Origin of the sequence: Stenotrophomonas sp. G106K1 (assembly GCF_037969685.1) — a bacterium.
Classification (GTDB): Bacteria; Pseudomonadota; Gammaproteobacteria; order Xanthomonadales; family Xanthomonadaceae; genus Stenotrophomonas; species Stenotrophomonas lactitubi.
Window position 1 is genome coordinate 112,416 of sequence record NZ_JBBPFR010000008.1, and the last position, 46,015, is coordinate 158,430.

The following is a 46,015-nucleotide window of genomic DNA, read 5'->3' on the forward strand; positions in this document are numbered from 1 at the left end:
GTTGAACCTGGCGCTCAACGCGATCCAGGCGATGCCTGAGGGTGGCAACCTGAGCCTGACCGCCAGCCATGGTGGGCAGCGCGATGGCGAGGACTGGCTGCGCATCGCGGTGGTCGATGAAGGCACCGGCATGGATGCGGACACGCTGTCGCATCTGTTCAATCCGTTCTTCACCACCAAGGCCGATGGCACCGGTCTGGGCCTGATTTCCTGCAAGCGCATCGTTGAAGGCGCCGGTGGCAGCATCCACGTCAACAGCCGGCTGGGGCAGGGCACCTGCTTCGAGCTGCGGTTGCCGATGCATGCCAGCGCCGAGGGCGGCGAGCCGATCGAACAACTGGTGGCGCTGGGCAGTGGCCAGTCGATCCTGGTGGTCGATGGTGAAGCCACGCGCCTGTCGCTGCTGGGCAATGCGTTGTCCAGCCAGGGTTATCAGTTGCAGCTGGCCTCCGATGGCCCGGCCGCGCTGCGCTGGATGCAGCAGGAGGCGATGCCAGCGCTGGTGATTGCCGATGCCGGCTCCAAGCTGTTGTCGGCCAGCCAGCTGCTCGGCGAGATGGCCACGCTCGGATACCGCGGCCCGGCGCTGGTGCTGGAAGATGCTGCCGGGGAAATGCCGGCAGATGTGTTCCCCGCAGGCATCGAGGTGCACCTGCTGCGCAAGCCGCTGCAGATGCAGCAGGTGTTCCGCGCGGTGGCCGACGCGCTGGGCTGACGTCGAGGGAACGCTGTAGAGCCGAGCCCATGCTCGGCTGCTGTCTGCATCGGTTGCGTCAGCCGAGCATGGGCTCGGCTCTACAGGTGTGCAGCGGCGGCGTTTCAGCCCGGGCGATCCGTCGTTTCCCACGGAAACCGCGGCAGGCTTTCCACCGCATGTTCCAGCCGCCGCGACCAGTTCTGATGGATGTCGGCGTACAGCGCTGAATCGGCGCCCAGCCGCAGCTGCTGGCTGATCCGCAGTTCGCCGGCGCGCAGCAGCGCCAGGTCGACCGGCAGGCCCACCGACAGGTTGGACCGGATGGTCGAATCGAGCGAAACGATCGCCGTGCGTGCGGCATCTTCCAGGTGCGTGGATGGGGTCAGGATGCGGTCCAGGATCGGCTTGCCGTACTTGGATTCACCGATCTGCAGATAGGGCGTTTCCGGCGAGGCAGCGATGGCGTTGCCCAGCGGGTAGACCATGTACAGGCCAGGCTGTTCGCCGGCAATCTGCCCGCCGAAGATCAGGGTCGCCTGGGTGTTCACCCCGTCATGGCCGTGTTCGGTGTGCTGGTTCTGCACCTGGCTGTCCACCAGCAGGGAGCCGACGTAGGCCGCAGCCTCGAACAGATGGGCCATGTCGCGCAGGTTTGGCGTGCGCCGCTCGTCGGCATCGCGCTTCAGCCGCGACACCAGCAACTGCGTCGTGGCCAGGTTGCCGGCGGCCATCACCACGTAGGCGGCCTGGCCGGGATATTCGAACACGTTCAGTTTGCGGTGTACGCGGACATCGTCCAGCGCGGCATTGGTGCGGGTGTCGGCGGCGAAGACCAGGCCCTCGTCCACCTCGATTCCAACGCAATAGGTCATGTCGGTGCCCTATCATATGCGTCCCGGATTGTAGGCAGGCCGTTGTGACGATGGCATGCCCGCGCTCCACCTGATTGCCGTCACCGGAACCGCATGACCACCGTGCTCCTGAGCCTGGGCAGCAACGTCCACCCCCGCCGCTACCTCCACGCTGCGGTGGCGGCCCTGCGCGAGCGCTTTGGTGCGCTGCAGGTGTCTGCCGCCTACCGTACCGCCGCCGTCGGTTTCGAGGGTCCGGCCTTCCTCAACAACGGCGTTGCCATCGAGACCGACCTGCCGCTGCAGGAGCTGGATGACTGGCTGCATGCGCTGGAAGATGCGCACGGTCGTGACCGCAGCGGTCCGCGTTTCTCCGACCGGACCCTGGACGTCGATGTGGTGTTCTATGGCGACCTGGTGGTGGAAGGCCCCGGCCATATGCGCATTCCGCGCCCGGAACTGAAACATGCGTTCGTGCTGAAGCCGCTGGCTGATATCGCCCCGGGTTTCATCGATCCGGTCAGCGGCCTGGACCTGGCCACGCTGTGGCGCGCGCACAAGCAGCATGGCGAAGCGTTCGAGACGGTCGAGCTGGACCCCGACGCACTGGATTGACCCACGCCTTCCCGTGCTGCCACCCATGGGGTGGCACTACTATTGTCGGTAGAGCCACCCCATGGGTGGCTGTGCACATCGGTAGTGCCGGCCGCTGGCCGGCAACACCTCAACTCACCGTACGCCCACCATCCACACGCAGGGTGTGGCCGGTGACGAAGCTGGCCTCGGCCGCGAGCCAGTACACCGCTTCGGCGATTTCCTCGACCGTGCCGATCCGCGCCAGCGGCGTGCGCGCCAGCAGCGCCTCGCGGGCGAAATCGTCCTTGCCCTGTTCCGGCCACAGGATCGCACCGGGCGCCACCGCATTCACCCGTACCTTCGGCGCCAGTTCCAGCGCCAGCGAGCGGGTCGCCATCTCCAGCGCCGCCTTGGCCATCGTGTAGGCGATGTGGTTGGGCATCGGGTCGGTGCCGTGCAGGTCGGTCAGGTTGACGATGCAGCCGTGCTGGCGGCGCAGGTACGGCGCGGCGGCCTGGGCCAGCAGCAGCGGTGCGCGCGCGTTGACCGCGTACAGCTCGTCCATCGCCTCGGCGGTGACCTGGCCGAGCGGGGTGGGGAAGAAGTTGGAGGCGTTGTTGACCAGCGCATCCAGGCGGCCGAAGTGGGTCACCGCCTGCTCGACCAGATCGGCCAGGGCATCGGCGTCGCGCAGGTCGGCCTGCAACGCCAGCACGCTGCCGGGGCGCTCGTTGTCCAGGTTGAAGGCGGCCTGCTGCAGTTCGGCGCTGGAGGTATGGGCGTGCAGCACCACCGACCAGCCACAGGCGTGGAACTGGCGGGCGATGGCCGCGCCGATCCGGCGTGCGCTGCCGGTGATCAGGGCCACGGGGGCGGTGTCACTCATCGAGGGTCCTCCAAGGCTCGGCTATCCTGTGCACCATTGTCACCGCATTCGAAGACGCCATGCAGCCTACCTTTCCCCTGCCCGAAGCCGATGCCCTGGCCCACAGCGACCAGCTGGCCGCCGCCCTGCGCGCCGAGATCCTCGCACAGGGCGGGGCGATGCCGTTCTCCCGCTTCATGGAGCTGTGCCTGTACACGCCGGGCTGGGGTTACTACAGCGCCGGTGCCAGCAAATTCGGCGGCAGCGGCGATTTCACCACCGCACCCGAGCTGGGCAGCCTGTTCGCCGGCAGCGTGGCCAATGCGCTGGCGCCGGTGTTCGGCCAGCTCGATGCGCAGGCACGGATGCTGGAACTGGGCGGCGGTACCGGTGCCTTCGCCGAGGCGGTGCTGCTGCGCCTGGCCGAGCTGGATGCGCTGCCGGCCCGCTACGCGATCCTCGAACCCAGCGCGGACCTGCGCCAGCGCCAGCAGGAGCGCCTGCAGCAGAACCTGCCGCCTGAGTTGGCCGGCCGGGTGGAGTGGCTCGATCGCCCGTTCGAAGAGGAATGGGACGGCGTGGTGTTCGCCAACGAGGTGATCGATGCGCTGCCGACCCCACGCTTCCTGATCAAGGACGGCGAGGTGTACGAGGAAACCGTCGAACTGGACGGGCAGGGCAACTTCATCCGTGGCGCGCAGCCGGCCGACCTGCTGCTCAACGGCGCGGTGCGTCACCTCGAACGCTACCTGGAAAAGCCCTTTGCCGACGGCTACCGTTCCGAGGTGCTGCCGCAGCTGCCGTATTGGCTGCAGGCAGTGGCCGGTGGCCTGCGCCGCGGCGCGATGCTGTTCGTGGATTACGGCTACAACCGGGGCGAGTTCTACCAGGAAGAGCGCGACGACGGCACCGTGCGCGCGTTCTACCGCCACCACGTGCACAACGAGATCCATCGTTGGCCGGGCCTGCAGGACATCACCGCATCGGTCGATTTCACTGCCATGGCCGAGGCCGGCCTGCACGGCGGTTTTGAACTGGCCGGCTACTGCAGCCAGGCAAGCTTCCTGCTCGGCAACGGTCTGGACCAGGTACTGACCCTGGCCGAGGAGCGTACCGATGAAGTTGGCCGCATCCAGCTGCGCGACCAGGTGAAGAAGCTGACCCTGCCAACGGAGATGGGCGAGCGTTTCCAGGCCATTGGCCTGCAGCGCGACGTCGATTTCGAACCGGCGTTCGAACTGGGCGACCTGAGCTGGCGCCTGTGAGTACAGCGTTGCCGGTGATCAAGCCGCTGCGGCGGCCACGCCTGTGGACCGCGTTGTGGGTGCTGGTGGTGCTGACGGTGATCGTGGTCTGCCTGATTCCGCCGCCGCCGATCCCGCTGCCGGAAAACAGCGACAAGGGCGAGCACTTCCTGGCCTATTTCATCCTGGCCGGCAGCGCGGTGCAGTTGTTCCGGCGTGGCCGTCCGCTGCTGTGGGTGGGGGCTGGCCTGGTGCTGATGGGCATCGGCATCGAGTTCGCGCAGGGCGCGTTGACCAGCAACCGCATGGCCGATCCGATGGATGCGGTGGCCAACACCATCGGCGTGTTGGCGGGGATGGCCACCGCATTGACCCCGCTGCGCGACATCCTGCTGCGCTGGCGGGGGTGAAGGCGTGCCAACCAGGGTTGGCATCCACCAGTAGATCCACGCCATGCGTGGATGAATCTCCACGGCGCCAACCAAGGTTGGCAGCTACCGGAGCGCTACCTCATCCAGCACCCACATCGCCGGGCGTGTGTCGCCGGTGAAGTTGATGCACAGATCACCCGTGCCCGAGGTGCCCTTCGGCAAAGCCGCACGCAGGGTCACGAAGCCATCGGCATCGGTCTGCGCCGGCAGCGGCACCTGTGCCAGCACCTTGCCCGTGCAGTCACCGCGACGGATCAGCATTTCGCCGTGCGCGCTCCGGGCCTTCTCGAAGCGGCGCTTCGGCTCGTCGTGGGCCAGCTGGAAGTAGTACGGAATGCGGCCCGCACGCACTTCCACGCTGCCGATGCCATCGAGCTGTGCCTGCGGCCAACGCCAGCACGGCTGGAAGATGTCGACGGTGAACACGGCACGCGCACCTTCGCGCGGACCATCGTCTTCCAGGCGCAGTACCAGGCCCTTCTCACCCACGCAGCTGCGCAGTGCTTCGCTGTGCCGCGACAGCAGCGACTGCGCGGTGTACGACGCCACCGTCGGCTTCGCCGCCAGTGGCTGGCCCTGGTAGAAAGCAGCCGCCTGCACTGTCGCCGGCAGCGTGGACGTCAGCGGCTGCTGGTACAGCGGCGACTGCGCGGTTACCGGCTTTCCGTCGTTGCTGTAGCGCACTTCATAGCCCAGCGGATTGGCCAGCGACACGGTCACCGTGTTCGCCGCGCGGTCATCGGTATAGGCCACGCCTACTTCGAACGGCGTCTGCGCATACGCCAGGCCCCAGGCCCGATAGCGCTGCAGCTGCGAGGGCAGGCGGGCCAGGAAGTCGCGGAAATCACGATGCTCCGGCGTGCTCCAGCCGGTCTCGGCCACGGCGGCCAGGCGCGGGAACAGGTTGTGCTGCAGACGCGCGTAAGTGCGCGTGTGCTCGGTGAACATGTTCGCCTGCAGGCCGAGGATGTGCCCGCGCTTGTCGGTGGCCAGCTCGGCCGGCACCGGTTCGTAGTTGTAGAGCTTGGCCAGGTTCACCTGTGTCGGCCGGCCCGGCGGCTCGTTCGGTGAGGCCGTCTGCAGGTAATCCAGGTACAGGTGGCTGACCGGCGACATCACCACATCGTGGCCGGCGCTGGCCGCAGCAAGGCCGCCTTCGGTGCCGCGCCAGGACATGACCGTGGCCTGCGGCGGCAGGCCGCCCTCAAGGATTTCGTCCCAGCCGATCAGGCGGCGGTCGTGTCGTTCCAGGAAGGTCTCCAGGCGCTTGATGATGTGGCTCTGCATGGCCATCTCATCCTTGATGCCCAGTGCGCGCATGCGCTGCTGCACCTGCTTGGAGGCGATCCACTGGTCCTTCACCGCCTCGTCGCCACCCACATGCACATACCTGGCCGGGAACAGCTGGATCACTTCTTCCAGCACGTTTTCCAGGAAGGTGACAGTGCCGTCCTCGACGTTGAACAGGTTCGGGAACACGCCCCATTCGCTCAACGGCTTCAGTGGCGTGTCGATCGTGCCCAGTTCCGGATAGGCAGCGATGGCAGCGGTGGCGTGGCCGGGTACATCGATCTCCGGAATCACCTGGATGTGCAGCTTGGCGGCGTAGGCGATCACTTCGCGGATCTGGTCCTGCGTGTAGAAGCCGCAGTACGGATGCTCCTTGCCGCTGACCGGATCGATGCCGCCGTCACCGGCCGGCAGGCGGCAGCTGCCGACGTCGGTCAGCTTCGGGTAGCGCTTGATCTCCATGCGCCAGCCCTGGTCGTCGGTCAGGTGCCAATGGAAGGTGTTGAGCTTGTGCGCGGCCATCGCATCGAGCACGCGCTTGATCTCGTCCAGGCTCTGGAAGTGCCGCGCCGAGTCGAGCATGAAGCCGCGCCAGCTGAAACGCGGCGCATCCTGGATCTGCACGGTCGGCAGCACGCCGTTGCTGCCGCCGGTGGCGAGCTGGGCCAGGGTGGTGGCGCCGTAGAACAGGCCGGTCTCGTTGCCGGCCTGCACCAGCACGCCCTGCGCGGTGCTTTCCAGCGTGTAGCCCTCGCCACTGTCGCGGAAGGTCGGCACGATCTGGAAGCGGATGCTGCCGCCCTTGGCCACCGTCTTGCCGTCGGCCACTGCCAGGCGCGGTCCACCACTGCGCGCCAGCAGGTCGGCGAACTGTGCAGCGACGCGCTGCGCGGCTTCGCCATCGGCATGCAGTACGGTACCCGCGCCCACGGTGATGCCCGCGCCGTTGCCGCGCTGCACGTTGGCCGGTGCGGGAATCAACATCAGGCTGCCGGCGCGCAGCTGCGGGCCGGGGCCGGTATCGAGTGCCGGGGCATCGGCAGCCAGTGCCGGCAGCACGGGCAGGGCAGCCAGCAGGCTGCCCAGCAACAGAAGGCTGCGCATCCTGGCGCGGGTGGGCTTCGTCATCGGAAGGACTCCTTGGATCGGGTGCGATGTTCGCTATACATGAAAAACGCCGGGCCCGGAATGACCCAGGCCCGGCGTGCGTGCACGACTCGGCGATGAAGCTGCCGCTGGATCAGTACTTGAAGCGGAAGTTCAGGTAGTACTGGCGCCCGTTGCTGTAGAACGAGGTCGGAATCGCCGCGGTCTGGTAGTACTTGTAGGTCGGGTTGTTGAGGTTCAGGCCATCCAGGCTGATGCTCAGCCAGTCGGTGGCCTTGAAGCTCAGCGACGCCGACAGCGTGCCGAAGTCATCCTGGTAGTACGGGTTGGTGCCCGACAGGCTGATCAGGAACGAGGAACGGTGGGTGTAGCTGACCCGTGCACCGAAGCGCTCGTTCTCGAAATACGCGCCCACGTTGTAGGTGTTCTTCGAGGTGCCCAGCAGGTTGTGCGAACCATCGGACCAGGTGTGCGCGGTCGTGCCGTTGGCGTAGGTGTAGTTGGCATTGACGCCGAAGTACTCGCCGATCGGCTGCTCGTAGGCCACTTCCACGCCGGTGACCTTGCCGTCGGCATTGATCGGGGTGGAGATCTGGTAGGTCTCAAGCTGGTTGGTCAGTTCGCTGTACAGCTGGCGCGAGACCACGTCGAAGGCGATGTAGTCCTTCAGGTCCATGTGGTAAGCGCCGACCGACAGCAGGCCGCGCGGCATGAAGTACCACTCCAGGTTGGCATCCAGGTTGGTGGACAGGGTCGGCTTCAGGTTCGGGTTGCCGCCACCACCGGTCCGGTTCAGGTCCGAACCGTAGGACGATGCGCCCAGTGCCGAGTAGTCGGGCAGGGTCTGGGTCTGCGACGCGGCGACGCGCAGCACCAGGTTGTCGTCCAGGTCGAACTTGATGTTGGCGCTGGGCAGCACGCGGTTGCGCTTGTTCTGGAAGGCCATGCGTTCCCACATGCCGAACAGGCTGCTCACATCCGCATCGGCCGCATTGCTGACGGCGTTGTAGGTGTCGATGTCCTGCTTGATGTTGACGTAGCGCAGGCCCAGGTTGCCGCTCCACCAGTCACCGCGGAAGTTGGCCTGCACGTAGCCGGCGAAGTTGCGTTCCTTCACCCGCCACTCGGCACCGTAGTTGTGGCGACCGTCCGGACCGTCGTTGCCCGCCAGCCAGGTGGAATTGTTGGTTACCGCGTCCTTCAATGCGCCCGGCGTGAAGTACCAGATGTTGCGCGGGAAGGTGCCGCCGATATCGCCAGCGAAACCGTTCGGATAGTTGGAGGTGGCACCGTTCTTCAGCGCACTCCAGATGTCGCCCGGGGTTGCACCTTCCGGCGACAGCGCTTCGCGCTTGTGGTCGGCGAAGCGCAGACCGAAGTCGATGGAGCTCAGCACGCCGCCGTCGTTGAAGTACTGGTTGAAGTCGAGCGTGGCCCACTTCTCCTTGTCTTCGGCGGTGACCTGCTGGTTGCCCCAGGTGCCGAAGCTGGTCACGCCGTTGGGCGAGAGGTCGCCGCCGACGTTCCAGTCGATCGGCGAGCCGCTGCCGTGCGTGGCCCAGCTGGCGCCACCGCCGCTGCCCACGGTGACCTCGGCGATGTACTGGCGCGGGGTCTCACCGGTGCCCTTGGTGCTGCCGGCCTGGAACTTGGCGGTCAGGCTGTCGCTGATCTGCCAGTCGGCATCGAAGGTGACGTAGCTCGACTTGGCCGTCGACTCGCGGTAGATCATGTCGTACACCGCGTAATTGGTGCCCGGCACGCCCGCGTAGGTGGCGTTGGTCAGCACGCCGTCCTTGACCACATAGCCCGGGTTCGGCGCCTGCGACTTGGCGAAGCTGTTGCCGAACATCATGAAGTTGCGGTTGTAGTTGTTGGCTTCCAGCTTGGAGCTGAAACCATTCAGGCCCAGGGTGAGGGTGTCGGTCGGCTTGAACTGCAGCGAGACCAGGCCGCCCTTGCGCTCGCGGGTCTGTTCGAACAGGGTCGAACCCAGCAGGCCGGGAACGTTGACGCCGATCAGGTCCGGATTGGTCAGGGCCACCGGATCGCCGGCGCCGATCTTGAAGAAGCCGCCCGGAATTTCCTGCGCTTCACGGCGCAGTTCGCGCTTCTGGCTGAAGCCCTGCACCATCACGCCGAAGGTGTTTTCTTCGTTCTTGTAGTTGAACAATGCCGAGTACTGCGGGTCGTTCGACTTGGCCTGGTCCGAACGCACCATGCCGATCGAGCCTTCAGCGGTGAACTGCTTGGAGAACTCCAGCGGCTTGCGGGTGATGATGTTGACGGTACCGGTGGTGCCACCATCCTGCAGCTTGGCCTGCGAGGACTTGTTCACTTCCACCGAGCTGACCAGTTCCGACGGTAGCAGCGAGTAGCTGACGCTGCGGCCGACGTTGTTGCCCTGGCTGAGCACGAACCAGTCGGCCGAACCGACGGTGTGGCCGTTGATCAGGGTCTGGGTGAGGCTGGGGCTGGTGCCGCGCAGGCTGACACGGTCGGCTTCGTCGAAGCCGCCTTCATCGGCGCTGGACGAGCTGATGTTGACGCCCGGCAGGCGCTGCAGGGTGTCGGCAACGTTGTGCGCCGGCAGCTTGCCCACGTCTTCGGCAGTGACCACTTCCACGCGCGCATTGGCTTCGCGCTTGGTGTCCAGCGACTTCTCCATCGAACCGCGGATACCGGTAACGGTGACGGTGTCCAGATCGGTGGCGGTCGGGGCGGCCTGCTGCGCGTGCGCACTGAAGGCGATGCAGCTGACGATGGCGGCCGAAAGCAAGGTCTTGCGGGTATTCATGATGTCTCTCCTCATCACTCGATTGGATGCCGGCGGCGATATGGGATTGCGGTTGCGATGACGTGCGCGGGGCGGCGGCGATGTCCCGGCATTGGCGTGCCACGTACTGCGTGCTGCGATTGCGTTGAAGCCGTTTGCAGGTTCAGGCGTCGGCGTGGAGCAGGTACCAGCTGGCGGCGCCGATCACGCCCAGCTGTCCGTGTTCGACCACCTTCACCGGGATGCGTGCCAGCGCCTCGCCCATCGGCCCCTTCTGCAGGTAGCGTTCGACGAAGCTGCTGGTACGCAGGTACTCGCGGATCTGCGGCAGGATTCCACCGGCCAGGTAGACCCCGCCGTGGGCGCCATAGAACAGGGCCATGTCGCCGATGGTGCTGCCGAGCAGGCCGCAGAACACATCCAGCGCCTGCCGTGCCAGCGGATCGCTACCGGCCATTGCCGCAGCGGTGACCGCATCGGGGCTGGCCAGCGCCGGTGCCTGGTCCTGCAGCGCGCAGATCGCGCGGTACAGGTTCATCAGGCCGGGGCCGGAGATCGCATGTTCGATCGACACATGCGCATGGTCGTGCTGCATGTGGCGGACGATCGCCATTTCCAGGTCGGTGCTGGCGGCCAGAGTGGGCTGTCCGGCTTCGGTGGCCAGGACCACCGGACCGTTGGCCGTGGGAATCCACAACGCTGCACCCAGGCCGGTGCCGGGGCCGACCACCAGGGTCGGGCCGCGCGGTGCGCTGTCCGGGCCACACAGGTGCAGCACGCCACTGGCATCGACCTGTGCGGCCGCATAGGCCACCGCTTCGAAGTCATTGACGATGTGTACCCGCTGCAGGCCGACGTCGGCCTCGATCTGCCGGGCCGACAACGGCCAGGGCACGTTGGCGGTGATCACCGTGCCGTCTTCGCGGGCATAGCCGGCGGTGGCGACCACGCAGTGCGATGGGCGCGGACCTTCGGCCAGGAAGTCGGCGAGGATCGCGCTGAGCCCGGCATGATCGGCGTTGCGGTACTTGCGGTAATCGAGCACCTGCACCGGATGGGCATCGTCGCCGCTGGCCTGGACCCGGGCGACACGCACATGGGTGCCGCCAACGTCGGCGGCCAGGAACGAGGGCGCGACGCGGGACAGGACATGGGCCGGGGCGGGATGGCTGGCGGTCACGCGGGCTCCTGCTGCAGGTGGGGCCGGCCCCGGGAAGGGCAACGATGGAGCCGGCGATTGGGCGGAGTCTGTAACCGCGTTGACAACGATGTCAACGAGTTCGTGACACTTTCGTTGCTGCGCCGCAACGAACGCAGATCGCCGTAAACGTTTACATGGCGTGAGTGAGGCATCCATGGCGGAACCGTTGCAGCAAGGGGCTTCAAGGGCGAGGCGCATTCAGCGGATGGCCGTGCAGCGGGCTTGCGCAGTGCAGCATCCGGTGTGATGGCCCGTGCATGGAAGTTGACAAACGGTCGCTGTCCATCGAAAGAATGTGACAACGTTGTTCCCAGCCACTCTCCGACGCCGTGTTCTGCGGCCGTCGCCGCAGGAGCCTTCCTGATGTCAGCCGTCCCCGCTGCAAGTGCACGCCCGAACGTGGCCTCGTCCATCGCCATCGTCGGCGTGCTGTTTTTCCTGATCGGCTTCTTCACCTGGCTCAACGGCCCGTTGATCACCTTCGTCAAACTCGCCTTCGAGCTCAGCGAAGTCGGCGCCTTCCTGGTGCTGATGGTGTTCTACCTGTCCTACTTCTTCCTGGCCCTGCCGGCCTCGTGGATCCTGCGCCGCACCGGCATGAAGAAGGGCCTGAGCCTGAGCCTGCTGGTGATGGCCGGTGGTGCGGCGTTGTTCGGCGAATTCGCCACCCAGCGCTGGTATCCCGGTGCGCTCGGCGGCCTGTTCGTGATCGGTAGTGGACTTGCCTTGCTGCAGACCGCGATCAATCCGTACATCTCCATCCTCGGCCCGATTGAAACCGCCGCACGGCGCATCGCGATGATGGGCATCTGCAACAAGATCGCTGGCATGCTGGCGCCGATACTGATCGGCACCCTGGTGCTGCATGGCATCGGTGACCTCGACGCTCAGGTGCAGGCCGCCGATGCGGCCACCAAGGCCACGCTGCTCAACCAGTTCGCGGCCAAGATCCACGCGCCCTACCTGGCCATGGCCGGCTTGCTGGTGGTGCTGGCGGTCGCGGTATTGTTCTCGCCGCTGCCTGAAATCAAGGCCTCCGAGGCCAATGCCACCCCGGCCGGCGCACCGGGCAAGGCCGAGCGCAGCAGCATCTTCCAGTTCCCGCATCTTTGGCTGGGCGTGCTGTGCCTGTTCGTCTACGTCGGCGTGGAGGTAATGGCCGGTGATGCCATCGGTACCTACGGGCATGGTTTCGACCTGCCGCTGGACCAGACCAAGATGTTCACCTCGCTCACCCTTGGCGCGATGCTGGTGGGCTATGTGGTGGGCCTGCTGCTGATCCCGAAGGTGGTCTCGCAGTCGCGCTACCTGACCGTCTCGGCGATACTGGGCGTGCTGTTCTGCCTGGGTGCCTTCTTCACCCACGGTTATGTGTCGGTCGCCTTCGTAGCGCTGCTGGGCTTTGCCAACGCGATGATGTGGCCGGCGATCTTCCCGCTGGCGATCCGTGGCCTGGGCCGCTTCACCGAAACCGGTTCGGCGCTGCTGGTGATGGGCATCGCCGGCGGCGCGATCATTCCACAGCTGTTCGCCGTGCTCAAGCAGCACATCGACTTCCAGCTGGTGTTCCTGCTGCTGATGGTGCCGTGCTACCTGTACATCCTGTTCTACTCGGTGGTCGGCCATCGCGTCGGCCTGCCGCAGGACAAGGGCTGATCGGCGATGATGGACGGCAGCCAACCCCAGGAAAAGCCGATGCGCAGAGCGACCATCAAGGACGTTGCCGAAAAGGCCAAGGTCTCGCTGAAGACGGTGTCGCGGGTGATCAACAACGAGCCCTCGGTGATGCAGGCCACCCGCGCGCGGGTGCTGCGTGCCATTGCCGAGCTCGACTACGAACCCGATCCCTCTGCGCGCAACCTGCGCAGCGGCACCACCTTCGTGATTGGTCTGGTGTACGACAACCCGAACCCGTACCACATCATCGGCGTGCAGAACGGCGTGCTCGCCGCCTGCCGCGAAACCGGCTTCGGCCTGCAGATTCACCCGTGCGATTCCAGTTCGCCGCTGCTGGCCGATGAACTGGCCGACTGGGTGCAGCGCTCGCGCCTGGCCGGGCTGGTGCTGACCGCACCGATGTCCGAACGCCGCGACCTGATCCAGGCGTTGACCGCGCGTGGCATCAAGCTGGTGCGGATCATCGCGGCCACTGAAGATCCGGCCGATGGCGCCTGCGTGTTCGTCGACGACCGCGAAGCCGCCTACGAAATCACCGAGCACCTGATCCAGCTGGGCCACCAGCGCATCGGCTTCCTCTGGGGCGGCACCTCGCACCGGTCGTCGGGCGAGCGCTACGCCGGTTACGAGGCCGCGCTGAAGGACTACGGCATGACCGTGGACAAGCATCTGGTGGTGCAGGGCGACTACACCTTCGACGATGGCTTCCGTGGTGCACGGCGCCTGCTGGCACTGCGCGAACCGCCTACCGCCATCTTCGGTTCCAACGATGAAATCGCTGCCGGCGTGCTGGCCGCCGCGAAGTCGGCCGGCATGAGCGTGCCCTACGACCTGTCCATCGCCGGCTTCGAGGACAGCCCGTTCTCGCGCCAGTCGTGGCCGCCGCTGACCACCGCCAAGCAGGCCACCGAAGACATCGCCCGCCATGCCGCGCGCCTGCTGATCGCGCAGCTGCGCAGTGATGCCTACGACGATGCGCCGGCACCGCTGCACAACCAGGGCTTCGTGCCACAGCTGGTGGTGCGCGGCTCGACCGCACCGATGCGGCCTGCCGCCGCCCGTCCCCTTCCTTCCGATCCTTCCTGAGCCTGCCATGTCGCTGTCCGACCCCACCGCCACCCTGATGTTCGCCGAGGCCGCCGAAGCTGCCGACGTCGTTGCCCGCCAGTTCGCCCGCAACCATGCGGTGATGGAAACGCTGGCGGCCAGCCTGCGCGCTGCGCCGCCGCCGTTCGTGGTGACCTGCGCACGTGGCAGCTCCGACCATGCTGCGACCTACGGCAAGTACCTGCTGGAAACCCAGCTGGGCCTGGTCGTTGCCTCGGCCTCGCCGTCGGTGGGTTCGGTCTACGCCGCACCGCTGCAGCTGCGCGGTGCGTTGTTCATCGTCATCTCGCAGTCCGGCAAGAGCCCGGACCTGCTGCGCAATGCCGAAGCTGCCAAGGCTGCCGGCGCGCGCGTGGTGGCGCTGGTCAACGTCGAGGATTCGCCGCTGGCACAGCTTGCCGACACGGTCATCCCGCTGCATGCCGGCGTGGAGAAAAGCGTGGCGGCGACCAAGAGCTACCTCGCCTCGTTGTCCGCGCTGCTGCAGCTGGCCGCGTACTGGAAGCAGGACAGCGCGCTGCGCAATGCCCTGGACCTGTTGCCTGATGCCATGCGCGAGGCCTGGCAGTGCGACTGGAGCGCGGTGACCGATGGCCTGGTGGAGGGCAACAACCTGTTCGTGCTCGGCCGTGGCCTCGGCCTGGGCGCGGCGCAGGAAGCGGCGCTGAAGTTCAAGGAAACCTGCAGCCTGCATGCCGAGGCCTACAGCTCGGCCGAGGTCAAGCATGGGCCGATGGCGCTGGTCGATCGCGGCTTCCCGGTGCTGGCCTTTGCCCAGCCCGATGAGACCGGCGCGGGCACCCGTGCCGTGGCTGAAGAGTTCACCGCACGTGGCGCCAAGGTGTGGCTGGCCGGTGCCGGCGGCAACCTGCCGGTCGCTGCCGCGCCGCATCCGTTGTGCGCGCCGCTGCTGACGGTGCAGAGCTTCTACCGCGCGATCAATGCACTGGCGCTGCGCCGCGGCTTCAACCCGGATCTGCCGCCGCATCTGAACAAGGTGACGGAGACGGTGTGATGGCAACCGTCCTGCGCAATGCCCGCATTCTTGCCGGCGATGAATTCCGCGATGATCTTGCGGTGGTGATCGAAGACGGCCACATCAGCGCGCTGCTGCCCGACGCTGCGCCGCAGCTGGGCACGGCCGACGAGCAGGTCGACCTGGGGGGCGGCTGGCTGCTGCCCGGCTTCATCGATGTGCAGGTCAATGGCGGTGGCGGCGCGCTGTTCAACAACACGCCCGACGTAGAGGCGTTGCGTACGATTGCGCGTGCGCATCGCCGCTTCGGCACCACCGCGATGCTGCCGACCCTGATCAGCGATGACCTCGGCGTGATGCGCGAGGCGATCGCCGCGCTGCGCGAGGCCATTGCACAGGGCGTGCCGGGCGTGATCGGCATCCACCTGGAAGGGCCGTACATCGCACCGGTGCGCAAAGGCACGCACGATGCCAGCAAGTTCCGCGTGCCGGATGCGGAAGAGATCGAACTGGCGTCGTCGCTGGACAATGGCGTGACCCTGCTGACCCTGGCGCCGGAGCGCGTCCCGCTGGAGACCATCCGCGCGCTGGTCGAACGTGGTGTGATCGTCGCCGCTGGCCACACCGCCGGCACCTATGAAGAGATCCGTGCCGGTCTCGATGCCGGCGTGCGTGGCTTCACCCATCTGTACAACGCGATGTCGCCGCTGCAGGGGCGCGAGCCCGGTGCGGTCGGTGCGGCGCTGGAAGATCGCGACAGCTGGATCGGCATCATCGTCGATGGCGTGCACGTGCATCCGGCCAGCCTGCGCGTGGCGCTGGCGGCCAAGCCGCGTGGCCGCCTGCTGTTGGTGACCGATGCGATGCCGCCGGTCGGTGCCGACGATCCCAGCTACGTACTGTATGGCGAAACCATCACTGCCATCGATGGCGTAGTGCGCAACGCCGCCGGCTCGCTGGCCGGTTCTGCGCTGGACATGGCTACCGCCGTGCGCAACACCGTGCAGCTGCTGCGCCAACCGCTGGCCGAAGCCGCGCGCATGGCCTCGACCTATCCGGCGCAGTTCCTCAATGTCGATGATCGCTTGGGCCACATCGCCGAGGGCTACCAGGCCGACCTGGTGCTGCTGGACGACGCGCTGCAGGTGCGTGGTACGTGGATCGCCGGCCAGTACGAGGCGGCTTGACGATGAGCAGCACGCCGCCACGCCGGTTGGGCTCGATCGACGCCCTGCGCGGCATGACCGTGGCGGCGATGCTGCTGGTCAACAACCCCGGTGACTGGAGTGCGGTGTTCGCGCCGCTGCGCCATTCCGAATGGCACGGTTGTACACCGACCGACCTGGTGTTCCCGTTCTTCCTGTTCCTGGTGGGTGTGTCGATGGCCTTCAGCGTCGCACCGCGCGCGCTGGATCCGGGTGCACGGCTGGCACTTGCACGTGCCGTGCTGGAACGCGCACTGCGCATCGCCGTTGCCGGCGTGCTGCTGCACCTGCTGGTGTGGTGGGCACTGCATACGCATCACTTCCGCATATGGGGTGTGCTGCAGCGCATCGCGCTGTGCGCGGCAGTGGTGGGCGTGCTGGCGGTGTATGCGCGTCCGCGCGTGCAGGCGGTCGTGCTGGTCACGTTGCTGGTGGGGTATGCAGCGCTGCTGCTGGACGTGGGTGACCTTGCGCCGTGGACCAATCCGGCCAGCCGTCTGGATACCACCTTGTTCGCGCCATGGATCTACCAATGGCAGGCCGATACCGGTCTGGGCCATGACCCGGAAGGATTGCTGAGCAGTCTCGGCGCGTTGGCCAGCACCGTGCTGGGCCTGCTGGCTGGCGGCTTGCTGCGCAGTGGCCGCGCCGGTGCATTGGCCGCGCTGGGTGCGATCACCGCCGTGCTCGGCCTGCTGCTGACGACGATGTTGCCGCTCAACAAACAGCTGTGGACGCCCAGCTACGTGCTGTGGACCGGGGGCCTGGCCGCGTTGGCGTTGTGGCTGGGCCACGTGCTGATCGACCGCAAGGGGTGGCCGGCGCTGGGCCGGCGCTTCGGCGTCAATGCGATCACCGCCTACCTGGGCGCTTCGGTGATGTCGGTGATCCTGCTGGCAACCGGCGTCTGGGGATGGGTCTGGCAGCAACTGGCTGCGGCGATGCCACAGGCGCTGGAGCTGGCCTCGATGCTGCAGGCGTTGGTGTTCGTTGCGCTGTGGTGGGGCGTGGCGTGGTGGCTGGACCGACGTCGCATTTATCTGAAGATCTGAGCACGGGCAAAGCAAAGGTAGTAGCAAACGGCTCATCCACGCATGGCGTGGATCTACTGGGTTAGCGGGTTGCGGGTCATCCACGCATGGCGTGGATCTGCTGGGCTGGCGGGTTGCGGGTCATCCACGCATGGCGTGGATCTACTGGGCTGGTGGATTGCGGGTCATCCATGCATGGCATGGATCTACTGGGCCAGGATCGCAGTAGATCCACGCCATGCGCGGATGCTCTCTGCGGATCATTCGACGTGAACGAGTTCATCGACATGCGGGACGCGTGAGCACTTCCCGGTTTCACAACGGAAGCGTGACCAACTACCGATAACTTCACCTATCGAAACCATTCATGGCAGGGCAGACTGCGTCAGCAGTGTCGTACAGAACATCCGCAGTTCCTGATCCCCCGACCCAGGAGTGCCGTATGTCCCATGTCGTCCCGCGCGGGTTACGCCGGCGCCGTTTGACCGTTTCCCTGGCCCAGATCCTGGTCGCGCCCGCGCTGCTCGCGCTGTCCGCCCCGGCTGCCTGGGCAGGTTGCGATGCGACGGCTCCCGTCGCCGGGCAGACCGTCACCTGCAGCAGTGCTGCCCCCAATCCCGAGACTGCAGCCATCAGCGCCAGTGGCGCGGCGGGCATCACCGTGAATGTTGGCAATGGCGCGCAGCTGCAGCAGGCCGGCGCAGGCAGCGCCATCTCCCTGCTCGGCGCCGGCGGGCACGTGCTCACCAATTTCGGCGCCATCAACTCGGAGAGCGGTATCGCGGTGCAGCTCGGCGCCGGCAGCCGCGTCGACAACACCGGCAGCATCACTTCCGGCAGCGGTATCGCACTGCAGTTCAGCGGTGCCGGCGACAGCGAGCTGGTCAACCGCGGCACCATCAGCGGCGGCACCGGCGGCGTTCAGTCCGGTGCCGGCAACGATCGCCTGCAGATGCTGGCCGGCAGCATCACCGGCGGTGTGCAGCAGGGCGATGGCAACGACGTGCTGCTGCTCAGCGGCGGCACCATCGACAGCCTCGACCAGGGCAATGGCGATGACCGGCTGACCGTCAACGCCGGCACCATCACCGGACTGGTGACGCAGGGCAGTGGCCGCGATGATTTCGTCATGACCGGTGGCACCATCGGGGCCCTGCAGCAGGGCGACAACATCGATGCCTTCCGCATGAGCGGTGGCCGCATCGTCGGCGCGTTCGAAGATGGCGACCAGGCGTGGATGACCGGTGGCCGCATCGGCCGGGTCAACATGAAGCTGGACAAGAACCTGTGGGACATGTCCGGCGGCACCGTCGACGGCAACGTGGTTACCGGCTTCGACACCGACACCATCATCATCTCCGGCACCGCCTATATCGGCGGCAACATCAGCGTCAGCGGCGGCAATGACAGCGTGACCATCACCGATGGCACGGTGCGTGGCCAGGTGCTGTTGAGCACCGGCAACGACACCTTCAACTGGAGCGGCGGCGGCATCGTGTACGGCACCATCGACGCAGGCCCCGACGACGACGTGGCCACGCTGAGCAACCTCAACCAGGGCAACATCGGCGCGGTACCGCTGTTCGACGGCGGCAGCGGCAATGATCGTCTCAGCTTCAGCAACGTCAAAGGCAGCGGCGTCGCGCGCTTCCAGAACTGGGAAGCGATCAGCCTGGCCAGCAGCACCGAGCTCACCTTCGATGGTGATCTGGTGCTCGGTGACAGTGTCAGCGGTACCGGTTCACTCACCCTGGATGACACCAGCACGATCTATGCAGGCAGCGGTGCGCATGCAGTGCGTCCTGTCAGCGGCAGCGCGTTGGTCAATGTGGTCAACGCCGGGCGCATCGATCTGACCGGCTCCGCGCCGGGCGATGTGTTCACCGTGCGCGGCAACTACCGTGGCGATGGCGGCGGGCTGTACCTGCGTACCGTGCTGGCAGCGGACAACGCCACCAGCGACCGGCTGGTGATCGATGGCGGCACGGCAACCGGCAGCACCGGCATCGGCATCCTCAACGCAGGCGGCAGCGGGGCGGCCACGCTGGTTGACGGCATCCTGGTGGTGCAGGCGCTGAACGGTGCCACCACGGCGCCCGGGGCCTTCTCGTTGTTCGCACCGGTCTCGGCCGGCGCCTACGAGTATTTCCTGTTCAAGGGCGGCGTCAGCGCCGGCACCGGCGAGAACTGGTACCTGCGTTCGACAGTTGCGGTCGGGCCGGCCCCCGCGCCGAACGGTGGCGGCGAAGTGGTTCCACCGCCGCCGCCGACACCCCCGGTGGCACCGCCGCCTCCGATTCCCCCGGCACCCCCGCCGCCACCGGAAGGTGCCATCGATCCGGACCTGACCGCCGGTGAGACCGCGCCACCACCGCCGCCGCCGGAACCGCCGCCCGTGGCCCCGCCCAGCGATCCACCGGTGCCGGACGTGCCGGTGGCCGGGGGCAGCCTGCCCGGCACCGGTGCGCCGCCCAGTGCGGGAGCAACACCCGCCGCGCCGGACGAGAACGGCCTGGTACCGCTATACCGCCTGGAGACCGCTGCCTACGCCGTGGTACCCCCGCTGCTGCGTGAGACCTCGCTGGCCAGCCTGGGTACCTTCCACGAGCGTCAGGGCGAACAACGCCTGCTGTACAGCCAAGGCGCGTTCCGCACCGCGTGGGGGCGGCTGGTGGGGCAGAGCAGCGAGATCCACTGGAAGGGCGATGCACGGCCCGGCTTCGATGGCGACGTGATGGGCGTGCAGGCAGGCCTGGACGTATGGGCCGCTGCCGCCGATAACCATCGCAACCAGATCGGCGTGTTCGTCGGCCGCACCCGCGCCGATGGCAGGATCACCGGCCTGGCCGTGGGCTGGGACAATGTGCTGGTCGGCCAGAGCCGGTTGGACGACAAGCACGTGGGCCTGTACTGGACGTTGACTGACAGCAGGGGCGGCTACATCGACGCAGTGGCGATGCAAAGCCGCTACGACGGCCGCACGCGTTCGTCGCGCGGGCTGGGCATCGACCTCAAGGGCGATGGCACCACGCTGTCGCTGGAAGCGGGCAAGCCACTGCTGCAGTTCGGACAGTCATCCTGGTGGTTGGAGCCGCAGCTGCAGGTGATCTGGCAACGCAGTTCGCTGGATGACCAGCGTGATCTGGTGTCCACCATTTCCTTCGACAACGACAACGCCTGGACCGGCCGCGTCGGCCTGCGCCTGGCGGGTGATTACCAACTGTCTGACAACGGCTGGCAGCCATACTTCAAGTTGAATTACTGGCACGGTCGCTCGGGCGAGGACCGCATCCTGTTCGACAACGACGCGATCATCAATTCGCAGCGTTCGCGCGCACTGGAAGCCGGTGTCGGCGTGGTCGGGCGCTTCAACCGCACGATCAGTGCGTATACCGTCGCCGACTACACCCGCGAGGTGGGTGGCAGCGACAACGGCAAGCGCCGCATCATCGAAGGCAACATCGGCCTGCGCGCGGATTGGTGACGCCCGCCGCTTTGGCTGCTTTGGTGGGTGCCGACCTCGGTCGGCACGAATCCAACGGGCGGCATGCACCGCCCTGGTAGGTGTCGACCTTGGTCGACACGAATCCAACGGGCGCCATGCACCGCCCTGGTAGGTGTCGACCTTGGTCGACACGAATCCAACGGGCGCCATGCACCGCCCCGGTAGGTGTCGACCTTGGTCGACACGCATTGGCAGCAGTCAATCAATCCCCACGCCGCCGCATTGCAACGGCGATCGACCCAGCAACGCGCCCGCGTGATCGGCCAGCAGTTGCACCGCGTGCAACAGCCCTTCCTCCGTCAGCGGCGGGCACTGCGCGTCCGCGTCGTCCAGTTCACGCGCGGCCTGCGTGGCCAGCAACACGCCACCCAATGCCGACAACGCCAGCAGGCAGCGCGTGGTGCAGGCCAGATCGCGCGCACGTGCCGGCGTGATGCGCAGTTCCGTCCACGGCTCGCCGTCGGCGGCGTGGCAGCGCGTGATGTCGCGCAACCGCTTGAAAAAGGCGGGCGTGGGAGCGGCTTCATCCGCTTCGGTCAGCGCGTCTTCCAGAGCCTCGGCAGTAGCGTTGGGCAGCTGCAGGTCGGGCAGGGCATCACCCAGCAGTGTGTGCAGGCGGGGATAGGTGGGGTAGAGCGTAGTCATGGCAACAACCTCACAGGGCAAGGCCACCTGCGGGATGCGAGGTGGCGGGCGGTGCGGGTTGGCGTGCCGGTCAAGAGCAAAGAAGAAGCCGACGGACCCAAGGGTCCCCACGCACCGCCCGCCATGGACCGGCAGGTGGTGCATTGTCGCGAGTGCCTGCAGCGAGGCAATCGGTCATCGTTGCTCATTGATTCAGGACGCCAATCCCGGCCAGCGCAGGTGACGCTGGCAGAACAACCTTCGTGCGTTCGCTCGTGAGATGACATGAGCAAAGTTGTAAATCACAGTCCGATGCGTACGGGCTCAATACGACACCTTGCGCGTGCGCCGAGGAGGGATGCTGCGATATCCATTACGAAACGCCAATCAACTGGAACCTGTTGCCAAACAAGCCCGACACGGCCGCCAGACTGGAGACAGCTGGTCATCATTGAATTTGAGACAGAACCCGCATCGAGGTGACTTATCAAGCGGCCAATGTCGTAAACGATGCGCTCTGAGCTGAACTTCCGTCACACCTTCGTGTTCAATGTCTGGTTCGCGTCTGCTCTGGTTCCTGGCCGAAGCGCAATAGCCAGAGCCCGTTGATGCCCCTTCGCCCAACGAGGGTGCAATTTGGCCCGCCAGTGGATGGAGGGGTAGGCTTACCCGAGACACTTCCGAAGACGCAGCCACGGGGCAGGACGCAACGCATGGAATCGACATCCACCAATCAACCGCGTAAGGGCGAGTTCTACCAATTGCAGCCGGATGTTTGCCGAGGCGGCAAGGGGCATGGAGTGGTCTTTGAGAACGAGGACGCCCTACTTGTCCCGCCCAGACTCATTCTGTTGCCCAAGGCTGGTGGTTTCCCACCGCTGCGCGAAACCCCACGCTTGGTCTATCACCCTCGCGAAGGCGTACTCCCCGAGGATCTGGAAGGTGGGATGAGTGGCTATTGGCTGGTCTCCGAGCGCCTGCGTCAAGTGATGGAAGCGGTCGACCCCGACGCGTTCGCCTTCGCCGATGCCGACTATCGCTTGGCCGATGGTTCCAAGGGGCCGACCTACTACCTCTGCGATGTGGTGCGTACGTTGGATGCCTTGGATGAGGAGGCATCTACACTCGACATCGAGATTAGTGATGAGTTTGAAGCCGGTAAGTATTACGGGCTCACGGGTGATGTCCGGCTGGCCTTCAAGCGTGAGGTTCTGGATTCGGCCCACGTGTTCAGATTGGCGTTCCATGGAGGGGTCTTCTGCGACCGCACATTCAAAGATGCGGTGGAGGCCGCCGGAATCGTCACGCCCAGGAAGTCCAACGGCCTCTGGTTCGAAGACGTTGTGAACTGCTGAACCGGCAATATCGGCAATAGGGAAGGAACCTGATCATGGATCATGCCTAACTACCGCACGTACCTTCAGGACCATCACACCATCGAGCAGCAGACGCTGAAGAACAGTCCACTGCTTGCCAAGCTGCAGAGCGCCGGAAAGTTCGATATCCATTCCCTGGAGAACCGACTTTTTCTGCCAGCAGATCCCCAGTTTGCCAACGTGCTTGGTGTTACTCCCCATAGTGGTGGTCCGCTGAGTGCCTACCAGCTAGGGATGCTTGATCGACTGAACAGGATCCAGATGACCTCTGATGGTCAAGCCTCATTAGAGGGCGACCTGTCAGCGATGGATCGAGTTGCCCGGCGGGTGGAGCAGTTGCGGGATACTGTCAAGGTCGGCCTGATCAACGGTGATTTGAACACCAACACCCCCGTCGGAAGCTCCCCTGAGCTGACCAACCAGCAGGTCCGATACTTCTTTCGCAACATCCCCGCCTACTACCAGACCCACGCTCAGCAGATTGAGGTCTTGAAGGGCTTCAACGGCGTGGACCACGGCTGGGGCGCGATCGTGCATACCGAGCCGCGGATCGTCACTTCGCTGCATCAGTTCCAGGTCGATAGCCGGCCGATCATTCGCGGCGGCAACATCGAACTTCAACGCAGCGGGTTATCACTGGCCATTGCCAATGCCCACTACGATGGCCGTCTGAGCATGTCTCCCGGCGGCATCCTGGTAGTAGAGCGCACCCTGGGTGAGGAAGCGGCCTATCGCATCCGTGTACCGCGTGCACAGCAGGGCTTCGCTTCGATGGACCTGCTCCTCGGCGAAGCCTCGGCCAGCCCGTTGATCCGTGCCGGTGGTCTGCTGGCCTCTGGCGCTGATGCCGTCATGACCACGCGTCGCGTGTCCGAGCTTCTGCAGCAAGGTAATGGCACAGCCGCGCAGTCTGAGTTCACCCATGCACTCGCACGCAGTGGTGGAGGCTGGATGGGCGGCATGGCAACGGCCTCGGTCATTGGTACATCGAGCTTTGTGCCGGCGGCGGTGGTCGCTGCCGATGCGCTGTTCATGAGCAAGGCCTTCGACAAAGGTGCTGATCTGCTCGACAACCGCGCCGTCTACCGCCAGGAAGACAGTGCGCATGTGCAGTGGGAGTTCAACGGCCGCAACTGGCAGCGCGAAGCGAAGATGGTGCGTACGGCCGATGGCTTGCCCGACGCCGCCGAGCATAGTGTCGGCGCCAGCTATGAGAAGGCGCGTGAGTTGGGCGCCAAAGCTAGTGTGCGTGCCGTAGAGCTGGCACTGGGCAAAGCACATGAGCCGCAGAATCCCTTCAGCATCCCGGCAGGGCCGCAGGATGTGAAAGGTCTGGACAATCAGAACTGGCAGCGTGACCCGCAGACCGAGCAGTGGACCCGTCAGGTGAAGACGGCCGTGGTAGGTGCCAACGACCGTGGCGTGTACGAAACCCAGATCGCCACGCCGGAGCGCGCAGCAGAACTGAACCAGCTGGCGGTGCAGCGTATCGAAGACAACATTGCCCATGGCAAGGCCGCCATCGCGGCCAGCTATCTGGAAACCCGCGCCGCCACCCGCGCCAGCGATTTCGTGCCGTTGGTACCCGATGCCGTGGAGACTGCGCGCGCCCGGCCCGATGCCATCCTGGGTTCGGACAATACGATGTACCAGCGCGACGCCGCCGGGCAGTGGAGCCATGACGGCAAGGTGGCCCAAGGGAACCTTGCGTTGGAACTGGAGCTGACACGCACGATCCAGCAACCCTCGCTGGAACGGTTCGAGCGCGCGCTGGCTGCACTGGAAGCCCGGCCTGCGCCGACCAACGCCGAACTGAACCAATACGAGCAGCGCCATGCCTATGCCTCGGCGGGCGTTGCGCCAACGCCTGTGTGGCAACAGGCCATCGCGTTGGCCACGGCTCGCACGCGCGAGCAGCATGGCATTACCGGCGCCACGATGCAGGAGCTGGGCCCGGCCGTTGACGGCCATGCCGGCGAATCCCGGCCGATCACGCATTACCAGGTGGGGCAGGATGGCGTGGCCCGACCGGTGGCGGTGACCACCACCGAGGAGCTACAGGCGGCATGGGGGGAAGTACGTGCACGTGCAGGCGAGCATGCACCTGTGCAGGAAATCCCGGAGCTGCGCATTGCTGCGTTGTCACCGCGCGAGCGGGAGGCGCACCAGCAGGCGCTGCAGGAGGCCAATCGCCAGGGCGCGGCCAGCGTGGATGCGGGGCAGATAGCGCTGGCGGCAGCGCAGCACGTGAGCGGCAGTGCAACGGCACCTTCCAATGCGCTTGAAGCGGTGGAGGCGGCTCAGCGCGAAGAGGCGCTGCATCGGCCGCTGGCCACTGCTGAACCGGTTGCGGCTGCACCGCCGCTGGTAATGCGGCCACCACCGGAGCCCAAACCCGAAGCTGCTGTCGCCAAGCAACCTGCGGAGCCGAATACCCCATCGTCATCCGGCCAGTTCGAGGCTGAGCATCGGCGCGACACGTATGCAGCAGAAGTGCGGCACCCGCCGTCGCTCGCTGCAACGGGTATGCCAGCGGTCACGCACGGCACTGCCATGCACAACGCGGCCACGCCCGAACCGACCCGAATTCCTACGCCCGATCCGGTGCCGCGGCAGGTGAACGCATCGCCGCGCATCACCGAGTCAGCGCAGACCGGCCCAGCAGCGCATGAACCTTTTGCCCATGCCATGCCGCCGGAAGCGCAGCCCTCGGCAACGCCTCCGCAGGAAAGCACTTCGCAGCAAGTTGAAAGACGCCATGAGGTGCAGCCAACCACCGAATCATTGCCGTCACCCGCCACGCAGCACGCGTCCATCGAACGGCCCACTGCCGACCATGCAGAGACGTTGCCTGAAAACGAGCAATCCCTCATGCAGGTCCCGGTTGCGCCGGTGACTGCATGGGCTGAGCCCACGACCGCTCCGACCACGCATCCGGCCTATGCAGTGGCGAGCGATGCCGATCCGGTGCAGGTCGCTCGCGATGAGAAGCCCGATCCCACCCGCCCGGGCCACACCGACCACGCGCTCTACCAGCAGATCTGCGAGGGGGTGCAAGCCTTGGATGCCAAGCACGGACGCAGATTCGACGCGACCAGCGAGCGGATGGCAGCCAGCCTGCTGGTGCTGGCCAAGGACAACGATCTGGAGCGGGTCGACCACGTGCTGTTGAGCAACGCCACTGCAGACAAGCCGGCCGGGCATACCCTGTTCGTGGTGCAGGGCGAACCAGGCAACCCAGCTCACCTACGGGCTGCGATGCCGACGGAACTGGCTGCACAGACCTCGGTGGAAGAGTCGATGCAGCAGTTCGACGTGGTGAGCCAGGAGGCCCATCAACGGGCTCTGGCCAATCAACTTGAGCAGCAGATGGAAGATCAGCGGGTACAACAGGATATCCAGATTCGCGCTGCCAGTGGCGGGTGAAACTGGGGCTTGCTCATCTGGAGATCGGGCTATACCGTCTTCGGTTGCATGTAGTAGAAGCCCCATCCATATGGGCGTTGTCCAGTCTGGCGCCGGTGCCAAAGTGTTTGGCTCTATGTGATTCATCAATGACGAAGGAACGTCGAATGCAGCTTGAGCTTCGAACGATGGTTACTGCGCTGGGCTCACTTTTCTTCATCGCAATGCCGGCAGCGGCCGCTGAATCCGTCGATCTTCCAACCCCGCAGGCACAAGCCGAACTGCTGGACATACTGGAGCGCGAGGCGCTGTACCGTGACCGCGTGGAATGGCCGGCCATCCGCACGCGCATGAAGGCTGCACAGGGCGATCCGAGCAGGACGCGTGAGGTTCTACGCGAAGCGATTGACCGCAGTTCCGCTGGCCATGGCAGTTGGATCAGTCCCCAGCGGCTGCAATCGGAGGCACAACGCCTAGGTCGTGCCAATGCCGCCGTTTCCACTGCGCCGGAAGCGCATGTGCCGGTCGATGTGCTGGATCGGCGCATCGGCTGGTTGGGTATCGAAGGCTATTCCGTCGCCCCGGGGCCCGCTGCGCGCGAGCAGATGAAGGCGCGTGCCGCACGCTGGCAGGCGATCATCCGCGACAAGGACAACGGCAACCGCTGCGGCTGGATCGTTGATCTGCGCGGCAACACCGGTGGCAACATGTGGCCGATGCTGGTGGGTGCAGCGCCGTTGCTGCGTACCACGGCGAACGATGATGAAGAGGTCGGTTCCTTTGCCACCCCCGCTGGCGCGGAGCGCTGGCAGTCCACGGTTTCCGGGGTGCGCCTTGGATCGCGTGTGATTGTGGATCTCGGTACACTTGGCTACTGCTTGAAGAAGCCGGGTGCGCCGGTAGCTGTGCTGACCGGCCCGCTAACCGCCAGTTCCGGTGAAGCCACGGTGCTGGCCTTCCGTGGCCGGCCGCAGACACGCAGCTTCGGTCTGCCCACCGCCGGCATGTCCACGGCCAACATCGTGCGGCCGCTGGTCGATGGCAGTTCACTGGTGCTGACCACCAGCGTGATGCGGGACCGCAACGGACGTGGCGATGGGCTGAAGATCGCGCCGGACGAGGCCACCGTCGGCGATGCCGCCACGGTGGCTGCCGCCGAAGCCTGGCTGCTGGCCCAGCCCGCCTGCAGGAAAGGCTGAACCATGCTGCTGATCGGCCAGCACGAACGGGTGCTGATTGTCGGCCCCACCGAAGCACACCACTGCCTGCGATGCCAGGCTGAAACCGAGTTCGCCCCGCAGCTGCGCTACAAGATGGCGCGCATCGACCTGCTGTTCGGCTTCGTCTACCAGCGCCGTTACGAGTTGGCCTGCACCCACTGCGAACACGGCTGGGTGCTGGATACCGAAAGCATGGACCAGCAGCTGGGCGGGATACCGATCCCGTGGCGACACCGCTTCGGCCTGCCGGTGATGCTGGTGGTGGTGGCCGGGCTGGCAGTGGCGGGGTGGATGTGGCGGCAGGGGCACGGAGGCATCTGATGGGTCATGATTTGCATATGTCCCATATTGGGACTAGGATGCGCCCGTGAGAGTTTTCGCGCTGTCTACGCTCAGGCGCTACCGGGAGAGGTTTCCAGAGTGCGAGCAGCCGCTGAAGGCTTGGCACGACGAAGCGAGGCGCGCCGCCTGGGCGAGTCCGCATGACATCCGCAGTTGCTATGCGAGTGCGAGTTTCATCGGTAGCAGTCGCGTAGTTTTCAACATCAAAGGCAACAGCCACAGGTTGATTGTCGACGTTACCTATCAGCGTCAGATGATCTACATCAAGTTCATCGGCACCCATGCCGAATACGACCGGATTGACGTAGCGACCGTGGAGGAAAAATGAACATTCGTCCCATTCGCACAGAAGATGACTACCAGAACGCGTTGCGCGAGCTGGAGGCCTATTTCGAGAACGAACCCGCCCTGGACAGTGAAGAAGGCGACCGCTTCGAGATTCTCGCCACCTTGGTGGAGGCTTACGAAGCGAAGCATTACCCGATCGAGCTGCCGGATCCCATCGAGGCAATCCGCTTCCGCATGGAGCAGGGCGGTCTGACCGTCAAGGACCTGGTACCCTCCATTGGTCAGCTCAACCGCGTGTATGAGGTGTTGAATCGCAAGCGTGGATTGACCCTGGAGATGATCCGCAACCTGCACCGCAACCTGGGTATTCCGGCGGAAAGCCTGATCGGCCGCTGAGGTCCATCCCGGTGCAGGATGGGGTGTACGTAGCCTTGTGCAGGGCCTGCTAAAGTTGCAGCCAGCAATCACGTACCGGAACCCACCATGGACCACGAAACGCCGTTCGAACCCGCCAACGACCTGGAAGTGCGCTTGTTGCAGGCCCAGGACGGAACCCTCACGGCCTCGCAGTTCCTCGACGGCCTGCTGACCGCGCCGGTGTTCGTGCTGCTGGACAAGGCCATCGGTGAAGATGGCGCCTGGGACGAGAGCATTTCGCCGCTGGTGCTGACCAGCGAAGGCGGCGAGCCGATGTTCGCGGTGTTCACGGCGCCCGAGCGCGCGGAAATCTGGCATGAGCAGCTGCCGCAGTTCGCCCATGCCATGCCCATCGCGGTACATGCGCTGCTGTCGGGCATCGGCGAGGGCGTCGGCCTGGTGCTGAACCCGGGCCTGGACGTGGGCATGGAGATGATCCCCGACGCGGTGGCGCAGCTGAAGGAACGTGCTGCGGCGATCACACGTGGGATGGCGCACTGACAAAGCGGATACCGTGGTTGCCGGCCAGCGGCCGGCACTACCCGATGCTTCAGCGGGCGGCAGCGATCGCTCGTACACGCGCCTTGGCCAGCGCCTCACCAATGGCCGGCCCCTTCAGGTGCGTGGTGTCCAGATCACGCGCCTGCACTGACAGCGCTGCCCGGTGCAGGCGCTTGAGTGTTTCGCCCTGCGGGTAGTCGCTGTCCTCGAAACCGAGCCGGCCGCGCTTGTCGGCCTCGCAGCACAGCGCGATGCGGCCCACCCGTTCCGGCCGGCGCAGTGCATCGCAGCGGCCCAGCAGTTCCAGCACGGTGGCATCGCGCAGCTCGTCGATGCGATGCACGTTCAGATGCTCGCGACATACTGCCTCGGCCAGCTGTTGGTGCTCGGTCGGAATCTTCAGGCGCGCGCACAGTGCTTTCAGCGGCGTGATGCCGCGCTGCTCGTGCATGATGTGGCGCGGCCATTCCTCGGGCGGGGTCAGGCCCTTGCCGAGGTCGTGGGTCAGTGCGGCGAAGCCGACCAGATCATCACCGGGTGCGAGTTTCGCGGCCATGTCGCTGACCATTTCCTGGTGGACGCCGGTATCGACTTCGGGATGGAATTCCGCGCGTTGCGGCACGCCGTACAGCGCTTCCAGCTCCGGCAATATCGGGCCCAGCGCGTGCGCGTCGTGCAGGGTGCGCAGGAACGCGGACGGGCGTTCGCACACCAGTGCCTTGCGCAGTTCCTGCCACACACGTTCCGGCACCAGTGTGTCGAGCTCGCCGCTGGCGGCAATCTCGCGCATCAGTTCCATGGTTTCCGGCGCGACGGTGAAGCCGAGCGAGGCGAAGCGGGCCATGAAGCGCGCCGCGCGCAGCACGCGCAGCGGGTCTTCAACGAAGGCGGGACCGACATGGCGCAGCACGCGCTGCTCGATGTCACGCGCCCCGCCATAGGGGTCGACCAGCGCGCCGCTGTCTTCATCGCAGGCGATGGCGTTGATGGTGAAGTCGCGGCGCTGCAGGTCTTCTTCCAGCGTCACCGCCGGATCGGCATCGACCACGAAGCCGCGGTAGCCACGGCCGGATTTGCGTTCGGTGCGCGCAAGCGCGTATTCCTCGCCGGTCTTCGGGTGCAGGAACACGGGGAAATCGCGGCCCACGGCGGTAAAGCCCTGCGCTTCCATCTGCGCGGGCGTGGCACCGACGACGACCCAATCACGGTCGCCGGCAGGGCGCTGCAGAAGGCGGTCGCGCACGGCGCCGCCGACAAGATAGATCTTCATGGGGGGATGATGACATGGTAGTGCTGGGCCATGCCCGGCGGGATACTTTGCAGCGTCCGCCGGGCATGGCCCGGCGCTACCGTCATCGGGCGATCAATCGCCGCCCTGGTCGGCGTCGGCGGCGCAGGTGAAGCTCTTGCGCTTGTCCACCAGGCGGCCCATCAGGCGGTCGCTCAGCGGCAATGCGTCGGCATTGAGCCGCCAGTCGTAGATCACGCTGAAGGCCAGCACGCGGGCCACGTACTCGCGCGTTTCCTTGTAGCTGATGGTCTCGATCCACAGGTCCGGATCGAAGCCCGGGCGCTGGGTCTGCCAGCGCGCGGTCGGCGTCGGCCCAGCGTTGTAGGCGGCGATGGTCACGTAGGGCAGGCCGTCGTACTTGTTCATCAACTGCCGCAGGTATGCGGTGCCGATGGCGATGTTGGTGTCCGGGTCGTACAGGCTGTCAGCGCCGCCGTAGCCGGTCAGGCCGATGGACTTGGCCACACCAGCACCGGTCGCCGGCAGCACCTGCATCAGGCCCATGGCGTTGGCAGGCGAACGCGCGCGCGGGCTGAACACGCTTTCCGCACGGATCTCAGCGGCCACCCAGGCCGGGTCCAGCGCATTGCGCGCCGCCTCGCGACGGATCGTGGCGTCGTGGTGCAGCGGGAAGCGCAGGTCGTACAGGCGCTGCTCCTGCTTCTGCTTGCCGAGCGAGAACACCGCGCGGTCGAACCAGCCGTTGTCCTGCGCCACGCGTACCGCAAGGCGACGCTGGGTGTCATCGAAGCGCGACAGTGCGTTGTTCCATTCGGCCACCGCCCAGCCGGCGCGGTCGATCTGGTACAGCGCCATCGCGCGCTGGATGGCCGGATCGCGCGCCACTGCGGCCTGCGCCTGCGCGCTGTCGTTGGGCTTCCACGGGCACAGCGTGTAGGGCTGCTGCAGCTTGTCCGCCGCCAGGAAGCCATGGAAGGTCGGCGCGCGTGCGGCTTCGCGGAACAGCGGCTGCGCCTGCTGTACTTGGCCGGTCTTTTCCAGCATGCGGCCTTCGAAATAGCGCCAGCGCGAATCGTTGCGCTGGGTCGGACCCATCTTGCGGATCGCTGCCAGCGTTGCCGGCCAATCGCCGCGCGACATCGCTTCGCGCGCGCGCCATTCGTGCAGGCGTTCGTCGTAGGCCGCATCGGGTACCGCATTCAAGCGGCGGGCCGAGTCGGGCAGGTAGGACGCCACCGTCCACAGGGCGATCTGGTAACGCACCTGACCCTGCTGCTGCGCGCTCAGGCCCAACGCCTGCGCGTACTGCGGCAGCTGCTGTTCGGTAGCATCCGGGTCGGCCTTGGCCAGCTTGGCCAGGCCGTCGGTGGCGATGCGCCGGCTGCGCTCGTTGCGCGGCCAGTTCAGGGCGCTGGCGTTGGGCTTGTCGACGAAGGCGGCGTAGGTGTTGGCCAGGGCCAGATCACTGGCCGGCAGGCCGCGCGCGGCCGAACGCATCACCGCCGGCTGCTGTGCATCGGCAGCGGCATCGATGCGTTCCCAGCGCAGTGCATCGCTCATGCCACCCTGCGCCTGCAGCACGGCGAACACGGCGTCACAGGCATCGGGCAACGACTTGCCGTTCTTGCGCCACAGATCCTGGGCTTCACCGATCCACTGCGGGTCCAGCTTGCCGGTGGCCTGGCGCGCTGTCAGCTGCGCACAGCGCAGGCCGAGGTTGTCGGTGGGAGCCCAGTTGGCCAGCAGCGTCGGCCAGTCCTGGCGGCGCGCGACAGAGGGCAGCCAGGCGCTGCGAAAGCTGTTGGCCACGGCCTGGCCCTGGTAGCGCTTGAGGAAGGCTTGTGCCTGCGCCGTATCGACGGTGTCGATGTTGCGCCGTAGGTTGGCGAATTCCAGCCAGCCATACGCGGGATGGCGGCTGAGCGCAGCGGCCTGGCCGGGATCGAACTGGCCACGTTCGGCGGCTGCGATGGCGGCCTTCAGCTGGGCGTTCTGGGCATCGAGGGACTGGGCACTCGCGCAGCCGATCAGCAGCGTGGTGGCCAGCGGGAGCAGGGACAGGGCGGTCGAAGATCGTCGGGTCATGGCGACCAGCATAGCGGGCAGTGGCTGAATTCAGTTTCGCATTGTGTACACGGCCGAAGACGGCAACGACAGCTGAATGATGGTGGGATCCGCACTGCCGCGAGGGCGGCTGCCCAGCGTAGGTTTGGGCTGGGGCAACCGGCCCTGCTGCAGGGAGCGGCACATGGCATTCAGTAGCGCAGGAAGAAGCGGCCCGCTGGCGGACATCAACGTCACGCCACTGGTGGATGTAATGCTGGTGTTGTTGATCATCTTCATCGTGACCGCGCCGATGTTGTCGCGACCGATCAACGTGCAATTGCCGCAGGCCACCGATCGCGTGGTTGATCGCCCCGAACCGCCACCGCCGATCGAGCTGCGGCTGGATGCGTCCAGCCAGTTGAGCTGGGACGGGCAGCCGATGGCCATTGGCGATCTGCAGTCGCGCCTGCAGGCGCAGGCCAGCGAGCATGCCGGCAACCTGCCGGAGCTGCGCATCAGCACCGATCCGTCGGCCGAGTACGACGGCATGGCCAAGATCCTGGCCGCCGCCGAGGCCACCGGCATGCAACACATCGCGTTCGTGCAGTGAGCGAGTCGCCGGTGCGGCCTTCCTGATGGAGGGCCGCACTCGCGCATGGGCGCTTACAAAGTCACCGGTGGTCAGCGCGGGCTTCGGTGAATACGCAGCGAAATGACGTTATCTGCTTTCAGAATCGTCAAATCTGCGTGAAAGAGTGTCGGGCATCACGCCGCGATCTTTACCGCTTGTTTACAAAGGAGACGCTGCCGCCATGCAGGGGGGAGCGCGGCAGTCCATGTCCCGACATTCCTTTGGAGAGAGAGCGAATGAACTACCTGCACCACCGCCCCTTGGCGGTTGCCGTCGCGCTGTGCGTGATGACCCTGGCACCGCTGGGTGCCGCTGCACAATCCACCACCAACCTGGATGCGGTGGAAGTCACCGGTACCCGCATCAAGCGCGCTGAAGTCGAAGGCCAGGTGCCGGTCCAGACACTGACCCGCGGCGATATTGAACGCACCGGCCTGACCTCGATCGGTGAAGTGCTGCAACAGCTCACCGGCTCAGGCTCGGCGCTCAATGCCAAATTCAATTCGTCGGGCAACTTCGGTTTCCCGCCCGACGGCAGTGGCGTCGGCGCGGGCTCGGCGCAGGTGGACCTGCGCCATCTGGGTGCCAAGCGTGTACTGGTACTGGTCGATGGCATCCGCTGGGTCAATGAATCCTCGGCCTCGGGCGTGGGGTCGGCCACCGACCTCAATACCATCCCACTGGCGATCGTTGAGCGCATCGAAGTGCTGGAAGACGGCGCATCGTCGTTGTACGGCTCCGATGCCATCGCCGGTGTGGTCAACATCATCACCCGCCGCGATTTCGATGGCGGCCAGGTGACGTTGAACTATGGCCAGTACGGCAAGGGCGATGGCACGCAGAAGGGCGTGGACCTGGCCTGGGGCAAGAGTGGTGACCGTTACAGCCTGTTCCTGGGGGCAAGCTGGACCAAGCAGGACCCGGTGTACGCGAAGGACCGCGAGCAGTCGCGCTTCCCGATTCCCGGTACCGGCCTGGCCTTCGGCAGCGGCGGCATTCCGCAGGGCCGTTTCATGTTCACCGACCCGAACACCGGTGCGGTGCAGAACATCGTGCCCAATACTGGCGTGAGCAACCCGCGTTACGACGGCAGCGCAGGCTGCAACCGCACTGACGACTACCACTGCTTCACCAGCGCCGACCGCTTCAACTTCGCCGAGTACAACATGGTGCTGACGCCGTCGGAGCGTAAGGGCCTGTTCGGCCAGTTCCGTTTCGACATCACCGACAACGTGCAGTGGTACGTCAAGGCACTGGGCAACCGCCGCGAGTCGACCAACCAGGCCGGCCCGGAGCCGCTGTTCTTCGGCCCCGATGGCGCCACCGGCAATCCGCTGGCCGACAACATCGTGGTCTCGGCACTGAACCCGTACAACCCGTTCGGCTTCGACCTGGTGTCGTCGGGCAACATGAGCCTGATCGGTCGCCGCCCGGTGGAAGGCGGCGCGCGCGTGTTCGAGCAGAAGGTGGACACCACGTACTTCGCCACCGGTCTGGTCGGCAACTTCCAGGCGGCCGACCGCAGCTGGTACTGGGACGTCAACGGCATGTACAGCAAGAACAAGGCCGAGCAGACCAACTACGGCAGCTACAACATCTACAACGTCAACATGGCGCTGGGTGATCCGGCGGTGTGCGCGGCCACGCCAGGCTGCGTGCCGCTGAACATCTTCGGTGGCGCCGGTTCGATCACCCCGGACATGCTGCGCTGGATCCAGCCGGTGGTGCGCGACCGCAGCCAGAACGAACTGAGCCTGTTCACCGCCAACCTGTCCAGCGATCTGTTCACACTGCCGGCCGGCCCGGTGTCCTTCGCCACCGGCCTCGAACACCGCAAGTACAAAGGCTCGTACCAGCCTGATCCGTTGACGGTGATCGGCCATTACAACGGCGTACCGTCGCAGCCCACGTCCGGCTCCTACGATGTCAACGAAGCGTACCTGGAGCTGAGCGTGCCGATCTTCGCCGACTCGGCGCTGGGCAAGAAGCTGGACCTGAGCCTGGCTGGCCGCTACTCGGATTACTCGACCTTCGGTGGCGAGTTCACTCCCAAGTACGGCTTGCGCTGGCAGGTGACCGATGACTTCGTGCTGCGTACCACCTATGCCGAAGGCTTCCGCGCACCGTCGATCGGCGAGTTGTACGGTTCGGCCGCGCGTGCCGATCTGCAGTTGTTCGATCCCTGCTCGGTGGGCCTGGGGGGCACACCGCCGCGTGGCAGTGCGGCCAACTGCGCGTCGCTGGGCGTGCCGACCGGCTTCCAGCAGGCCAACTCGCAGATCTCGGTGACCACCGGCGGCAACCGCGAGCTGGAGCCGGAGCAGTCGCGCAGCTTCAGTGCCGGTTTCGTGTGGAGTCCCTGGTTCGGCAACGATGCGTCGTGGTCGGAGCGTTTCGACGTGGAAGTGACGTTCTACCGCCACAACATCGATGGCGCGATCCAGGCGATCAACGCGCAGACCCAGCTGGACCTGTGCGTGGATACGCTGGACCCGATCTACTGCGATGGCATCACCCGTGCCAGCACCGGTGCGGTCAGCAGCTTCAACAACCGCCTGACCAACCTGGGTTCGATCAAGACTGACGGCTGGGATGTGGATCTGTTCTGGACCCTGCCGCAGAGCTCGATCGGCCAGTTCAAGCTGGGCTGGAAGAACACCTTCGTCGGCCGCTATGAGGCCACCGGTGCGGCCGGCCAGCGGCAACCGCAGAAGCCGGGCGTGGAAGTGGCTGACAGTTCGATTCCGGAATGGACCAGCAACGCCAGCATCGGCTGGACGCTGGACAACTGGAGCGCCAACTGGACGGTACGCCACATTTCCGAACTGACCGAAGACTGCGGTGACGCCGTGGCGTTCCCGGTGTGCAGCAACCAGGCCGCCGGCACCAACACGCTGTCGGCGACCACCTTCCACGATGCCCAGGTGGGCTACAAGATCGACTGGATGAAGGGGCTGCAGCTGACCGCTGGCCTGAACAACGTGTTCGACAAGGATCCGCCGATCTGCCTGTCGTGCTCGTTGAACGGCTATGACGCCTCGACCTACGACATCCCGCGTGGCCGTTACTGGTACCTGCGCGCGGACCTGCGCTTCTGATGTGAGTACAGCAGCGCCGGAGAGATTCCGGCGCTGCTGTTGCCGCGGTAGCGCCGGGCGATGCCCGGCGCCGTTTCTATCAGAACGACCAGGTAAACGTCAGCGAGCCGTTGCGACCATCGCCATACGCACCGTAGCCATTGATCTGCGAGAGATACTTCTTGTCCAGCAGGTTGTTGAGGTTGGCCTGCACGCTGAACTCCGGCGAGATGCGGTAGCGCACGAAGGCGCTGACCAAGGCGTAGCCGCTCTGCTCGATACGGCCATAGGCCGGCACCGGGTAGTAGATGCGGTTCTGCCAGTTGGCACCGCCACCGACAGTCAGTTCCTGCAGCGACTGCGGGGTGTAGCTGGTGAACAGTTTGATCGCGGTCTGCGGCAGGTTGGTGTTGATGTCGGCGTCGTTGGCATCCTTGGCCACGTAACGGGAAGCGCCGAACGTGGCGTTCCAGCCCGGTGCCAGTTCGCCGTTGAGTTCGAACTCGAAGCCGCGGCTCACCGTGCCGCGTGCGGCGCGATAGGCGAATTCGTTCTGGCTGCCGGGCACCGGCTCGCCAGTGATCTGGCCGACGTTGTCCTGTTCAATGCGGAACACCGCCAGCGAAGCATTCAAACGGTTGTCGAACCAGGCGCCCTTGACGCCCACTTCGTAGCTTTTGCCATCCACCGGGTCCAGATAGCTGCCGTTGCGGTCCTTCAGCGTCTGCGGCTGGAAGATCTCGGTGTAGCTGGTGTACGCCGAGTAGGTGTCGTTGATGTCGAACACGAGGCCGGCATACGGCGTGGTCACCTTGTGCTGGCGATCCGCGCCTTCGCCCTCGCTCTTCCAGTCGGTGTAGCGCGCGCCGATGATCAGCTTCAACGGGTCGGCCAGTGACAACCGTGCGGCGACGTAGCCGGCCTTCTGGGTAATGGTGCCTTCGCTGGCCAGGGCCAATGGGTTCCAGTTCGGCTCACTGATGTTGCCGGTCCAGTTGAGATAGCTGGCAAACGGGTTCCACGGCAGGCCAGCGCCGCCCACCTGATAGTCGCCGTAGTTGGCGTACTCGCGCTTGTTGTAGCTCAGGCCCGCCATCAACTGGTGTTCGCGACCGAACAGCTGGAACGGGCCGTCGACATAGCCATCCACGCCGGTGACCTTGCGCTCGGTATTGTAGAAGCCGGCCGAGGGCGAAATGCCTGCACCGGTGGTCTTGTCGAAGTTCGACGCGCCGGTGGTCCAATCGTTGTACGCGGGGTAGAACAGCTTGTCGTCGGCCTTGGTCTGGTCATGCGTTGCGCCGATCTTGAACTTCCAGCCGTTGCTGAAGGCGTGCTGCAGGGTGGCGAACGCGCGCTTGCTGGTGGTGTCCCAGTAGGTCCAGTTCGGGCTGGCGTTGAACGATTCGTCGTACGGCGTCGCGCTGCCGTCGGAGTACAGCATCGGGAAGCCACCCCAGGTCGCGCCGTTGGCGCGCTTCTGCTGGTAGTCGTAGCCCACGCTGAGCTGGGTATCGGGGGTCAGGTCGGCGTCGATCACCGCATAGCCCAGTGTCTTGCGCTGGTTGTAGCGGTCCATCTGCCCATCGGTGTCCAGGTAGCTGCCGATCACCCGGCCGCGTACGGTGCCGCTGGCATTGAGTGCGCTGCCCACATCCACGGTGGTGCGGGTGCGGCCCCAGCTGCCAACGTTCACCGACACGCTGCCGGTCAGCTCGGCGCTGTCGGCGTGCTTGCGGATCAGGTTCACCGAGGCGGAAGGATTGCCGGCGCCGCTGAGCAGGCCGGTGGCGCCGCGCACCACTTCCACGCGGTCATACAGGGCCAGGTCCAGGCCGGAGTCGCCGTAGCTCCAGTTCTGCACCATCTGCGTGGGCAGGCCATCGAACTGATACGCATCGATGTAGAAACCGCGCGCATAGAACTCGGTGCGCTCGCTGTCGGACTGGGTGCTGGTGACGCCGGTAGTGTTGCCCAGCACGTCGATGATGTCGTCCAGCTGCTGATCTTCGATGCGCTGGTGGCTGATGATGCTGACCGACTGCGGGATTTCGCGCGGCGCCAGGTCGAAGCGGGTGCCGGCCGAGGTGCGGCGCACCGAATAGCCTTCGGCACGCTCGCCCTTCACCACGACCTTGTCGAGGGTGGTCGGGTCGGCGGCGTTTTCGGCGAAGGCGGCGGGGGCGGCGGCCACGCAGAGTGCGGCGAACACCGCAGCGGACAGGCGATGCGGCTGCAGGGGAGGGAAGGCGGGACGGATCATCGGGGGATTCCTGGGCGGGCACGCGCGTTCGGCCGGCATCCAGGAGGCGAGGCGCTACGGGTAGGAGAAGGGCGGGCAGGCCGTCCTGGCACCACCGGAAACGAAAGAAATGGTAATACGAATTATTCCTATTTACAAATCATGAACGGCGCGATCCGAAGCCACGCCCACGCTGCTGTCATCGAGTGTCTTGCTGCCGTAGTAGTGGCAGCGGATCGCGAGCGCCGTCTTCCCCGTAGATGCCCCAATGCAGATGCGGCGGCGTGCCCTTGGCGTTGCCGCTGTCGCCGACATGGCCGAGCAGGTCGCCGGGCTGCACCACCTGGCCGCGCGCCAGGCCATCGGCCCAGTCTTCCAGGTGCGCGTAGTAGTAGCGTTCGCGCCCCGGCCCGATCACCCAGACCTGGCGGCCGCCGAGGCCGCTGTCGCGGATGTCGGCGACGACGCCGGGGGTAGCGCTGCGCACCGGCGTGCCGCGCTTGCCGAAGATGTCGATGCCCGCATGGCTGCGGTCGCGACCGCGCGGCGCACCGAAGGTATCGGCGATCTGGCGCGGGCCGACACCGTCCACCGGCACCGGCAGTTCCGTGGCCGGCGGCATGCGCGAAAGTGTCCACAGCATCTTCGGTGCGGCGGCCCACGGGCTGTTCCAGAAGGCCATCGCCGCGATGACCAGGATCAGCAGGATGGCGCCACGCAGCAGCCAGCGGCGCAGGCGTCTGGCGTTGGAGGGGGCAGGGGTATTCATGCGTTGCCAGTGTATGAGCAGGCCATGCTCGACTGCATCTGCGCTATGACAGCGGCACGTCGAACCCGCGTTTCAACGTGCCCAGCGCCACCGACGTACGGAAGCGTTCGATGTTGTCATCCGCACCGAACAATCGTTCGGTGATCGCCTCGTACTCTTCCATCGATGCCGCCGAAAGCAGCAGCAGGAAATCACCATCACCGGTGATCGAGTAACACTGTTGCACGGCAGGGTCGTCCAGCACGCGGCGGCGGAACGGGGCGACCTTCTCGCGCTGTTCGCTGACCACACGCACCTCGACGATGATGGTCAGCGGCCGGCCGATCTTCGCGGCATCGATCACCGCCACATTGGCGGCGATCACGCCGCTGTCCTGCAGGCGCTTGATCCGCCGTTGCACGGCCGGGGTCGACAGGTGCACGGCCTCGGCGATCTGTCGCTGCGGCAGGGTGTTGTCCTGCTGCAGCAGGGCGAGGATGGCGCGGTCGAAGCTGTCCAGCACAGGGGCGGTGGCCATGGTGAGCAGAAGTTGCACGGACGGGCCGTCAATTGAGCCAAGTGCTCGTCGCCGGCGCAATAGACTGGCGGCATGCAGACTTCTCGAATCGCGCCGATGTTGCCGGCGCTGGCGGTGCTCGGCTCGGTCACCGCACTGGCCATCGGTACCTCCTACGCCAAGCAGCTGTTCCCGTTGATCGGTGCGCAGGGCACCAGCGCGCTGCGCGTGGGCTTTTCGGCGTTGTTGCTGCTGCTGTTCTGGCGGCCATGGCGCTGGAAGACCAGCCGCGTGGATGCGATCACCATCCTGCGCTACGGCCTCACCCTGGGCCTGATGAACCTGTTGTTCTACATGGCCTTGCGCACGATCCCGTTCGGTATTGCGGTGGCCATCGAATTCACCGGCCCGCTGACGGTGGCCATGCTGTCGTCGCGGCGGCCGATCGATTTCCTCTGGGTGGGCTGTGCGGCGGTCGGACTGCTGTTGCTGTTGCCGATCGGCGGCGGCCCGGCACTGGATCCGGTGGGCGTGCTGTACGCCATGGGCGCGGCGGCCTGCTGGGGCCTGTACATCGTGTTCGGCAAGCGCGCCGGCCACCTGCATGCCGGGCATTCGGTGTCGCTGGGGCTGCTGGCCGCGTCGCTGGTGGTGGTGCCGGTGGGCGTGGTGCATGCCGGTGCGGCGTTGCTGGAACCGAAGATCCTGCTGGCCGGGCTGGTGGTGGCACTGGTGTCCAGCGCGATCCCGATGTCACTGGAGATGATGGCGCTCAAGCGCCTGCCGAAGGAGACCTTCGGCATCCTGATCAGCATGGAACCGGCGGTGGCCGCACTTTGGGCGATGCTGTTGCTGCACGAGCACCTGCATGGCCTGCAGTGGCTGGCCATCGGTTGCACGGTGCTGGCCTCGGTGGGCAGCACGATGACCGCACGGCGGTTGAAGGTGCCGGTGGCGCAGGCGGGGTAGCGCCGGGCCATGCCCGGCGGAGAGCGTGCGGACCAACGGTCCACACCCACACGAGCAACGGTCCGCACCCACCAGATCAGCGTGCCAACCGAAGTTGGCAGCTACCAGAAGTGCTCAGCGCAGGGCGTCGGCGGGGACGTCGATCGCCATCGCCAGGGCCAGATGGTCGGAGAACGCAGCGGGCACCGCTTCCACGGTGCGGGTCTGCAGGCCGCTGCTGACCAGGATGTGGTCGATGGCGCGGTCGGGGCGCCAGCTGGGGAAGGTCGGCACGATGCAGCCAGGCGGCTGCAGCCGGGTCTTCTGGTACAGCACCTGCATTTCCGGACGTTCGGCCAGGCAGTTGAAATCGCCCATCAGCACTGCATTGGGATGGTCCGACAACAGCTCGGCGATGAAACCGAGCTGGGCCATCCGCGAACCTGCGCCCAGCGACAGATGGGCCACCGCAACGGCCAGGCCGTCGCGACCATCGCCGAACCTGGCCAGCAGCACGCCGCGCCCGCCGATGCGGCCGGGCAGGGCGTGGTCCTGCACTTCCACCGGTTCCAGCTTGCTCAAAAGGCCGTTGGCGCTGGAGGCGACGCCGCCCATGCGACGGTTCGGCTGGTGGCTCCAGTAATTGAAGCCGGCGCGCTGGGCCAGGTAATGGGTCTGGTTGGTGAAGCCCGAGCGCAGGCTGCCGGGGTCGGCCTCCTGCAGGCCGACGATGTCATGACCGCGCGCCAAAGTGGCAATCGCGTCAAGGCTGCTGCGCTTGCGACCCGCCGGCAGCGCATGTGACCAGCTGCGGGTCACATAGTCGCTGTAGCGGCGGGTACTCGAGCCGGCCTGGATGTTGGCCGTCAGCAAGCGCAGGGTCCGTGTTGTGGGGGAAGTCACGGCCGGGAAAACGTCTCTTTGATCAGTGAGCCTGGGCCGCACTGCGTTCGCGGGCGATCAGGTGGTCGGCAATGCGCAGCATGTCCGGGAAGCTCTTGCCCTTCACCAGGTACTTGCCGTTGACGATGATCGACGGGGTGCCGCTGATCTGGCTGCGCTGGGCGAACTGCTTGGCCGAGTTGGTCTTGGCATTGACCGCGAAGCTGCCCATGGTGGCGGCGAACTGCTTCGGATCCACGCCGTAGGCACCGTAGAACTTGGCGATGTCTTCGACCGAATCAGCACCGCGCTCGCCCTTCAGGGTCTTCTGCGAGTGGATGGCCGAGTACAGCGCTTCGTGGGTCTTCTCCTGCACGCCCAAGGTCTGAGCGGCATAGAAGGCACGGGCGTAGTTGTCCCAGGTGCCGCCGAACATGGCCGGCACGTAGACGAAGTTCACATCGCTCGGCAGGCCAGCCTTCCACGGGCCGACCAGCGGCTGGAATGCGGCGCAGGCCGGGCAGACGTAACCGAAGATCTCGACCACTTCGACCTTGCCGGCCGCCGGCTGGAACGGCTGGCCGTTCGGGATCAGCTGGTAGTCGGCGCCTTCCACCGGAGCCGGGCCGGTCAGCGCGGCGGTGGTCGGAGCAGGTGCGGCGCTGGCGGCGGTCTTGTCACCCTCGGCAGCCGGTGCAGCGGCTTCGCTGCCTGCGGCCGGCGCGGCCGGTTCGGTGCTGGCCGGGGTCGCGGCCGGTTCTGCCGGGGCGGAGGTGTTGGTGGTGCCGTCGTCGGCCTTACAGGCCGCCAGGATCGGCAGCAGTGCTGCGAGGGCGAGGGCGGCGAAACGGGTCTTCATGGAAACGTCTCCAGCATCTGGAAAGGTGGGGCCGGCGTCAGGCGCCGGCCAGAGGGAAATGATGACATGCGGCGGCGACAGCGCCGTGTCGATGGTGTGAGTTGGTTCAGCGGCCGCGGGCGGCGCGGGCCTGGGCGATCAGTGCCGAGGCGATGCGCAGCTGGTCGTCGAAGCTCTTGCCACGCACCAGGTACTGGCCATTGATGATGATGGCCGGGGTGCCCGGCACCTGGGTGCGCTGGGCGAAGGCACGGGCGGCATCGACCTTCTTCTGTACCGCCTCGCCGCGCAGGGCCTGGGTGTAGCGCTCCGGCGTCACGCCGTAGGCCTTGTAGAAGTTGGCGAGCTCATCGGCCGAGACGTTCTGCATCGGCAGCGTGCCGTCATCGTGCAGGGCCTTGAACACGGCGGCGTGGCTGCGCTTGGCCACACCCACTTCGTCGGCGGCGTAGTAGGCCAGGGCCCAGGCATCCCAGGCACCGCCGAAGGCGGCCGGGACCGGGGTGAAGCGCACGTCGGCCGGAAGCTTGGCGGCCCAGGTGGCCAGCTGCGGTTCGAAATGGGCGCAGTGCGGGCAGGTGTAGCCGAACACCTCGACTACTTCGATCTTGCCGGCCAGCGGCTGGAACGGGCCAGGCTGGGCGATGCGCTCGTAGTCTTTGCCTTCGACCAGCGGGGCGTTGGCAGGGGTGGCGGCGCAGGCCGCCAACGGCAGCAGCACCAGCAGGGACAGCAGAAGGCGGGGAATCAACCTCATCGACACGCATCTCCGTTGAAAATGACAACGCCGGCGCAGCCGCCGGCGTGAAGGAAACATACCGCAGCGACGGGCCGTCGTGGCGACCCGCGCCGACCAGTGGCGGTCAGGGGGCGGCGGCCGGTCGCGTCGAAGCGCTCTCGGCGGCGAGGTCGTCGGCCTTGTTGTGCAGGCCCTGCAGGTAGCTGGAAAGGGCCTGCACCTCCTGCTCGGTCAGCTTCTGCGCCACCGTGGCCATGATCTGGAAGTGCGCCTTGTCGGTCTCGTTGGTCTGCCCGGCCTGGTATTCCTGCAGGCGCCGGGCGACATAGCTGGCGTGCTGGCCGCCGATGTGCGGGTAGGCCGGGCCGGGGTTGCCGGCGCCGCTGGGGCCGTGGCAGGCCATGCAGGCCGGCAGCCCGCGCTGGGCGTCGCCGCCGCGATAGAGCTGCTGGCCGATCTGGTAGAACTTCATGCCCTTGTACGGGCCCTCGGCCACCAGCGTGTCGTCGGCGATGCCGGCGTTCGCCTTCTGGGTGGCGAAGAACGCGCCGATATCGCGCATGTCCTGCGGGGTGAGGTTCTGCACGAAGGGCACCATCGCCACGGCGGCGCCGGAACTGCGCTGGCCGTTGGCGATCAGGGCCATCTGCTGGGCGACGTAACGCTCGCTCTGGCCGGCGATGCTGGGATACATCTCCACCGTGGAATTGCCATCGGCACCATGGCAGGCGGCACACGCGGTGGCCTTGGTCTGGCCGGCCTTGGCATCGCCCCAGGTGGTCTTGCTGAAATCCACCTCCAGCGAGGCGGTCCTGATCGGGCCGTTGTCGGGCAGCGGGGTCAGCGTGGTCTGCGCGAAGGCAGCAGCGGCAACAACGGCAGTAGCAAGGGCGGATACGGCAAGAACGCGAGCGTGGCGCATGCTGAAGCTCCGTATGGACCGGCCGGGCGGCGGCGGCCGGCATCGCCCGGATTATCAACGCCGTTTCCGTACACGGTCAACGCAGCAGTGCAGCATTTTCCCGCTGGAAGGCCCCGGGCCGGGCGCGCGGCGCCGCAACATGCGATCCTATGCGCATGTCATTGCTCATCGAACGCGCCCAATACCACCTCTCTGCCCACAACATGGGGCAGCTGCCGCCCGATGAAGGTTCCGAAGTGGCCTTTGCGGGTCGCTCCAACGCCGGCAAGTCCAGCGCGCTCAACGCGCTGACCCGCCAGAACAGCCTGGCCCGGGTCTCCAAGACCCCTGGCCGGACCCAGCAACTGGTGTTCTTCCAGGTCACCCCGGACGCCCATCTGGTCGATCTGCCCGGTTATGGCTACGCCAAGGTGCCGCTGGACCTGCAGGCGCACTGGCAGGCCTTCATCGATCGCTACTTCCGCACCCGCGAGGCCTTGAAGGGCCTGGTGGTGGTGATGGACATCCGCCATCCGCTGAAGGACTACGACCGGCAGATGCTGGCCTACGCCGTGCAGCGTGGCCTGCCGGCGCACGCGCTGCTGACCAAGGCCGACAAGCTGAGCCGCAGCCAGCAGATGCAGACCCTGCAGAAGGTGCGCAAGGAACTGCATTCGTCGTTCGGCGATACGGTGAGCGTGCAGGTGTTCTCCGGCGCCGCCCGTACCGGCGTGGATGAAGCCCGCGGCATCATCGGCGGCTGGCTGGGGCTGGAATAAGGAACAGGGCGCCGGGCTTTGCCCGGCGACACTTCTGTAGAGCCGAGCCCACGCTCGGCTGCCGCGCGTAGCGCGGCGAGACCCTGATGGCCGAGCATGGGCTCGGCTCTGCAGGGGGTCATTTCAACGGCGAGAACTCCGCCGGTACCCACGCATAGGCCTTGCCCTCGCTGCGCACGTGACCCAGCCCGGGGAAGGGCAGGTGCGCGCCGGCCACCCACCAGGCCTTGGCGGTGGCTTCCTGCAACACGCTGCGACGGCTGGCCGTAGCCGCCTTGCGGTCAGAATCGGCCTCGAATGCCGCTTCCGGGTGCGCGAACTGCACCGCGTGGAAATGCAGCACATCGCCCCACACCAGCAGTGACTGGCCCTGGCTGTCGAAGCGATAGGACACGTGCCCCGGCGTGTGGCCGTGGGTATCCATCGCCACTGCGTGGCCGGGCAGGGCGTCGCCAGGCTGGAAGGTGCGCAGGCGTCCGGCGGCCTGGTACGGCGCCACCGCGTTGCGTGCCAGCGCGAATGCGAAGCGCACGCCTGCCGGCGCCGTGGCTTCGCTGGCGGGGTCGAGCCAGTAGCGGGCATCGGCCTTGGACAACCACACCGTCGCATTCGGATAGGCCGGCTTGCCTTGTGCATCGAGGATGCCGCACAGGTGATCGGGATGGGCGTGGGTCAGCAGCACCTCATCGATCTCGGCCGGGTCCACGCCCGCCGCACGCAGGTTGCCCAGCACCTGGCCCTGGTCAGGGCCGAAGCACTGCGCGGTGCCGGCATCGACCAGGGTCAGGTGCTTGCCCTGGCGCACCAGGAAGGCGTTGATCGCGGTCTGCAGGCCTTTCTTGTCTTCGGGCACGTAGCGGCCTTCGAGCAGGCGGCTGACCAGCGTTGGCGGCACATCGACCACTTCCTGCCGGCCGAGCGCGACCACGCCGTCGAACAGGGCGGTGACCTGCAGTGCACCGATGCGCTGGTGCTGTACACCCGGCACCTGTTGGGTGGGAGCGGGCGAGGTAGCCTCGGCCAGCGCGGCCAGCGGCAGGGAGGACAGGGCCAGCAGCAGGGCGGCGCGCAGTGGCAGGTGGCACAGGGTCATGGCGGTTCTTCTCGATAAGTGATGGGCAGGCCCGGTGCGCACAGCGTGCCGCGTTGCGCGTGCGTGCGGCGCTCAAACCACTGCGCGGAATGCTCAAGGGGGTTATCGGCAGGGCTGCGCCCTGCACCCGCAGAGGCAACGGCCGAAGCAACAGCAGAAGCGGGCTTCCTGTGGGGAGGCGGGGTGGGTCCGGTTGCGGGGGACGCTGCAAGTACGTCCATGTAAGCTCGGTCGCCGCTTGCTCGAGTGCGCAGTCCTGCGCACACGGCAAGACCGGGATTGGGCGTCCTGCCCCACCCGCCCGAGGCATGCCTCGGGCCCATGCGGCTCACGCCCCCGCAACCGGACCCACCCCGCCTTCGACAGATTCCCGCGATCTGTTGGGATGGCATGACCTGCTCTTGGTGGGTGTCGACCTTGGTCGACACATGGATCCACGCGGTGCGTGGATGCTCTTCGAATTCAATTCGGAATCATCGAAATGAATCGAATGGACGGGGAGGAAATCATCCACGCATGGCGTGGATCTACTGGCCACCGGGAAACTGTCGAAGGTGGGGCGGTGTCGGAGTGCCGCTTTGGCGTTTTC

The 46,015-nt window shown here is 66.1% G+C and carries 37 protein-coding genes (1 of these 37 running past the window's edge); 21 read left to right on the forward strand and 16 right to left on the reverse strand.

What is annotated here, in order from left to right; genetic code table 11:
- On the forward strand, window positions 1-715 hold the 3' end of the coding sequence (locus tag WKB25_RS09890; protein ID WP_340570264.1) for an ATP-binding protein. 797 nt of this gene lie to the left of the window's left edge; 715 of the gene's 1,512 nt are visible here — the last part of the coding sequence; its start codon lies beyond the left edge, outside the window; the stop codon is at window positions 713-715.
- A gap of 104 nt (window positions 716-819) precedes the next feature.
- On the opposite strand, the gene WKB25_RS09895 is transcribed toward WKB25_RS09890, so the two are convergent.
- Window positions 820-1,569, reverse strand: a complete 750-nt coding sequence (locus WKB25_RS09895; protein WP_340570265.1) for a 20S proteasome subunit A/B — start codon at window positions 1,567-1,569, stop codon at window positions 820-822.
- A 93-nt stretch (window positions 1,570-1,662) separates the two neighbouring features.
- Between WKB25_RS09895 and folK the strand changes: the two genes are divergently transcribed.
- Window positions 1,663-2,163: a 2-amino-4-hydroxy-6-hydroxymethyldihydropteridine diphosphokinase gene (gene folK, locus WKB25_RS09900; protein WP_340570267.1), complete on the forward strand. Its 501-nt coding sequence runs from the start codon at window positions 1,663-1,665 to the stop codon at window positions 2,161-2,163.
- Window positions 2,164-2,272: 109 nt separating this feature from the next.
- Here folK and WKB25_RS09905 read toward each other — a convergent pair whose 3' ends face one another.
- Window positions 2,273-3,010, reverse strand: coding sequence for a pteridine reductase (locus WKB25_RS09905; RefSeq protein ID WP_099820925.1), 738 nt, complete (start codon window positions 3,008-3,010; stop codon window positions 2,273-2,275).
- Window positions 3,011-3,069: 59 nt separating this feature from the next.
- Between WKB25_RS09905 and WKB25_RS09910 the strand changes: the two genes are divergently transcribed.
- Window positions 3,070-4,254: an SAM-dependent methyltransferase gene (locus tag WKB25_RS09910; protein ID WP_340570268.1), complete on the forward strand. Its 1,185-nt coding sequence runs from the start codon at window positions 3,070-3,072 to the stop codon at window positions 4,252-4,254.
- Window positions 4,251-4,643, forward strand: a complete 393-nt coding sequence (locus WKB25_RS09915; protein WP_340570270.1) for a VanZ family protein — start codon at window positions 4,251-4,253, stop codon at window positions 4,641-4,643. Before WKB25_RS09910 ends, WKB25_RS09915 begins: the two co-directional genes overlap by 4 nt.
- A gap of 84 nt (window positions 4,644-4,727) precedes the next feature.
- Here the strand turns inward: WKB25_RS09915 and WKB25_RS09920 are convergent, their stop codons facing one another.
- The 3 genes from WKB25_RS09920 to WKB25_RS09930 form a co-directional block, all read right to left on the reverse strand.
- Window positions 4,728-7,082, reverse strand: a complete 2,355-nt coding sequence (locus WKB25_RS09920; protein ID WP_340570272.1) for a family 20 glycosylhydrolase — start codon at window positions 7,080-7,082, stop codon at window positions 4,728-4,730.
- A 112-nt stretch (window positions 7,083-7,194) separates the two neighbouring features.
- Window positions 7,195-9,858: a TonB-dependent receptor gene (locus tag WKB25_RS09925; protein WP_340570273.1), complete on the reverse strand. Its 2,664-nt coding sequence runs from the start codon at window positions 9,856-9,858 to the stop codon at window positions 7,195-7,197.
- A 142-nt stretch (window positions 9,859-10,000) separates the two neighbouring features.
- On the reverse strand, window positions 10,001-11,017 hold the full coding sequence (locus WKB25_RS09930) for a glucokinase family protein (protein ID WP_340570275.1): 1,017 nt from the start codon (window positions 11,015-11,017) through the stop codon (window positions 10,001-10,003).
- 384 nt (window positions 11,018-11,401) lie between these two features.
- On the opposite strand from WKB25_RS09930, the gene WKB25_RS09935 reads away from it, so the two are divergent.
- The 6 genes from WKB25_RS09935 to WKB25_RS09960 all read left to right on the forward strand — a co-directional run bounded on the left by WKB25_RS09935 (window position 11,402) and on the right by WKB25_RS09960 (window position 20,518).
- Window positions 11,402-12,694, forward strand: a complete 1,293-nt coding sequence (locus WKB25_RS09935) for a sugar MFS transporter (RefSeq protein ID WP_340570278.1) — start codon at window positions 11,402-11,404, stop codon at window positions 12,692-12,694.
- A gap of 39 nt (window positions 12,695-12,733) precedes the next feature.
- Complete coding sequence (locus WKB25_RS09940; RefSeq protein ID WP_340570280.1) at window positions 12,734-13,801, forward strand: LacI family DNA-binding transcriptional regulator; 1,068 nt, start codon at window positions 12,734-12,736, stop codon at window positions 13,799-13,801.
- Window positions 13,802-13,808: 7 nt separating this feature from the next.
- Window positions 13,809-14,837 carry an SIS domain-containing protein gene (locus WKB25_RS09945; RefSeq protein WP_340570281.1) on the forward strand — a complete coding sequence of 343 codons (1,029 nt, stop codon included), beginning with the start codon at window positions 13,809-13,811 and terminating at the stop codon, window positions 14,835-14,837.
- Complete coding sequence (gene nagA / locus WKB25_RS09950; protein WP_340570283.1) at window positions 14,837-15,985, forward strand: N-acetylglucosamine-6-phosphate deacetylase; 1,149 nt, start codon at window positions 14,837-14,839, stop codon at window positions 15,983-15,985. The genes WKB25_RS09945 and nagA overlap by 1 nt, the downstream gene beginning before the upstream one ends.
- Window positions 15,986-15,987: 2 nt before the next feature.
- Window positions 15,988-17,055: a DUF5009 domain-containing protein gene (locus WKB25_RS09955; protein ID WP_340570285.1), complete on the forward strand. Its 1,068-nt coding sequence runs from the start codon at window positions 15,988-15,990 to the stop codon at window positions 17,053-17,055.
- A 421-nt stretch (window positions 17,056-17,476) separates the two neighbouring features.
- Window positions 17,477-20,518 carry an autotransporter domain-containing protein gene (locus WKB25_RS09960; protein ID WP_340570287.1) on the forward strand — a complete coding sequence of 1,014 codons (3,042 nt, stop codon included), beginning with the start codon at window positions 17,477-17,479 and terminating at the stop codon, window positions 20,516-20,518.
- Between the two features lie 219 nt (window positions 20,519-20,737).
- Here WKB25_RS09960 and WKB25_RS09965 read toward each other — a convergent pair whose 3' ends face one another.
- The gene (locus WKB25_RS09965) at window positions 20,738-21,184 is read right to left on the reverse strand and encodes a hypothetical protein (RefSeq protein WP_340570289.1); all 447 of its coding nucleotides are present in this window, start codon (window positions 21,182-21,184) and stop codon (window positions 20,738-20,740) included.
- Between the two features lie 692 nt (window positions 21,185-21,876).
- Between WKB25_RS09965 and WKB25_RS09970 the strand changes: the two genes are divergently transcribed.
- The 7 genes from WKB25_RS09970 (at window position 21,877) to WKB25_RS10000 (ending at window position 28,712) form a co-directional block, all read left to right on the forward strand.
- Window positions 21,877-22,518, forward strand: a complete 642-nt coding sequence (locus tag WKB25_RS09970; RefSeq protein ID WP_340570291.1) for a DUF1629 domain-containing protein — start codon at window positions 21,877-21,879, stop codon at window positions 22,516-22,518.
- A 42-nt stretch (window positions 22,519-22,560) separates the two neighbouring features.
- On the forward strand, window positions 22,561-25,965 hold the full coding sequence (locus WKB25_RS09975; protein ID WP_340570293.1) for an XVIPCD domain-containing protein: 3,405 nt from the start codon (window positions 22,561-22,563) through the stop codon (window positions 25,963-25,965).
- 146 nt (window positions 25,966-26,111) lie between these two features.
- Window positions 26,112-27,143 (forward strand): S41 family peptidase, encoded by a 1,032-nt coding sequence (locus tag WKB25_RS09980; RefSeq protein WP_340570295.1) that lies wholly within the window; start codon window positions 26,112-26,114, stop codon window positions 27,141-27,143.
- A 3-nt stretch (window positions 27,144-27,146) separates the two neighbouring features.
- A complete protein-coding gene (locus WKB25_RS09985) occupies window positions 27,147-27,485 on the forward strand; it encodes a hypothetical protein (protein ID WP_340570297.1) in 339 nt (112 codons plus the stop codon).
- Between the two features lie 46 nt (window positions 27,486-27,531).
- On the forward strand, window positions 27,532-27,834 hold the full coding sequence (locus tag WKB25_RS09990; RefSeq protein ID WP_340570299.1) for a type II toxin-antitoxin system HigB family toxin: 303 nt from the start codon (window positions 27,532-27,534) through the stop codon (window positions 27,832-27,834).
- Window positions 27,831-28,190: a transcriptional regulator gene (locus WKB25_RS09995; RefSeq protein ID WP_205406330.1), complete on the forward strand. Its 360-nt coding sequence runs from the start codon at window positions 27,831-27,833 to the stop codon at window positions 28,188-28,190. The genes WKB25_RS09990 and WKB25_RS09995 overlap by 4 nt, the downstream gene beginning before the upstream one ends.
- 87 nt (window positions 28,191-28,277) lie before the next feature.
- On the forward strand, window positions 28,278-28,712 hold the full coding sequence (locus WKB25_RS10000) for an SseB family protein (protein WP_049467432.1): 435 nt from the start codon (window positions 28,278-28,280) through the stop codon (window positions 28,710-28,712).
- A gap of 49 nt (window positions 28,713-28,761) precedes the next feature.
- Here WKB25_RS10000 and WKB25_RS10005 read toward each other — a convergent pair whose 3' ends face one another.
- Both WKB25_RS10005 and WKB25_RS10010 read right to left on the reverse strand, forming a co-directional pair.
- Entirely contained in the window at window positions 28,762-29,982 is a 1,221-nt protein-coding gene (locus tag WKB25_RS10005; RefSeq protein ID WP_340570302.1) for a multifunctional CCA addition/repair protein, read from the reverse strand.
- Window positions 29,983-30,075: 93 nt separating this feature from the next.
- Window positions 30,076-32,061: a transglycosylase SLT domain-containing protein gene (locus WKB25_RS10010; protein WP_340570303.1), complete on the reverse strand. Its 1,986-nt coding sequence runs from the start codon at window positions 32,059-32,061 to the stop codon at window positions 30,076-30,078.
- 151 nt (window positions 32,062-32,212) lie between these two features.
- On the opposite strand from WKB25_RS10010, the gene WKB25_RS10015 reads away from it, so the two are divergent.
- Together WKB25_RS10015 and WKB25_RS10020 are read left to right on the forward strand one after the other, a co-directional pair.
- Window positions 32,213-32,620, forward strand: a complete 408-nt coding sequence (locus WKB25_RS10015; RefSeq protein ID WP_340570304.1) for a biopolymer transporter ExbD — start codon at window positions 32,213-32,215, stop codon at window positions 32,618-32,620.
- A 257-nt stretch (window positions 32,621-32,877) separates the two neighbouring features.
- Window positions 32,878-35,739 (forward strand): TonB-dependent receptor, encoded by a 2,862-nt coding sequence (locus WKB25_RS10020; RefSeq protein WP_340570305.1) that lies wholly within the window; start codon window positions 32,878-32,880, stop codon window positions 35,737-35,739.
- 79 nt (window positions 35,740-35,818) lie between these two features.
- On the opposite strand, the gene fhuE is transcribed toward WKB25_RS10020, so the two are convergent.
- The 3 genes from fhuE to WKB25_RS10035 all read right to left on the reverse strand — a co-directional run bounded on the left by fhuE (window position 35,819) and on the right by WKB25_RS10035 (window position 39,246).
- Window positions 35,819-37,981: a ferric-rhodotorulic acid/ferric-coprogen receptor FhuE gene (gene fhuE / locus WKB25_RS10025; protein WP_340570307.1), complete on the reverse strand. Its 2,163-nt coding sequence runs from the start codon at window positions 37,979-37,981 to the stop codon at window positions 35,819-35,821.
- Between the two features lie 178 nt (window positions 37,982-38,159).
- Complete coding sequence (locus WKB25_RS10030) at window positions 38,160-38,729, reverse strand: M23 family metallopeptidase (protein WP_340570308.1); 570 nt, start codon at window positions 38,727-38,729, stop codon at window positions 38,160-38,162.
- Window positions 38,730-38,772: 43 nt separating this feature from the next.
- A complete protein-coding gene (locus tag WKB25_RS10035; RefSeq protein WP_340570310.1) occupies window positions 38,773-39,246 on the reverse strand; it encodes an Lrp/AsnC family transcriptional regulator in 474 nt (157 codons plus the stop codon).
- A gap of 72 nt (window positions 39,247-39,318) precedes the next feature.
- On the opposite strand from WKB25_RS10035, the gene WKB25_RS10040 reads away from it, so the two are divergent.
- Complete coding sequence (locus tag WKB25_RS10040) at window positions 39,319-40,194, forward strand: EamA family transporter (protein ID WP_089236864.1); 876 nt, start codon at window positions 39,319-39,321, stop codon at window positions 40,192-40,194.
- A 114-nt stretch (window positions 40,195-40,308) separates the two neighbouring features.
- Here the strand turns inward: WKB25_RS10040 and WKB25_RS10045 are convergent, their stop codons facing one another.
- The 4 genes from WKB25_RS10045 to WKB25_RS10060 form a co-directional block, all read right to left on the reverse strand.
- Window positions 40,309-41,046, reverse strand: a complete 738-nt coding sequence (locus WKB25_RS10045) for an endonuclease/exonuclease/phosphatase family protein (RefSeq protein ID WP_340570314.1) — start codon at window positions 41,044-41,046, stop codon at window positions 40,309-40,311.
- A gap of 52 nt (window positions 41,047-41,098) precedes the next feature.
- Entirely contained in the window at window positions 41,099-41,914 is an 816-nt protein-coding gene (locus WKB25_RS10050; RefSeq protein ID WP_340570316.1) for a thiol:disulfide interchange protein DsbA/DsbL, read from the reverse strand.
- Between the two features lie 106 nt (window positions 41,915-42,020).
- On the reverse strand, window positions 42,021-42,671 hold the full coding sequence (locus tag WKB25_RS10055; protein ID WP_265955606.1) for a thiol:disulfide interchange protein DsbA/DsbL: 651 nt from the start codon (window positions 42,669-42,671) through the stop codon (window positions 42,021-42,023).
- A 106-nt stretch (window positions 42,672-42,777) separates the two neighbouring features.
- Window positions 42,778-43,575 (reverse strand): c-type cytochrome, encoded by a 798-nt coding sequence (locus WKB25_RS10060; RefSeq protein ID WP_089236857.1) that lies wholly within the window; start codon window positions 43,573-43,575, stop codon window positions 42,778-42,780.
- A gap of 155 nt (window positions 43,576-43,730) precedes the next feature.
- Between WKB25_RS10060 and yihA the strand changes: the two genes are divergently transcribed.
- The gene (gene yihA, locus WKB25_RS10065; protein WP_100462756.1) at window positions 43,731-44,333 is read left to right on the forward strand and encodes a ribosome biogenesis GTP-binding protein YihA/YsxC; all 603 of its coding nucleotides are present in this window, start codon (window positions 43,731-43,733) and stop codon (window positions 44,331-44,333) included.
- 118 nt (window positions 44,334-44,451) lie between these two features.
- Here the strand turns inward: yihA and WKB25_RS10070 are convergent, their stop codons facing one another.
- Window positions 44,452-45,426 (reverse strand): MBL fold metallo-hydrolase, encoded by a 975-nt coding sequence (locus WKB25_RS10070; RefSeq protein ID WP_340570320.1) that lies wholly within the window; start codon window positions 45,424-45,426, stop codon window positions 44,452-44,454.
- Window positions 45,427-46,015: the final 589 nt, after the last annotated feature.

What these genes read in the sequence shown, in the direction of transcription:
- WKB25_RS09895 (WP_340570265.1), bottom strand. Translation starts at nt 1,569, where the DNA reads ATGACCTATTGCGTTGGAATCGAGGTGGACGAGGGCCTGGTCTTCGCC.
- folK (WP_340570267.1), top strand. Translation starts at nt 1,663, where the DNA reads ATGACCACCGTGCTCCTGAGCCTGGGCAGCAACGTCCACCCCCGCCGC.
- WKB25_RS09905 (WP_099820925.1), bottom strand. Translation starts at nt 3,010, where the DNA reads ATGAGTGACACCGCCCCCGTGGCCCTGATCACCGGCAGCGCACGCCGG.
- WKB25_RS09910 (WP_340570268.1), top strand. Translation starts at nt 3,070, where the DNA reads ATGCAGCCTACCTTTCCCCTGCCCGAAGCCGATGCCCTGGCCCACAGC.
- WKB25_RS09920 (WP_340570272.1), bottom strand. Translation starts at nt 7,082, where the DNA reads ATGACGAAGCCCACCCGCGCCAGGATGCGCAGCCTTCTGTTGCTGGGC.
- WKB25_RS09925 (WP_340570273.1), bottom strand. Translation starts at nt 9,858, where the DNA reads ATGAATACCCGCAAGACCTTGCTTTCGGCCGCCATCGTCAGCTGCATC.
- WKB25_RS09935 (WP_340570278.1), top strand. Translation starts at nt 11,402, where the DNA reads ATGTCAGCCGTCCCCGCTGCAAGTGCACGCCCGAACGTGGCCTCGTCC.
- WKB25_RS09940 (WP_340570280.1), top strand. Translation starts at nt 12,734, where the DNA reads ATGCGCAGAGCGACCATCAAGGACGTTGCCGAAAAGGCCAAGGTCTCG.
- WKB25_RS09945 (WP_340570281.1), top strand. Translation starts at nt 13,809, where the DNA reads ATGTCGCTGTCCGACCCCACCGCCACCCTGATGTTCGCCGAGGCCGCC.
- nagA (WP_340570283.1), top strand. Translation starts at nt 14,837, where the DNA reads ATGGCAACCGTCCTGCGCAATGCCCGCATTCTTGCCGGCGATGAATTC.
- WKB25_RS09955 (WP_340570285.1), top strand. Translation starts at nt 15,988, where the DNA reads ATGAGCAGCACGCCGCCACGCCGGTTGGGCTCGATCGACGCCCTGCGC.
- WKB25_RS09960 (WP_340570287.1), top strand. Translation starts at nt 17,477, where the DNA reads ATGTCCCATGTCGTCCCGCGCGGGTTACGCCGGCGCCGTTTGACCGTT.
- WKB25_RS09965 (WP_340570289.1), bottom strand. Translation starts at nt 21,184, where the DNA reads ATGACTACGCTCTACCCCACCTATCCCCGCCTGCACACACTGCTGGGT.
- WKB25_RS09970 (WP_340570291.1), top strand. Translation starts at nt 21,877, where the DNA reads ATGGAATCGACATCCACCAATCAACCGCGTAAGGGCGAGTTCTACCAA.
- WKB25_RS09975 (WP_340570293.1), top strand. Translation starts at nt 22,561, where the DNA reads ATGCCTAACTACCGCACGTACCTTCAGGACCATCACACCATCGAGCAG.
- WKB25_RS09980 (WP_340570295.1), top strand. Translation starts at nt 26,112, where the DNA reads ATGCAGCTTGAGCTTCGAACGATGGTTACTGCGCTGGGCTCACTTTTC.
- WKB25_RS09985 (WP_340570297.1), top strand. Translation starts at nt 27,147, where the DNA reads ATGCTGCTGATCGGCCAGCACGAACGGGTGCTGATTGTCGGCCCCACC.
- WKB25_RS09995 (WP_205406330.1), top strand. Translation starts at nt 27,831, where the DNA reads ATGAACATTCGTCCCATTCGCACAGAAGATGACTACCAGAACGCGTTG.
- WKB25_RS10000 (WP_049467432.1), top strand. Translation starts at nt 28,278, where the DNA reads ATGGACCACGAAACGCCGTTCGAACCCGCCAACGACCTGGAAGTGCGC.
- WKB25_RS10005 (WP_340570302.1), bottom strand. Translation starts at nt 29,982, where the DNA reads ATGAAGATCTATCTTGTCGGCGGCGCCGTGCGCGACCGCCTTCTGCAG.
- WKB25_RS10010 (WP_340570303.1), bottom strand. Translation starts at nt 32,061, where the DNA reads ATGCTGGTCGCCATGACCCGACGATCTTCGACCGCCCTGTCCCTGCTC.
- WKB25_RS10015 (WP_340570304.1), top strand. Translation starts at nt 32,213, where the DNA reads ATGGCATTCAGTAGCGCAGGAAGAAGCGGCCCGCTGGCGGACATCAAC.
- WKB25_RS10020 (WP_340570305.1), top strand. Translation starts at nt 32,878, where the DNA reads ATGAACTACCTGCACCACCGCCCCTTGGCGGTTGCCGTCGCGCTGTGC.
- fhuE (WP_340570307.1), bottom strand. Translation starts at nt 37,981, where the DNA reads ATGATCCGTCCCGCCTTCCCTCCCCTGCAGCCGCATCGCCTGTCCGCT.
- WKB25_RS10030 (WP_340570308.1), bottom strand. Translation starts at nt 38,729, where the DNA reads ATGAATACCCCTGCCCCCTCCAACGCCAGACGCCTGCGCCGCTGGCTG.
- WKB25_RS10035 (WP_340570310.1), bottom strand. Translation starts at nt 39,246, where the DNA reads ATGGCCACCGCCCCTGTGCTGGACAGCTTCGACCGCGCCATCCTCGCC.
- WKB25_RS10040 (WP_089236864.1), top strand. Translation starts at nt 39,319, where the DNA reads ATGCAGACTTCTCGAATCGCGCCGATGTTGCCGGCGCTGGCGGTGCTC.
- WKB25_RS10050 (WP_340570316.1), bottom strand. Translation starts at nt 41,914, where the DNA reads ATGAAGACCCGTTTCGCCGCCCTCGCCCTCGCAGCACTGCTGCCGATC.
- WKB25_RS10055 (WP_265955606.1), bottom strand. Translation starts at nt 42,671, where the DNA reads ATGAGGTTGATTCCCCGCCTTCTGCTGTCCCTGCTGGTGCTGCTGCCG.
- WKB25_RS10060 (WP_089236857.1), bottom strand. Translation starts at nt 43,575, where the DNA reads ATGCGCCACGCTCGCGTTCTTGCCGTATCCGCCCTTGCTACTGCCGTT.
- yihA (WP_100462756.1), top strand. Translation starts at nt 43,731, where the DNA reads ATGTCATTGCTCATCGAACGCGCCCAATACCACCTCTCTGCCCACAAC.
- WKB25_RS10070 (WP_340570320.1), bottom strand. Translation starts at nt 45,426, where the DNA reads ATGACCCTGTGCCACCTGCCACTGCGCGCCGCCCTGCTGCTGGCCCTG.